The 57,671-nt window shown below is 45.8% G+C and carries 34 protein-coding genes; 27 read left to right on the top strand and 7 right to left on the bottom strand.

Translation table 11 applies throughout. From position 1 onward, the window contains the following. The first annotated feature begins 45 nt into the window (after nt 1-45). The 10 genes from BLS15_RS26920 (at nt 46) to BLS15_RS26875 (ending at nt 33,320) form a co-directional block, all read left to right on the top strand. Complete coding sequence (locus BLS15_RS26920; protein WP_021255782.1) at nt 46-573, top strand: sterol desaturase family protein; 528 nt, start codon at nt 46-48, stop codon at nt 571-573. A gap of 190 nt (nt 574-763) precedes the next feature. Then, on the top strand, nt 764-5,344 hold the full coding sequence (locus BLS15_RS26915; RefSeq protein ID WP_028532098.1) for a non-ribosomal peptide synthetase: 4,581 nt from the start codon (nt 764-766) through the stop codon (nt 5,342-5,344). Nucleotides 5,345-5,419: 75 nt separating this feature from the next. Continuing rightward, on the top strand, nt 5,420-6,796 hold the full coding sequence (locus tag BLS15_RS26910; RefSeq protein ID WP_175460847.1) for an aminotransferase class I/II-fold pyridoxal phosphate-dependent enzyme: 1,377 nt from the start codon (nt 5,420-5,422) through the stop codon (nt 6,794-6,796). A 25-nt stretch (nt 6,797-6,821) separates the two neighbouring features. After that, complete coding sequence (locus BLS15_RS26905; RefSeq protein ID WP_090514627.1) at nt 6,822-14,171, top strand: non-ribosomal peptide synthetase; 7,350 nt, start codon at nt 6,822-6,824, stop codon at nt 14,169-14,171. A gap of 26 nt (nt 14,172-14,197) precedes the next feature. Beyond that, nucleotides 14,198-21,592 carry a non-ribosomal peptide synthetase gene (locus BLS15_RS26900; RefSeq protein ID WP_175460846.1) on the top strand — a complete coding sequence of 2,465 codons (7,395 nt, stop codon included), beginning with the start codon at nt 14,198-14,200 and terminating at the stop codon, nt 21,590-21,592. A 28-nt stretch (nt 21,593-21,620) separates the two neighbouring features. Then, complete coding sequence (locus BLS15_RS26895) at nt 21,621-22,433, top strand: class I SAM-dependent methyltransferase (protein ID WP_175460845.1); 813 nt, start codon at nt 21,621-21,623, stop codon at nt 22,431-22,433. A 17-nt stretch (nt 22,434-22,450) separates the two neighbouring features. Beyond that, nucleotides 22,451-25,597, top strand: a complete 3,147-nt coding sequence (locus BLS15_RS26890) for a cyclic peptide export ABC transporter (RefSeq protein ID WP_254777411.1) — start codon at nt 22,451-22,453, stop codon at nt 25,595-25,597. Continuing rightward, nucleotides 25,597-26,343: a thioesterase II family protein gene (locus tag BLS15_RS26885; RefSeq protein ID WP_090514618.1), complete on the top strand. Its 747-nt coding sequence runs from the start codon at nt 25,597-25,599 to the stop codon at nt 26,341-26,343. Before BLS15_RS26890 ends, BLS15_RS26885 begins: the two co-directional genes overlap by 1 nt. After that, complete coding sequence (locus BLS15_RS26880) at nt 26,331-30,809, top strand: non-ribosomal peptide synthetase (RefSeq protein WP_090514615.1); 4,479 nt, start codon at nt 26,331-26,333, stop codon at nt 30,807-30,809. Before BLS15_RS26885 ends, BLS15_RS26880 begins: the two co-directional genes overlap by 13 nt. A 24-nt stretch (nt 30,810-30,833) precedes the next feature. Beyond that, entirely contained in the window at nt 30,834-33,320 is a 2,487-nt protein-coding gene (locus BLS15_RS26875) for a non-ribosomal peptide synthetase (RefSeq protein WP_090514612.1), read from the top strand. A gap of 330 nt (nt 33,321-33,650) precedes the next feature. On the opposite strand, the gene BLS15_RS30110 is transcribed toward BLS15_RS26875, so the two are convergent. Then, entirely contained in the window at nt 33,651-33,746 is a 96-nt protein-coding gene (locus BLS15_RS30110; RefSeq protein ID WP_090514609.1) for an IS3 family transposase, read from the bottom strand. Nucleotides 33,747-34,184: 438 nt separating this feature from the next. On the opposite strand from BLS15_RS30110, the gene BLS15_RS26860 reads away from it, so the two are divergent. Further along, nucleotides 34,185-35,057, top strand: coding sequence for a phosphotransferase family protein (locus BLS15_RS26860; protein WP_090514606.1), 873 nt, complete (start codon nt 34,185-34,187; stop codon nt 35,055-35,057). A gap of 29 nt (nt 35,058-35,086) precedes the next feature. Continuing rightward, complete coding sequence (locus BLS15_RS30105) at nt 35,087-35,593, top strand: DUF2569 domain-containing protein (RefSeq protein WP_090514604.1); 507 nt, start codon at nt 35,087-35,089, stop codon at nt 35,591-35,593. A 328-nt stretch (nt 35,594-35,921) separates the two neighbouring features. Here BLS15_RS30105 and BLS15_RS26850 read toward each other — a convergent pair whose 3' ends face one another. Then, the gene (locus tag BLS15_RS26850; protein WP_090514636.1) at nt 35,922-36,623 is read right to left on the bottom strand and encodes a MerR family DNA-binding transcriptional regulator; all 702 of its coding nucleotides are present in this window, start codon (nt 36,621-36,623) and stop codon (nt 35,922-35,924) included. 165 nt (nt 36,624-36,788) lie between these two features. Between BLS15_RS26850 and BLS15_RS26845 the strand changes: the two genes are divergently transcribed. The 10 genes from BLS15_RS26845 (at nt 36,789) to BLS15_RS26805 (ending at nt 47,088) form a co-directional block, all read left to right on the top strand. After that, entirely contained in the window at nt 36,789-37,283 is a 495-nt protein-coding gene (locus BLS15_RS26845; protein WP_090514602.1) for a DUF6022 family protein, read from the top strand. 69 nt (nt 37,284-37,352) lie between these two features. Further along, a complete protein-coding gene (gene poxB, locus BLS15_RS26840) occupies nt 37,353-39,074 on the top strand; it encodes a ubiquinone-dependent pyruvate dehydrogenase (RefSeq protein WP_090514598.1) in 1,722 nt (573 codons plus the stop codon). 598 nt (nt 39,075-39,672) lie between these two features. Then, entirely contained in the window at nt 39,673-40,863 is a 1,191-nt protein-coding gene (locus BLS15_RS26835; protein WP_090514595.1) for an amino acid deaminase/aldolase, read from the top strand. Beyond that, entirely contained in the window at nt 40,851-42,179 is a 1,329-nt protein-coding gene (locus tag BLS15_RS26830; RefSeq protein WP_090514592.1) for a D-arabinono-1,4-lactone oxidase, read from the top strand. Before BLS15_RS26835 ends, BLS15_RS26830 begins: the two co-directional genes overlap by 13 nt. Before the next feature lie 67 nt (nt 42,180-42,246). Continuing rightward, a complete protein-coding gene (locus tag BLS15_RS29175) occupies nt 42,247-42,546 on the top strand; it encodes a hypothetical protein (RefSeq protein WP_090514588.1) in 300 nt (99 codons plus the stop codon). Beyond that, nucleotides 42,509-43,024 carry a hypothetical protein gene (locus BLS15_RS26820; protein ID WP_090514584.1) on the top strand — a complete coding sequence of 172 codons (516 nt, stop codon included), beginning with the start codon at nt 42,509-42,511 and terminating at the stop codon, nt 43,022-43,024. Before BLS15_RS29175 ends, BLS15_RS26820 begins: the two co-directional genes overlap by 38 nt. Before the next feature lie 139 nt (nt 43,025-43,163). Beyond that, a complete protein-coding gene (locus BLS15_RS26815; protein WP_090514578.1) occupies nt 43,164-43,877 on the top strand; it encodes an IS1595 family transposase in 714 nt (237 codons plus the stop codon). A gap of 54 nt (nt 43,878-43,931) precedes the next feature. Continuing rightward, entirely contained in the window at nt 43,932-44,369 is a 438-nt protein-coding gene (locus tag BLS15_RS26810; RefSeq protein WP_021260557.1) for a GNAT family N-acetyltransferase, read from the top strand. Between the two features lie 130 nt (nt 44,370-44,499). Further along, nucleotides 44,500-44,637 carry a hypothetical protein gene (locus BLS15_RS29170; protein WP_175460844.1) on the top strand — a complete coding sequence of 46 codons (138 nt, stop codon included), beginning with the start codon at nt 44,500-44,502 and terminating at the stop codon, nt 44,635-44,637. Nucleotides 44,638-44,802: 165 nt separating this feature from the next. Further along, a complete protein-coding gene (locus BLS15_RS26805; RefSeq protein WP_090514575.1) occupies nt 44,803-47,088 on the top strand; it encodes an ATP-dependent DNA helicase in 2,286 nt (761 codons plus the stop codon). A 123-nt stretch (nt 47,089-47,211) separates the two neighbouring features. Here the strand turns inward: BLS15_RS26805 and BLS15_RS26800 are convergent, their stop codons facing one another. From BLS15_RS26800 to BLS15_RS26780, 5 genes are all read right to left on the bottom strand, one after another. Beyond that, the gene (locus tag BLS15_RS26800; protein ID WP_090514572.1) at nt 47,212-48,072 is read right to left on the bottom strand and encodes a MurR/RpiR family transcriptional regulator; all 861 of its coding nucleotides are present in this window, start codon (nt 48,070-48,072) and stop codon (nt 47,212-47,214) included. 64 nt (nt 48,073-48,136) lie between these two features. Continuing rightward, the gene (locus BLS15_RS26795) at nt 48,137-48,847 is read right to left on the bottom strand and encodes a hypothetical protein (RefSeq protein WP_051614048.1); all 711 of its coding nucleotides are present in this window, start codon (nt 48,845-48,847) and stop codon (nt 48,137-48,139) included. Nucleotides 48,848-48,902: 55 nt separating this feature from the next. Continuing rightward, nucleotides 48,903-51,050, bottom strand: a complete 2,148-nt coding sequence (locus BLS15_RS26790; RefSeq protein ID WP_254777410.1) for a hydantoinase/oxoprolinase family protein — start codon at nt 51,048-51,050, stop codon at nt 48,903-48,905. A 169-nt stretch (nt 51,051-51,219) separates the two neighbouring features. Next, nucleotides 51,220-52,515 (bottom strand): citrate transporter, encoded by a 1,296-nt coding sequence (locus BLS15_RS26785; RefSeq protein ID WP_021255809.1) that lies wholly within the window; start codon nt 52,513-52,515, stop codon nt 51,220-51,222. A gap of 38 nt (nt 52,516-52,553) precedes the next feature. Then, nucleotides 52,554-53,903, bottom strand: coding sequence for an FAD-dependent oxidoreductase (locus tag BLS15_RS26780; RefSeq protein WP_090514566.1), 1,350 nt, complete (start codon nt 53,901-53,903; stop codon nt 52,554-52,556). A gap of 378 nt (nt 53,904-54,281) precedes the next feature. Between BLS15_RS26780 and BLS15_RS26775 the strand changes: the two genes are divergently transcribed. From BLS15_RS26775 to BLS15_RS26755, 5 genes are all read left to right on the top strand, one after another. After that, nucleotides 54,282-54,770 (top strand): NUDIX hydrolase, encoded by a 489-nt coding sequence (locus BLS15_RS26775; RefSeq protein ID WP_028532076.1) that lies wholly within the window; start codon nt 54,282-54,284, stop codon nt 54,768-54,770. 95 nt (nt 54,771-54,865) lie between these two features. Next, complete coding sequence (locus BLS15_RS26770) at nt 54,866-55,534, top strand: HAD family hydrolase (protein ID WP_090514562.1); 669 nt, start codon at nt 54,866-54,868, stop codon at nt 55,532-55,534. Nucleotides 55,535-55,920: 386 nt separating this feature from the next. Further along, the gene (locus BLS15_RS26765) at nt 55,921-56,385 is read left to right on the top strand and encodes a hypothetical protein (protein WP_090514560.1); all 465 of its coding nucleotides are present in this window, start codon (nt 55,921-55,923) and stop codon (nt 56,383-56,385) included. A gap of 463 nt (nt 56,386-56,848) precedes the next feature. Continuing rightward, nucleotides 56,849-57,355 carry a hypothetical protein gene (locus BLS15_RS26760; RefSeq protein ID WP_175460843.1) on the top strand — a complete coding sequence of 169 codons (507 nt, stop codon included), beginning with the start codon at nt 56,849-56,851 and terminating at the stop codon, nt 57,353-57,355. 43 nt (nt 57,356-57,398) lie between these two features. Next, a partial coding sequence (locus BLS15_RS26755) for a transposase (RefSeq protein ID WP_090510887.1) occupies nt 57,399-57,671 on the top strand: 273 nt, incomplete at its 3' end.

The following is a 57,671-nucleotide window of genomic DNA, read 5'->3' as shown; positions in this document are numbered from 1 at the left end:
GATTTTGTCTTTGAAGCTATCCATAAAAAATGGAGGATGATGACAATGGTGTTAGTTATTGCAAAAGTTATTGCATACTTCTTCCTTTGGACGCTGTACTCGTACAGCGTACATCGGCTAGCACATATTCCCCATAAGAAAAATTTCTTATATAAAATTCATATCGTACATCACCGTGTCAAATATGGGGATTCGAATTGGCCCGAGTTTTCAAATTATTTCTTCTGGTTCGGAAGTTTTAAGGCTTCGCTGGATATTTGGCTTACTCTGACGTTACCCTTAATTGTCCTCGTCTTCATCGACCCGGTTCCAGGGGGCATATTGTTAGGATTTCATTATGTTTATGAAGTGTTTTTGGCTGGCAAGGTAGTCGATCACAATCCAAGGATAAGGGGTATCATCACCCGATGGCTGTCGATCGGCGCCTACCATTTAAAGCATCATGATCTATATAAGTGCAACTACTCTTTTTTCATTACCTTGTGGGATCATATCTTTCAAACAACCGACAAGAAATTTTTGGGGGTACGAGGTGCGAAGGGGAGAAGAGAAAATCTTGATGAGAGATACTGACCAAAAAATAACTGCTCATATTTCCGCCTTTTAAAGCAGGCAGTTATTTTGCCGCCTAATGCTGTACCATGAACTCGGTATTAATTCTGCTTAATAATGTCTTAGGTCATCTGTCATTCCAGACGTTATATTCTAGAAGTTAACCGGCAGGAACTCGCGCCTATTCTGATAAGGAAAGGTTTGAAAATTCGTGATCATACCTCATTATGCTGATTATCATTATCCGCTAAGTCATCCTCAGAAGAGAATCTGGTATACCGAAAAACTATATCCCAATACTAATATTCATCATATTTGTGGTATCGCAAATATCTATGGACAGATAGACGCGGATATGTTGATGCAGTCGATTCGGTCGGTCATCGCTGGCAATCAGGTATTTCGGTTAGTCATCTCAGAGGAAGATGACGACCCCATGCAGACCGTATCCAAGGATGGTAAGCACGGGCTGCAGTTTACGGATTTTAGCACAAAAGCCAACCCACAACAAGTGTGGGATCAATGGTTGCAAAATCAACTTCGTCTGCCGCTTTCGCTAGATGGACAACAACCCCTTTATCGATTTGAAGTGTACCGGCTAGATGAGAAACATTACGGTATTTTTGCCAAGATACATCATTTGATTTTTGACGGCTGGTCGCTTCCACTCCTGACGGCAGAGATTTGCAACCATTATGAGCGGTTATTTCGCGGCGAGGATGATGCGATACAGGAAGATCAAACGTATTTACAGTTGATAAATCAAGAACAGAAATATGCACAATCTCCTCGTTTTGCGAAGGACCGTGCTTATTGGTACGAAAAGTTTCAGACGATTCCTGAGCCTGTTTTTCATATGGGCTCCGACCGACTTGAAGCGCAGCGGGCATCCTATGCGCTGGACAGGGAAATCACTTCGTCCATACATGATTGGACACAAAAATATAACTGTTCACTGAACGATTATTTTGTTCTATTAATGAACCTCTACATATTCAAAATGTATGGTCAGACAGATGTAACGATAGGTTTGCCTGTATACAACCGTTCCGGTCCAGCAGATAAACAAACTATTGGCATGTATACAAGCACAATGCCCGTACCGTTCCATATTCAACCGGAGGCTGCGGTGTTGGAGCTGTTATCCGCTGTCAAGCGCGAAATTCGCACCGGTTATGTTCACCAGAAGTATCCGTTCGACTTGTTGATGCAGGATTTACAGTTGAAGAAAAGAGGCTACGAATCCTTGTTCCAACTGTCGGTCAATTATTATCCATTTGTACCGAGCAATCAATTACTTAATCAGCCATTCGAGGTCATACAATTGCATTCGGGCTATCAACAGCTTCCATTGCAGTTGGTGATAAAGGAATGGGCAGAAGGAGAGTTGATGCTGGAATTTGATTATCGATGCGCCATATTCAGCAAACAGGATATAGATCTAATGTTTGATAGAATAATGAGGATCGCTACGCAAATCATGAATCATCCGCAACTGATGATTCAGCAAATTTCACTTTTATCGGAAGACGAGCGGTATAGGTTGTTGGTTGAATTTAACGATACAACGCAATCGTATCCCGCAAACCACAATGTTGTGGAGCTGTTTGAACAACAAGTGCAATTAACGCCGGAACGCATAGCTATCAGTATGTATACCAAGACATGGAACTATCAGGAACTGCATCGGCAGGTTCTGCGACTAAGTGTACGCTTGCGGCAGCTTGGCATAGGTTCCGGGCACAAGGTGGGTGTGTACGGAACGCATTCGATGGAGCTGGTGGCCGGAGTGCTGGCTATTTTGAAAGTCGGAGCTGCCTATGTGCCTATCGATCATGCATATCCAAGCCGACGTATTAATGATATTTTGCAAGATAGCACCCTAAACTGTATGGTACTGAATCGGGAACTGCCAACGGATGTGGATTACAGCGGGACTATTCTTTGGCCGGAGCAACAGGATGAAGATGACGCAGCAGTTTGGAACATTACCGGACCGTCGGCAGGTCCGAGTGAACTTGCTTACATGATTTATACTTCCGGTTCAACCGGCAAGCCGAAGGGCGTTATGATCGAACACAGCAATCTGACGAATTACATCTGGTGGGCTCATAAGGTTTACGTGCGGCAAACACCGGAAGTCTTCGCTTTATATTCTTCATTGTCATTTGATTTGACGGTTACGTCTATCTTTACACCGTTAATAGGTGGGCATGAGCTGAGAATTTATAGTGAATCAGACCATGGTTTTGTATTGTATGATATCTTGCGAGATAACAAGGTTACTGTACTGAAACTGACGCCTGCGCATTTGTCTTTACTACGTGAGCAATCGTATACACAGAGCTCTATACGCACTCTGATCGTAGGCGGTGAGAATCTGAACACCTCAATCGCCAAGGAAATAAATGATTGCTTCGGTGCAAATATTCATATTTATAATGAATACGGTCCGACGGAAGCTACGGTAGGCTGTATGATTCATAAATATGACCCCCTAGAGGATACTGACGTTTCTGTACCGATCGGCAAGCCGGCGGCTAATGTGCAGTTGTATGTGCTGGATGAGCATTTGCAGCCTGTACCGACAGGCTGCATTGGAGAATTGTTCATATCAGGTGAAGGAGTGGCAAGAGGTTACTGGAACCGGGAGCAATTGTCGGAAGCAGCCTTTGTACCAAATCCGTTTCTTTCGCAGCAAAAGATGTATCGGACAGGCGATTTGGTCCGTTTTACGGAGCGCAATCATCTGGAATACATGGGCCGCAAAGACCGTCAGGTCAAATTGAATGGGTACCGTATTGAAATAGGTGAAATCGAAACGGCATTATTGGAAATTGATGAAATTTCCAATGCAGCCGTGCTGGGATACCGGATGAACGATGCGGAGCATACCGATCAACAGACTGTAAATGCAGTGAAGAGTGACCAACGAAGTAAGCTTTGCGCCTATCTGATAATGAAAACGCCTGTAGAACTGGCAATGATCAAAACAAAACTTGCCGCCAAGTTGCCGTTGTATATGATTCCACAGCTAATTGAAGTGAACGAAATCCCGTTAACGATTAATGGGAAAATCGATTTTTCCAAATTACCAGTGCCGATAATGGAGCTAGAAGTATCTGTGGAGTCAAACAAGGACGAGCTTCAGTATCTGTATTCAGTGGAACAACAGTTGTTAACCGACACGCTGCAACAGCTTTTGAATATTCCGGTTGTACGATTGGAGCACGAGTTTTTTCAATTAGGTGGCGATTCCATTAAGGCGATTCAGCTATCTTCCAGAATGAAAACAGCAGGATATGTCCTAAAGGTCAATGATATTCTGACATATTCGCGAATCGGCGATATGGTGGCTTACCTTGTCAAAGATAAAGGCGCAGACCAGGAAGATCGTCATCGAATAGCGGAGGGGGTCTTGAAGCGTTCTCCCATACACGAATGGTTTTTTGATCAGCAATTGACTCAGCAGGATTATTATCATCAATCGGTACTATTGTCGCTGGATGCCTCGGTTACATTGGAAATGATAGAATCGGGCCTGCAAGCGCTAATTGTTCATCATGACAGTTTGAGATTAAATCTGAATGATGATCGTGTTCTTTTTTATAATCCTGTTCATCTGGATCTTCCTCTTCAAGTGCAACAACTGGATTTGTCGTCCTTGTCGTATGATCAGCAGCTGGAGAGGATCGAAGCGGCGGGCAGTACATTAAAATCGTCATTTGACTTGCAGTCTGATCTGCTGTTCAAGGCGATTTTTTTTGAACTCGGGAGTCAAGGCGCAAGGTTGCTGCTAACAGCACATCACTTAGTAGTTGATGGTGTTTCTTGGCGTATCTTACTGGAGGACTTGATTACCATCTTAACGGCAAAGAAAGACGGTCGTGAAGCTGTACTGCCAGCTAAAACATCATCCTACCAGCAATGGACAGAGGAATTGGAACACTATGCTGCTTCGTTGACTTCCACAAGCATATCTTACTGGACCGAAATATTTGATGACTGGAGTGGAGGAAACGCACCGAACGTCCGAGCGGTGGAAAATCGCCACACAGCTACCGTGACCAAACAGTTAAGCGCAGATTGGACGAGTCAATGGCTGCTTCGCGCCAATTCCGCGTATCACACGGAACCAGTTGAACTGCTAATTATCGCACTAGCACAGGTAGTGCAACAACTGGATACTGGTTCTTGCATTCTGCTGGAGCTGGAGGGACATGGAAGAGAGAGGTTTAGCGAGGCTGTGGATGTATCTCGAACGGTAGGCTGGTTCACAAGCATTTTCCCAGTTCGTATTGAACTGCCTGCCGCTGATCTAGAGCAGCAGATCAAACTAGTCAAGGAACAGCTACGCAGTGTGCCGAATAAAGGTTTCGATTATTTGATAAGTCGGCATTTACAGCCTTCATCCATTCTTTCAATGTTAGAATCACCAATCGGGCAGATGATCCGATTTAATTATCTTGGTGATTTTGTTGCCTTGTCCGCTCCTGGTCTGTTTGCACTGGCGGAAGAACAGACCGGTCATAATAATGGGCTGTTCAATGCCTTTTCGGTCCGACTGGATGTTAATGCGATGACGATTGGAGGCCAGCTTCGCCTTTCGGTGACTTACGTAAAAGAACACTTTACTACGGAAGCGATGGATCAGCTAATTCATGCCTGGCATGACCAGTTGATTGCCATTATCACACACTGCACAGCCCGGCAGTCGGCAACATATACGCCCTCTGATTTTGAGACGATCGGGCTGGATCAAGCAGAGCTGGATTCTTTGTTAATAGACTGATTAAATTTGTATATAGAAAGGAATACTTCCATGTCAAACAACTCGTACTACAAGGAAAAATTTGAGAATCTGGAAATGTACCAACGCTTGATTCAGTATTGGAGTATTTTGTTTGATAGACGTGAATCAATGAACATATTGGATAATATGAACTTTAATGTTCATCTCTTTCCAGAAATCTTCACCATGGACGAAATTTCTGCTTTGCATCAGATAGAGCCGGGTTACACATCTCCCGACGGTTATACCGAGATGAATGCGTTGATCCGTAGACTGGAGCTGGCAAGACTGTTACAGAATGCCCCCCAGCGGGCGGATATTAGCCACAGGCTGGTAGAGCAAGCCGGTATAGGCTGCGGGAACGGCTGCACCAATGTGATGAACGGTGTTATTAATTCAATTTTGAAATTAAAACAAGTTGAAAAAGGGCTGGAGCATCCGGAAGTGATTCTGATTTTGCCCAACTATACGGTCTATGCAGCCCAACTGTCGAATCTGAACGACAAGGCAACCTCTAAATACGTATATACACAACGAGAGAATAATTATCTGCCCACCAGTTGCGAGATTCGTAATGCGATTACACCCTCTACAGTCGCGGTAATCATCACCTACCCTAACAATCCTGCCCAATCTACCTATGAGGGCGAGAATGTAAGGGAGTTGCAGCAGATCGTAGAATTATGCCAGGCCAATGAGATTTTCTTGGTGGTAGATAATATCTACCAGGACTTGATCTTCCCTAAAAGCCGCGGCTTTACAGAAATTTTTAATCTGACGGATAAGCTTGATTACGTGATTAAAGTATATGGTTGTTCCAAAGATACACCGTTTTATTCCGGTTTCCGTACGGGATACTGGTTTGGTGATCCGCGGATTGACGAGAAATACAAATATTTTATTTCATCGATGGAAAATAGCATGAATACCCACTCGTTGGTCTATTTTGCGCTCAATCTGTATTTCAAATATAAGCTGATTACCGGAGAAGAACCGGCGCTGGAGGATATGAAATTATTTGACCAGGGATTATTCGGCTGGAGTCAGAATGTGGATGAACATCTATTGTTTAAAAAAATGCAGGAGCTTAAGCTGTTTGCGAAATATCAATCCCGCATTCAGCTTTCGGATAACATACAGGCCGATGCGCTTCGACGTGTGACCGAGTATGTGAAAGGATCGAAAGTCTTTGTAGATTATACCAATCAACAGATTGGCAATGTATTCTTCATTAAAGTGAATCCCGAGTACCGGTTTGACAATGATGATGAATTCTTCAAGAAGCTGTTTTATGAAGTGAACTGTGGCATTCTTCCCGGCAATGTATTTGGTATTTTGCAACGGCCTGATGAAATTTGGTTCCGTATTACACTGATTCATGACCGTGTGGACAATATTATTCGCTATCTAAGCAAGATCGAAGACGTTTTTGCCCATTCAGCAATTATTTAATCACGCAAACATACGGGAGGTTAGTATGGCCCAAAAGGTAAACAATCAGAACATTGAAGATATTATTGCGCTGTCGCCTACACAGGAAGGCATTTTGTTTCATTGTTTAAAAGAACCAGAGGTGCCGCTCTATTTGAGTCAAGTGGCATTGCATATTACCGGTGAACTGGATGCAGAAATATTGCAGAAGGCGCTGAATTGGATGGCAGTGGATAATGACTGTCTTCGCTCTGTCATTCGCTGGGAGAATCTAAGTCAGCCTGTTCAAATCGTATTAAAGCAGCAAAAGTTGATCCTGAGCCAAGAGGATCTGTCCACCTTGTCTCCGGCCGATACAGAAACCAGGTTGAGTGAAATTGGACGTCGTGAGCAGAATAACGGCTTCGATCTCACAAAAGGTCCGCTGCTGAGGACTGTATTGTGCAAGAAAGATGCGAATAGCTACACCATACTAGTGCAATTTCATCACATTATACTGGATGGCTGGTCATTGGGACTGTTTTTGAGTGAATGGCTGCAAACCTATGAATTGCTACTACATGATCAACATGTAACCCGCAGCAGTAAGCCTGCCTATAAGGCGTACATCAAATGGCTGCAACAATATGATCATGAGCAGGCTCGCCAATTTTGGCAGACCGAATTGGAATCTTTAAGCTCGTATACGAAACTGCCGTATGCGCAGCAGACGAGAACACAGGGTGGCGATATTCATAAGGTAGAAATCGATCTTCATAGCATTTTTCCTCAAGTAGAGGAATTCTCGAGAGCGTATAGCGTATCGGCCAGTTCTATAATGAATGCTGCTTGGGCACTTCTCTTGCAACGGTACAACGACAGTAATGAGGTCGTGTATGGCCTGACCGTTTCAGGCCGCCCGGATGTACTGCCTCAGGTGGAGCGGATGATAGGGTTGTTCATCAATACCATTCCTGTCATTGTAAGTGAAGCTGGTGATTTGTCGATAATTGATTATATTCGACACATACATAATAAGCTAATTCACTATAAAAAGTCCGAAAATCTACCACTAAGCGATATTCAAAGTATTTCCCGGATGAAAGGCACGGAGACGCTTTTCAACCATATTCTGGTATTTGAAAACTACCCTCTGGATATGCAATTGCTGCAGGGCTCTTTTAGCAGCTTCAACATTATCGGATATGAAGAATACGAGGTTAATCATTACGATTTGACCGTATCCTTCCTGTTGGCTGGAAGGCCGATGATGAAGCTGGAATATCATTCTGATCTGTTCGAACAATGGATCGTTCACAAGATGGGAGAGCATTTTATTTCGATATTGCAACAATTCATGAATCAGGCTGAACTGCCGGTTGCTGGAGTGGAGCTATTGACGGAAGTTGAGAAACAACAACTGCTGGTGGAGTTCAACCAGACGGATCGAATGGACCTGAAGCAGGACAAAACCGTATATCAATTTTTTGTTGAGCAGTCCCAAGCCACGCCCGAATATACGGCTGTGGTCTTTCAAGAAAGCAGGCTGACTTATTGTGAGCTGGCCCAACAGGCAGAGCGGCTGGCTGGTTTTTTGCGTGATCGGGGAGCAGGCGAGGGCAGGATTATCGCTTTGCTGATGGACTGGTCGACGGATTTGATTACCGCCATTATGGGAGTGCTTGGTTCGGGGAGTGCTTATTTGCCGATTGATCCAAGTTATCCGGAGGAACGTATTCGTTATATTGTCGAAAGTAGCAAGGTTAGCATTATTGTAACCATGGAGCAGTACCAGGAGGTTGCTGCTGCGATGGTTAGGACTACAGTAGTGCTGGAGCAGGGCGACTGCCGGCTAGTTGAGAATACTGCCGCTGGTCAATCAGTTGGAGCAGATCATGAAGGCGTTGATTTTCCACTGGCGTATGTCATTTATACATCTGGTTCAACTGGTACGCCCAAAGGTGTAATGATTGATCAGCGTTCTTTCACTGAATTTATATTATGGACGCTAGAAGAATATGATCATACCCCAGGCTATCAGGTGCTGTTGTCCAATTCCTACGCATTTGACAGTTCCATTCAGCAGATTTTCTCGCCGCTTGTTTCAGGTGGAACACTGCACTTGCTTCATCCGGACGTACGCAAGAATGCCGACCAGTATTTGGACTATTTGCAGAAACACCGGATTAACAGTATTGATGAAATACCAGTGCTGATGAATATGCTGGTGGAGCAAGCAGAAGAACGGAGCGAGCGCCCTGTATTGCCTGATCTGACCTCATTGTCTCTGGGCAGCGAATATGTGCCGATCAGTCTGGTGCGCAAATGTCGCGAGATATTGAATCCTACCGGGAAAATTATTAACGGTTACGGCCCTGCGGAGACAACGGTAGAAACAAGCACCTATCATTTTGACGGTAATTCTGAGCATGAGATTTCATTGATAGGCAAACCGCGTTCTAATCTAAAAATATATATAGTGGACCGGAACAACCGCCTGTGCCCGATCGGCATTCCCGGTGAAATTTGTGTTAGCGGCACAGGGCTGTCGCGCGGATATTTGGGCCAGCCGGAACTCACAGCCGAGCGCTTCATTCCGAATCCGTTCAGCGATATTCCTGGAGATAAAATGTACAAAACCGGTGATGTGGGCCAGTGGCAAAAAGACGGCAATTTACAGTACCTCGGTCGTGTGGATAATCAGGTTAAAATCCGTGGTTATCGGGTAGAGATCGGAGAAATTGAAGAAGCATTGCTACAGCACCCGCAAATTCAGGATGCAGTAGTCGTGCTGCAGGGAAAAGCTCTGAATAACCCTGTATTATGCGCTTTTCTTAAATCTCGAACAGAGCCATCAACAGCGGAATTGCGGCAGTTCTTAGCGGATAAGCTGCCGAGTTATATGATCCCCTCCTTTTACCAATACAGTGAAGCCTATCCATTATCGCCGAACGGTAAAATTAATCGCAAAGCATTGGAAAACACTGAAATTGTTCGCACGGGTGAAGACTACAGCGAACCGCGTCATGAATTGGATCAGAAGCTGGTTGATATCTGGAAGAATGTGCTGAACCTCTCCCATGTTGGGATTCAGTCCAACTTTTTTGAACTTGGCGGAAATTCAATTCAGATTATGCGGCTGTACAACCTGCTAAAAAAAGAACTGCCTGAAATAAAACTAGAAATCAGTGATCTGTTTTCCTACAACACTATTGCTCAACTGGCAGATTATATTATGCAGCCAGCTGATGACATTCTTTCGGCACCCGAGAATAAAGATCGATTGGAACAATCTGTGCAACCGGGCGAGGGTAAGGAAACTTCGAAGGCCGGGCAGGATATTGCCATCATTGGTATCGGAATCCACCTGCCTGAAATAGATGGTCCGGACCAATTCTGGGATATGCTAGTGAACGGTCAAACGACCATCAGGGAAATTCCCTCATCCAGAAAATTGCTGGACCCTACCGGTTATAGGGATAAAAATTATTTGCGCTACGGTTATCTTGAAGGGATCGATGAATTTGACCCGCAGTTTTTCGGTATTTCACCAAAACTGGCCAAATCAATGGACCCTAACCAACGTATCATGTTGGAAACGGCCTACCATACGCTAGAAGATGCCGGTTATACACGCGAAGAACTGCATAATCGTCCGGTTGGTGTTTTTATGGCAGGAATAATTCCGACGTATTATCAACACCTAGATCTAAAAATAGATGAGTTAATGTCAAGCAATTTGCCTGCTAATCTGGCGGGAAGAGTATCGTACCATTTCGGTTTCAATGGCCCTTCCATGGTGATTGAAACGGCTTGTTCGTCTTCGTTGACAGCAGTGCATACAGCAGTACAGGCTTTACGAAACGGAGAGTGTGAGCTGGCACTTGCCGGCGGCATCCATCTGGATATTGAGCCGATTGAGCGTGAACTTGCTATGGAATCTAATATTGTTTCACCTAGCGAGTGCTGTCGGGCATTCAGCGAACAGGCGGACGGAACAATCGGTGGAGAGGGCAGCGTATGTATTCTTCTGAAGCCATTGGAGCAAGCGGTACGTCATAACGATCGTGTATATGCAGTCATTAAAGGCAGCGCTATTACTCAAGATGGTGCAAGATCGAACGGCATCACTGCCCCAAGTCCTGATGCCCAGGCTGAAACCTTATTAAAAGCTTGGAGCAACGCTAATATTGATCCGACAACGATCTCTTATATCGAAGCGCACGGAACAGGAACCCGTTTGGGCGATCCGATTGAAATCAAAGGAATTCAAAAAGCATTTATGCAGTATACGGATCGTAAGCAGTTCATCCGACTCGGTTCGCTCAAGTCCAATGTAGGCCACCTTGACAGCGCGGCGGGATTGGCTGGACTAGTCAAGACGGCGCTGAGTTTGCAGCATAATGAGTTGCCAGCTTCACTCCATGCCACGCCTCTAAATTCGTTAATTCCATTTGAACAGACACCTGTCCTTGTAAACGGTACATTAAGTTCTTGGCAGCCAGTCGCTGGAGAGACGCTTCGTGCCGGTGTGAGTTCATTTGGGCTGAGTGGTACGAATGTGCATATAATTCTGGAGAAATTCGAACCTCAATCGGTGTTGGACGGTTCACAGAATGGACCTGATCCGGATCAAGTGCAGCAGATCCCGTATCTGTTCACCTTATCAGGTTCAACTCCTGCAATTGTACAACGAAAGATAGACGGACTGCGGCAGCATCTTATGCATAATCATCAAGCTGCCCTTGCGGATATAAGCTATACGTTGAACTGCCGGCGCAGTCAGGATAATTATCGGTTCGCTGTGGTCGCTCATACTCGAAATGAACTCATCGAACGGCTGGAACAGGCTGCTGAAATTCACGCCCGCCATGGACAAACAGAGGTAAGGGCCAGTCTGTGGCTACAAGATTATATTCCGGGTGCGGAGCGGCTTTACGATCAATTAGTCCTGACAGGCTGGATAAACCTTGAGCAACGAGCGCAATACGATGAGTATATTGCTGCTTCAAGTGATGACCCGCAGCTTCGGGCCAGAGCGATCTATGCTTCGTTTCTGTACGCTATCGTCAGTCTATTGCAGGCCACAGGACTGAACTATGAGCTGAGTGGAATCGGCATTGGAGCAGCGGTCTCTAATGTTATGCAGAATAAAGGAACACTGGAAAATGTTACAGATGCCGCGTTGCATACGAGCTTAGCACAATACAATACGAATATGAATGAACAGCAATGGTTTGCACATAGAGGCATCCTGCTGACTGCAGGCGCAATACCCATTCATCAGCTTCTTGACACAGCATCCCAATCCGCCGAGGGTTCGTCCATCCCTCCCCAGCAATGGGAAGCAGATGTATTCGGTTTCACACAGGGGGATCACCAGTTGCTGACGGTACTGTCACATCTGTACAAAGCAGGCTGGAACCTTGATTTGACACCAATTCAGAAGGGCAATGTTGTTTCCTTGCCTGTCTATCCATTCGAACGCAAATCATACTGGTTCGATATGAACACGACAAAGCGCAAAGCGCTTGAAGTTCGTCATCAAGAACAACAGGAAACAGGTGCCGTAACCAGTGAACTGCTGCATCGGCTGTATTGGAAACCGACTCAGCTTCAGCGTGAGCGCAAGCATTTATTACAGGGCGTCTTGCTGATAGTTGGCGAACACTCTGACTGGCAGGAACAACTGGCGAATAAATTCCGCGGTGAGGGCATGGATGTCGTACAAATGTATTACGGCCCTCAATATCGTCAGTTAGAGCGGCAGGTCTATGAAGTGAATATAAATGAAGAAGATCAAATCGCCGACGTATTGAAGCAATTAAGGGACAACGGCCAAATTGTCAATACATGCATTCATATCTCATCCAGTCAACCGTTGCAGGATCGGATGGTTACCGACAGGAAGCAGTTGTCTGCGGTGGTTGACGGGATACTCGCACCTGCCTGGTATTTGACGAGGCAGCTTGCGCTGCATACGGCTGCCACACCGGCGCGGTTGTTCCATATTACTAGAAATGCGGACAAGGTTGCATCTGAAGACGCCATTGTTGACCCGCTGCAAAGTTTTATCGTATCTCTAAATCGCAGCGCCAATCATGAATATCCGTTGCTGGAGTCGCGTTGCATTGACCTGGAAGCGTCGGAGTGGGCGAAGGATGTCTCATTACAGCATATTTATAACGAAGTATGCTGGCATGATGAAACGAAAGAAGTGGCCTACCGGCATGCCACTCGTTATGTTCGGTATTTGAACGAATCTGTTCCTTCCAAGACAAAGCGGGAGTTGTTTCGCAATGATGGTGTCTACTTGGTTACAGGCGGAACCGGAGGCATAGCGACAGAAATATGCCGTGCGATCGCAAGCAAATATCGTGCCACTTTCGTGCTGCTGGGACGTACCCGCGAAGAGAATATGAGCCAGCGTCAGCTTGCCAATATTCGTGCCCTGGCGGAGATAGGCGCTGATGTACAGTATTTTGCGGTTAATATTGCAGAACGCAATGAGTTGGAGTCAACCGTTGAGCGAATCTCCACCCAATACGGCAACGTTGACGGGGTTATTCATGCTGCAGGTATACTAGGGAACCGGGTTTCGCTGCAAGAGGCAAGTATGGAAGATTATCAGGATGTATATGAAGCTAAAGTCTATGGGACGGTACTACTGGATATGCTGCTGCGTGAACATATGGTTGATTTTTTTATGACCTTCTCCTCTGTAGACGCTATATTGTCAGAGAAAAATCTGGGACCCTATACTAGTGCTAATCATTTTATGGATCAATATGCGTTGCAACAAAGACAGCTTGGCCGGCAGTTTATATCTATTCAGTGGGGAGGATGGCAATTTACCGGGATGGGAAGCAAGAACGAAGAGCTGCAGTCCTCCCATATTCATGAAATTGCCCGATTATCTCCACTTATTCTGGGTTATGACCGCAAGCAGGGGATTGGGGCATTTTGGACGATTACCGGTGCGCGGTCCAGTCATTTAATGGTGACTGGATTGGATGAGCAGGATTTGCAGGCGCTGGACAAGCAGGCGTATTTCAAACTGGAGCCCGATCTTAGGAAAAGGATGAATGCCTCATCTGCCAAACCATCCATAGCGGATATCAGCCTAGAGAGTATTGAGTCTACGGTTGCGCGTGTCTGGACCGAAATGTTGGAGATGGAGCAGGCTCCAGATGTGAACGAGAATTATTTCTCCATCGGTGGCGATTCGATTCTTGGAATTGATATCACTGTGCAGTTGTCGCAAATCTATCAGTTGCAGCTAGATGCGAACACGCTATTTCGCTATGATACGATTCGGTCATTAAGTAGATTTATCCATGAACAACTCCAAGATGCTAAGCCGACATCCAAAATTCGGTCTTCCATTCCGAAAGCTGTTCCGATGAATCAGGAATAAGAAACTGCATGAAAGGAAGTTTTGCGATGAATATTTCTACTCAATCGACAACTAATCTATATGAATTATCACATACGCAAAAACGATTTTGGTTCCTGGACAAGCTTGATTTTTCCGATGATCCATCAGCTCGCGCAATGTCCCATGTGTCTACTGTATTTACACTGGTCGGCCCACTGGAGGTGGGGCTGTTTAAACAGACAGTACAGGATCTGGCGAAACGACATGCTGCCCTTCGCACCAGTTATCGTGACCAGGACGGCTCGCCGCTGCAGCTCGTTTTTCACGATATTCAAATTCCGGTTGCGATCTATGATATTTCGGCTGATGATTCGCGTGAGCGGCTGGAGCATAGAATACAGGAGGAATTGAATACACCGTTCGATTTGCAGCAGGCCCCGTTGATTCGGTTCACCTTGTATAAGTTATTCGCGGACAAACATATCTGCATGATCGTTGCTCATCACAGCATCGTCGATGGGCTATCGATCGACATTATACTGTCCGAACTGATGGTGATTTACAAGGCGCATGTTACCCAGGTTCCGCCTGTACTACCAGAGCTTGATATTCAGTACAGCGACTATGCTCATTGGCATAACGGTATGCTGACGGGCGGTGAATTGGCGGACCAGCGTCAATTCTGGGCTGACTATTTGGCTGGGGAACTGCTCGATCTGAACTTCCCGCTGGACTATCAACGTCCAGCGGAACGAACCTATACCGGAGCGGCCGTACCGCTGGTTATTGGCGAGGAATTGTTTGTGTCGCTCAAAAAAACATGTGAGCAGTTGGATGTGAGTCTGTACATGTTTTTATTAGGAATTATGAATGTGTTGCTCGCCAAATATACACGGAATCAGGACATCATTGTCGGGACTTCTTTATCAGGCCGATTTCATCCCGATTTGAACGGAATGATTGGCAGCTTCATCAATACACTACCGGTGCGTAATCAGATAAACGGAGAAGAGCCTTTCAGCGTATTTGTCAAACGAATCAAAGAAAATGTGCTAAATATTCAGGAAAATCAGGCATATCCGTTCGATATGATCGTCCATGATCTGGGGGCAGATCGCAATAATAGCCATCATCCCGTATATGATGTTGTGTTTGAAATGCATACACTGCATGCAGACAGCAAAGCTGTACGCGAAATATCGCCAGGATTGTTTTTGTCATTTGAACATTCGCTTCAACCTATCCGTTATTCCGTATTTGATTTTATATTTGAGCTTTATCAAAAGGAAGGGCAGATTGAAGGCTATATTCAATATGCCACCCACCTGTTTGAATCGTCTTCAATGGAACGGTTAAGCTGTAATTTTTTACAACTGGTCCAGCAGGCCATCCAGAATCCAACGATACTTGTTAGCGAAATGGATATGCTGTCGGAGCCTGAGCGCACACAGGTGATGGAAGATTTCAATCAGGTGTCTGTTGATTTCCCGGTACATACGCCATTTCCTATACTGTTTGAACAGCAGGTTGTACGTACGCCGAATCATATTGCGGCCTCTTGCGACGGAGAGCAATTATCGTATAGAGAATTAAATGAGCGTGCGAACCGTTTGGCGCATTTTTTACGCAGCCGCGGTATAAAGTCAGGGCAATTTGTTGCTGTTATGTGTGAGCGCAATCTTGACTGGCTGACCTCGCTGCTGGCAATTCTCAAGAGTGGTGCAGCCTATGTGCCGATTGATCCGAATGTGCCGGATGAACGCGCAACTTATATCTTACAGGACTGCGCTGCACAGCTTCTGATTACTCAGAATCATCTGCTGGAACGCGTGAGCAGACTGGATACGGTTGCAAGCCTTTCTGTGCTGTGTGTGGATATGCCGATAGGGGAAGGGCCATTATGGCCGCAGCAACATGAATTGATCACCAGCGAGTGTCTGGCTGATTTCCCGGTAACTGACGGGGAGGACGATCCTTCAGCCGAACGGCTTGCTTATATGATCTACACTTCCGGTTCAACTGGTACGCCCAAAGGTGCACTCGTACGCCATAATGGCATGATCAATCATCTGTACGCCAAAATTTATAGCCTGCAACTGAGTGAACGCGATATTGTAGCACAAAATGCTTCGATCAGTTTCGATGTCTCTATCTGGCAATCGCTTGTTGCGCTGCTGGTCGGCGGACAGACATCCATTGTTTCCTTTGAGGCGGGTCGGGATCAAGCATTATTGTTGCAGCATATAAAGAATCATCAGATTACAGTTATCGAGACCGTTCCTTCATTGCTGTTTGCTTTCTTGGATACGATGGAAAATATGCCTGCTTCCGAACGTTCCTTGCCCTCCTTGCGCTGGATGATTGCCAACGGGGAAGAGCTGCCTGGCAAACTGGTCAAAAGCTGGTTTACCATGCTCCCGGATATACCGTTGATTAATGCCTATGGACCTACGGAATGTTCGGATGATGTAACCCAGTATACGATGCGCAGTGATGTTCAGGATGAATCTGACTTGACACATAAGCGCATTCCTGTAGGCAAACCACTTCCAAACATGCGTCTGTATGTGGTGGACCAATTTCATAAGCCAGTCCCGGTAGGGGTAAAGGGTGAAATATGGATTTCCGGAATTGGCGTTGGAGCCGGTTACTGGCATAATGACGAGCTGACCCGCAGCAAGTTCATTGCCAATCCGTTTGCCAACCACGAACATGAGCGCATTGTTTATCGGACAGGTGATTTGGGATGTTGGTTGCCGAATGGCAATCTGGAATTTTCCAGCCGGATCGATCATCAGGTCAAGGTACGCGGTTTCCGTATTGAGCTTGGTGAGGTAGAGGCGGTAATCAACCGTCATCCAGGGATAGACGAAGCGGCGGTGATTGCGAGAAAGCAAGGAAATGGCGACTCGATGCTGGTTACCTTTTATACAAGCAAGGAGCGTTTGGAGCCGGAACAATTGCGGACTTATTTGCAGGAGAAGCTGCCCTATTATATGGTTCCAGCGCAGTTAATCAGCATTGAGCAAATGCCGCTACTGACCAGCGAGAAAATTGACCGCAAAACATTGCAGTCATGGGCGAACGAGTATATCGCATCCGCACCATCCAAACCGGCAACATGGTCTACCCCGACAGAGCGGGAACTCTCCTTCTTATGGGCAGAGATCCTGGAATTAAAGCAAGTGGATGCACAGGATCATTTCTTTCATCTGGGGGGGCATTCCATCAGTGCAGTCAAACTGGTAAACCGGATTCGGAAGCAGTTTGGTATCAGTATGGCACTCCAGCAAATTTTCACGACCCCGGTATTGCATGAACTGGCGGCAGTCATTGATCAGGAAAAAGCGGCCAAAACAACTGGCCACTCTCCAACGAGAGAGGCTGCGGACAATAATCCGTTGCGCCGTTTTGAGGCCAAAAGCGCATACGCGCTTGCTCCTGTTCAACTGCCGGAGTGGTATTTGCATGAACTGGAGCCGGACAACCCGTTTTATAATGTAAGCTTTGATTTGATGTTTTATGGTGATATGAATCTTCCAGCTTTTGAGTGGGCATGGCAGCGACTGATTGAACGGCATTCCGTGCTTCGTACTCATTTTGCCAATCATGAAGGCGAAACGGTTCAAGTTGTGAAATCGGAGCAGGACTTCCAACTGGACAGCGTATATGAGAATCGAACACATATAGAGCCGGATGAAATTATGCAAGATGTCTACCGGATGGCGGAACAGCATAACAATCAAAGTTTTGATTTTACCCAAGGGCCGCTGTTTTCGGTCAAGTTGATCGAATATGCGGACAAAGAGTTTCTGATGATGTTCGTAGCGCATCATATTATCTGGGATGAGACATCGTCCATGAATCTGATTGACGAATTCAGTGAACTGTATAATTCGCAATTAGAACATCGTACTGCGCAGTTGCCTGAGCTGGAGATTGAATATACGGATTATGCCGAATGGATGAACACTTCAATTCAATCTGGATACCTGGAAGCCAAACGGCAGTATTGGCTGGATAAATTCGCTGTCGTGCCGCCAGCACTAGACCTGCCGACTGATTATCCGCGCCCTTCGATAGTGACGTTCAACGGTGGCACTGTGCTGAAGACGATTCAACCGGACTTGCAAAAGCGGATCGCCACTTACTGTCAGCAGCAAGGGATTACATTATATATGTTCCTATTGTCGGTATTGAATTTACAAATGCACCGTTTGAGCAATCAGGATCATTTCGCAGTCGGTTCTCCTATTGTGAACCGTGACGATGTGAAGCTAGAACGAATGCTAGGGCTGTTTGCCACGGCGATTCTGTTGGAATGCCGAATAGAACCGAATATGACGTTTGCTGAATTGGTTTCCCAGAGCAGGCAGACGGCAATCGAGGCCTATGATAATCATCTATATCCAAGTAACTTCGTCATTGAGCAAATCCGGACGGAAAATGATCTTTCGCGTTCTAAGCTGTTTTCGGTTATGTACGGCTTGCAAAACAATAAACAAAATTTACTGAAAAACCTGAAATTTGTTGGGCTCGACTACAATCCGCGAGTGTATGATTTCATGGAAACCAGTTCTCGTTTTGATCTGACCTTTGCTTTTGATGAACTGGGTCACGGGATTGAACTTAATTTGAACTATAATACGGATCTGTTTAAAAGAACGACGGCAGAGCGGATTGCCGAGCAGTTTATCTTGCTAACGCAACAGGTGATTGATTCGCCTGACGGATCGCTTTATGCCTATGAGTGGCTGGACAAACAGTCCGAAACGATTATCGCCAACCTACGTAATCGCAAGCCACACAGCTATGAATCCCAATCCTGTGTGCATCAAGTGATTGAACGGCAGGTGGAATTGACACCGAACGAGATCGCCATCTTCGATCATAATCAGACAATGACGTATAAACAAATGAATGAAAAAGCGAATCAGTTGGCGCATTTGCTGCTGACTGCCGGTGTGCGGCGGGAGCAAAAAATCGGAGTTAGGTTTGAACGTTCGGCTGATTTGATTGTTTCGCTGCTTGCCGTTTGGAAAGCAGGCGCCGCTTATGTGCCTATCCATCCGGAGCTCCCGGAAGCACGGCAATTAGAAATCATACAGGCCGCAGATATTTCTGTACTGATCACGGGAACCGGTTCATGGTTGGTGCAATCTGTACACCCGGTAACCTTGCTTGATCTCAACAAGTTGGAGGCGCAGTTGCATGAACAGTCGACCATTAATCCGGGAGTAGAGGCGGACCGTTCCACACTGGCCTATGTATTATTTACCTCGGGTACAACCGGGAAGCCCAAAGGAATTGAGATCGAGCATCAGGGCATCGTGCATTTGTTTGCCGGGCTGGCGCAGCATTATTCTTTGCAGGTTAATGATACGGCGCTGTTCCACACCTCGTATTCATTTGATGCTTCGTTGCTGGAAATATTTTGGCCGCTCACCTGCGGAGCGCGCATTTTCATCCCACATCCTGATGAAGCCAAAGATCCGGCTGCGCTAGGGAAGCTTGCGGAGGAGCAGGGAGTTGCATTCTTGCAGTTTGTACCGCTGATGCTGGAGGAATTCATCAATGCCCGCAGAAACGGGGTATTTACACAATGGCCTGAACTCCGGTTTGTGATTAGTGGCGGAGCGCCGCTTACACGCAAGCTGCGCGATTTGTTCCGGGAGGAATTCGACTGCGGATTGTACAACCATTATGGACCGACAGAAGTCACGGTAGATGCAACAACATTTGATTGCAGGCTGGAATTTGAAGGAGAGATTGTGCCGATTGGCTCGCCGCTGGGCAATGTAATGGTATATGTGCTTGATCGAATGATGAATATTGTGCCAGCAGGCGTGCCTGGTGAACTATACATCAGCTCACCAGGACTGGCACGTGGTTATTTACATGATCCTGAACGTACGGCAGACAGTTTTGTGAACGATCCGTTCTCTGATACGTCTGACTCGAAGCTATACAAGTCAGGCGACCTCGTCAAATATACAGAAGAAGGCATCATTCGCTACATCGGCCGGCTGGACCAGCAGGTGAAGGTGAGAGGAAACCGGGTGGAGCTAGAGGAAGTTGAAGCGGTACTTATGCAGCACCGTGATATCGCCAGTGCAGCCGTTATCCACCGCCATGACAAAGGAATGGATGGTTTGGTCGCCTATGTGGAAATTACAAACAAGTATCAGCCCTTTAGCCATACACGACGTTTAAAATGGTTTAATTTGGCGCAAATGCCGCAGTTGGCCGCGGGAATGAATGCACTGCATCGGCAGTCATGGCCAGATTATTTTATCGGGGATAGTGTAATGCTGGAACACTGGCCTAAGCTGTTTGCCAACTTCACCGATTATCAATTTGCCTTGCTACAAGAAGATGGAGAGATTGCCGCCGTCGGTAATACCGTCCCAATGTATTGGGACGGCTCACCGGAGCATCTTCCGCAAGGCTGGGATGAGGGTCTGCTGAAAAGTGTGGAAACCGCCGGTTCGTATCCCTCTCCCAATACGCTACTGATATTGGCCGGGGTGGTAAATGAACAGCAACAGGGCAATGGACTAGCCGGGCTGCTGTTGGAAGCTTTCAAATATGTGGCTGACGCTCACCAGTTGGAGCATATTATCGTACCTGTTCGACCAACAGGCAAAACGAACTATCCCGAACAGTCATTTACAGAGTACTGTGCGTTGACCAGATCAGATGGCCTGCCGTTAGATCCTTGGCTGCGAACCCATATCCGGGCAGGTGGACAAGTTTTAAGCATTGCAGAACAATCACAGACGATCACAGGCAGTATTAGAGATTGGCAGCTATGGACCGGCATCGAGTTTCCAAAAAGCGGCAGCTATATCACGCCAATCACGTTACAGCCTGTCATGATTGACTTGGAACAGAAAAATGGAATCTATTATGATCCGAGTGTATGGGTGCAGCATTTTCCACATCCGGAATCCGGTGAGGAGAAGTTCCAGACGGGAATTTCCTTGACGAACCGGCAGGCGTTGTCCGCTTGGCTTCGGAGCAGACTCCCTGGTTATATGGTTCCGCAGGAGATTATTTTTGTGGCCAACATGCCGTTGACCTCTACCGGCAAAATAGACAAGGTACGCTTATCTGAAATTCAAAATACAGATGAACGCATCCGGGAAATCATACCGCCTCAAAATGAAGAAGAAGCACTTGTTCTGGCCATCTGGCAAGATGTTCTGCAACTGGATGAAATCAGCGTCAATGATAATTTCTTTGAATTGGGCGGTCATTCTCTCAAGGCGACCGCAGTTGTCGCTAGAATAGGCGCTGCTTGCGGTTATGTTCCAACCCTGCGCGAGTTGTTTGAAATGGCTACTGTCCGCAGTCTGGCACAATGGATTCTGCAGAAAAAGCAGACCATGCCCACCCTTGAAAATCCGGCATCTGTAAGCTTCAAAAAGATGGAGCGGCGTGAACGAACCAAACGCTAAAAATTCAAATAATAAGGAGTTAGACACTGTGGAAATCAAGGATTATACCGAAGCCAACCGGCGCTCATGGAATCAGGTGGCTGCCCGCCATCATAAGGGAAAGGAGGAGCGAAAGAAGCTATTCAGCCAGAAAGGATATTCGGTGCTGGATGAGACGATAACCGCCAAGTTGAAGGCGTACGGTCTTGAAGGCAAGTCTGTTGCTCATCTCTGCTGCAATGACGGTACGGAAACGTTATCCCTTAAAAATCTGGGGGCGGCCTCCTGTATAGGATTTGATATTAGTGATCTAGCGATCGATGAAGCTCGTAAGCTGGCAATAGATGCTGGGATTGAATGTGAATTTATGCAGACCGATGTGTACGAAATCCCGGAACAGTATAGCGGAACATTTGATCTTATATATATTTCAGCCGGCTCATTGATTTGGTTTCCTGATTTATCGCTGTTTTTCCAGATGGTGCAGCGGCTTTTAAAAGACGGTGGGAATGTACTGATCTACGATATTCATCCGGTGCTGTTCATGTTAGATGAGAATGATAAGGAACATCCTCTGGAAATGAAGTTCTCGTATTTCATTGATGAACCGCGCGTATATAACGAAGGCTTGGATTATATCAACAAAGAGACCTATGAAGGCGCGCCATATTATGTATTCGATCCTACCCTGTCGCACATTATGAGCTGTACACTGAGCAATGGACTGATGATTCAGTCTTTTGACGAGTACGATCACGATATTTCAGCGCTGTATGATCATTTAAAAGATCAGGAAGTGAAGCTTCCGAAGTGCTACGTACTGAGCGCTCGTAAACAGAGAAATGCTCTACTAATGGATTAGAGGGGGCGGGATTAAGCTTGAATTCCCCGTATAAATGCTGGAGAGTACTGTGGATATGTATATTGGTGTGCTGGCTGGCGCTGTCTGCACCGGTCATGTCCTATGCGAATGCAGCAGAGGACATGACGCCCCGCTATCTGGAGCAAATTGAATCATGGGTACAGGAGCAAATGGAACAAGCGGAAATTCCGGGCATGTCCGTCACGATAGTCAGTGGAGATCAGATTATATTGCAGCGGGGTTACGGGTTCAAGGACGTGTCTGCCGGCACTGCTATCAGTCCGTCCACCCTGTTTGAAATTGGTTCAAACAGCAAGGCGTTTACTGGTCTGGCAGTGTTAAAACTGGCGAAGGAAAATCGCTTGCATCTGGATGATCCGGTGAGCAAGTATCTGCCCTGGTTTCAACCTGTGTATCATAATCAACCGGCCGTAATCACGATAGAGCAACTGCTGCATCATACGAGCGGCATACCGTTTGATACGATTGGCCATCTGCCGGAGGGTTATGGAGCGGGTGAATTGGAGAGGACGGTTCGCATATTGCAGAACCAGCCCTTGAATCGTGCGCCTGGCAAAACGTATGAGTATGCGACCATTAATTACGATGTGCTTGGATTAATCATTGAACAGGTTAGTGAGCAAAGCTATGCCGAGTATATGAAAGATAATATCTTTGAGCCGCTGGGGATGAAGCATACTTTTGCGGTGCAGGAACCGATAGCCTCCGCGGAATTGGCTTCCGGTTATAAAATGGCCTATACAAGGCCGCAATTATACAGCCCGCCGCCATTCGTGGGCAATGCTCCTGCCGGATATATAGTCAGCAATGCCGAGGATATGGCTCTGTGGCTTAAAATTCAGATGGGAATCGAAGATTCAGGATCTTTTGAATATTCACTGATTGATCAATCTCATCTGCCGAATCGCACGGTTCCGCCTGAGAGCAACGGTGCATCTTATGCGGTAGGCTGGGATATCTTCCAAAGCGGAGAAGGTGAGATTTCGCATTCGGGTAACAACCCTACATTTTCTTCCTTTGTGGGCATGCGTCCGGCAGAAGGCATTGGCGTTGTCATTATGGCTAATATGAACAGCGATTATACGCAAGGGATCGGACAAGGCATCCTGAGCCAGTTGCATGGTGAAGAGCCTCCGTTAATTCATTCCGATACCTACAAAAAAGCGGATTCTGTGGCGGTCGGCCTAATTATCGCCTTGTCTATTATTGGAGCTGCGGTACTTGTGTATCTGGTGCTGGTCTTCCGTGACATTGGCAACGGCAAACGCAAACCATCCTTTAAACGGGCCAAGCCCTACAGGTTGCTAGGATATCATCTAATTGCTGCCTGCCTGTTCGCATGGATGATATACAGGGCTCCTGATATTCTTATGTACAAACTGACCTGGCGATTTATCGAAATATGGCTACCATCGACGGTAATGACCGCTGTGTGGCTGCTACTGATTACTGGAGCCTTGTATATGGCTTACTCGCTGCTGACTCTGTTTTTTCCAAAAAACACGGAGAAGTCATTTCTGACGCCAATTGTTCTGGGTTTGGTCAGTGGTTTAGGGAATGCGTTTGTCATTTTTATTATCAATGAATCGTTCAACCGAACGGATAATCTGATGAATGGGCTCCTGTTTTATTTTGCGATGGCGATTGCGATGTATGTGTTCGGACAGCGAATCATCCGAGCTATGTTGATTAAGCTGACCAATCAAATTATTTATGCCAAGCGGATGGAGTTGGTTGATAAGTTTTTGCAAACGAGCTTCTCCAAAATGGACAGCTTTGAACGAGGACGTGTAGAAGCGACGCTTAATAATGATACCGAAGCCATCAGTCGCTCCATGGGAATCCTGATATCGGGCGCGACCAATCTGATTACCTTGTTATGCTGTTTTCTTTATCTTGGGATTATGAACATGTATGCCTTGCTGCTATCCATAGTGATCATTGCTGTGCTAGCGGTATTGTATATGTATGTAGGAAGCCGGGCGAACCATTTAATGGAGGAAACGCGTGATCTCCAGAATGTTTTTTTTAAGTTTATCAATGATCTGCTGAAAGGCTTCAAGGAGCTTTCGCTTCATTCTGACAAACGCCGGGAATTCAGAGAAGAGATGCAAATCAGTTGCGAAACGTACAAAGAGAAGCGCAATGTGTATCAACTGCGTTATTCGGACATTTTTGTGTTGGGAGAACTGCTGTTCATACTGGTGATCGGGTGTGTAGTATTTGTATTTCCAGAGCTTTTTAAGCAGATGGATACGTCGATGCTACGAAATTATGTGTTTGTGTTCTTGTATATGACCGGTCCTGTCAATCAACTGCTGGACAGCGTTCCCCAGTATGCGCAGAGCAAGGTCAGTTGGGATCGAATTAAACAAATGATCCGGGAGGTGGAACAGAGAATTCAACATCCTTCTGCTGACGTTGCCGTCCAGACGGTTCCGATTCGATTGCAACTGGAAGATGTGACCTATAGTTATACGGGCAATAACACATCGGGGCCAACCGGGTTTGCGGTCGGACCCATCAATTGCGCATTTGACAGTGGCAGCATCACCTTTATTACTGGAGGTAACGGCAGTGGGAAGTCAACCTTGGCTAAGTTACTTACTGGATTGTACACACCAGATACAGGCAAGGTGACACTGAATGATGGTGTGATTTCCTCATGTGGGCTAGGTGAGTACTACTCGGCGATCTTCGGCGATTTCCATCTGTTCGACCGTTTGTATGGCATCGACTGGCAGGCTAAAGAAGCAGAAATGCAACACTATCTCCGCTTGCTGGATTTGCAGGACAAGATCGTTATTCATAACGGCACATTCAGTACAACCAAACTGTCAACCGGACAGAAAAAAAGACTGGCCTTGCTGATTGCGTATTTGGAGGATCGTCCAATCTGTCTATTTGATGAATGGGCTGCGGATCAAGATCCGGAATACCGCCGTTTCTTTTATTATACCCTGCTGCCGGACATGAAGGTCCGGGGCAAATGTATTATAGCAATTACGCATGATGATCATTATTTCCATCTAGCGGATCGTATTATCAAAATGGATGGGGGGCGCATTGTGGCTATGCAGCAGACTACACAAACGGTAGTTCCCTTAATCAAGCCAAGCATTCCGTTATTCGAGAAGGGGTGATGACCGTTAAAACCATATTATTTTGCCTCCCATATGCAGGCGCCTCGGCTACAATATACTGGCAGTGGAAAGGTCAGCTAAGTCCGCATATCGAGCTCCGACCGGTTGAACTTGCCGGCAGAGGCGCTCGTTATGACGAGCCTTATGCGGCCAGCATTGCCGATATGTTAAAGGATGCGGTGACACAGATAGGACCACAAGTACAGGAAGTACCCTATGCCATTTACGGGCACAGCATGGGGGCAGTGTTAGCGTATGAATTATATTATTTGCTGCTCCGGGAAGGGTATCCGCCGCCTGTCCATTTGTTGCTATCCGGTCGGCCTGCACCTTTGTCTGATCGGAAGCGTACATTTTCTTGGTCCAGTCTCAAGCAAAAGCTCCTGGCCCCATTGTCTTTTCCGGATGGCCGTATCCCAGCGGAGATTAAACGCCGTCCGGAGTTGGCCGCAAAGTTCAAAAAAATATTAAATGCCGATGTCCGTGTACTGGAGACATATCGCCTTGATCCGGCACGGCCCTTGATAAATTGCCCGGTAACCGTATTCGCCGGGTTGAACGATAAGATCAACAGGGAAGAAATCCAGTTATGGAACCGGCACACCGTTCACAACTGCGAAATCGTATGGATTAAAGGGGATCACTTTTTTCTACACAGCCATATGGAGGAAGTGGTAAGCGTTATCAATCAGACCATCCCTGCCGCAATTCATGATCAGGAGGGTTTCATTCAATGGAAACGATAGGTTGTTATGAAACATCATCAGCACAAAGGAGATTGTTTGTCGTTCAGCAGTTCAATCCGCACAGTGTAGCCTATAACCTATCTTCTGTTTTCAAAATACTGGGGACACTGGATCTCCAAAAATTTGAGCAGGCAGTACAGCAGCTTATCCAGCGGCATGAATCTATGCGGACGATATTTGAGACAGATCTAGACAATAACGATATTTCGCAAACCGTACTGGCTACGGTTCCGTTTTCGCTGGAAACGCTTGAGGTGGAGGAAGAGCAGCTCGAGGAAGTATTGAAATCGCTGGCACAGCCATTTGCCCTGAATCAGGCTCCATTATTCAGGCTTAAGTTGATCCGCACTTCTCCCACAGTCTATTATTTATTTTTTGATATTCACCATATCATTGCGGATGGCATATCCATTCAAATTATGATAAAAGAGATCGGCTGTCTTTATAACGGCATTCCGCTTTCTCCGGTAGAAGTGCAGTATGTGGATTATGTAATGTGGCAAAACGATTTGTTTTCCGGTGAAAAAATGAGCGCACAAGAGCAGTACTGGATGCAGCAGTTTGCAGACGAATTGCCGGTGCTGGATTTGCAGACTGACTATGCCAGACCGTCATACAGCAGTGGTCGCGGTAACTATGTGCATTTTCAGTTAAATGCGGATGTTGTCCAATCGGCGCGGCATATAGCTCAACAGGAAGGAGCAACACTGTATATGGTGTTGTTCAGTATTTATTCGCTGCTGCTGCATCGTTATACTTCCCAGACGGATATTGTAATCGGCACACCGATTGCAGGTCGCCGAAGCGCCGAATTGGAGTCGGTGATCGGTATGTTTGTGAATACGCTGGCACTTCGTACACGTCCTCAAGGGAACATGACTTTCCTGGAATTGTTGGCCCAAATCAAGCAAACTACGTTATCTGCTTACGATCATCAGGACTATCCGCTTGATATGCTGGTGGAGCGGCTGAATATTGCGCGTTCATCAAGCAGACATCCCATTTTTGATACTATGCTTGTTGTGCAAAATATGGACAAGTACGAATTGGAGATGAGCGACCTTGTCTTCCAACGCTATGAATGGGAGAGTGACAGCTCCAAATTCGACCTGACGCTGGAATTGACAGAAGATAATGATGTGATTACCGGCAAGCTGGAATACAGCACCGATTTGTTCACACCGGATACAATGAACAGAATGGCTGCTCATTTTGTCAGATTGTCCAGACTGGTAACTACGATGCCATGTATGGAACTGCATCAGTTTGATCTGTTGGATGAAGTGGAGAAACAGCTTATATTACATCAGTTCAACGACACTATCATCAATTATCCTCTTTTAACAATTGATCGGATTTTTGAAGAACAGACAGAGTTGCATGCGGAACGAACCGCGTTATTTCATGATGGAAGGATGTATACATATCGGGAACTAAATGATAAAGCCAATAGGCTTGCACACAGCTTGCGGAGCCGTGGCTTGGTGCAAGGAACGAATGTTGGCATAATGGCAGAGCGTTCTCTCGAGATGATCGTGGGTATGCTTGCTGTGATCAAAGCAGGAGCCGCTTATGTGCCTATCGAGCCGGATTATCCGACACAGCGAATATTAAATATGCTGGAGGATAGCAGTATGGAATGGCTGCTTGTACAGGGAGAACCGGAGCAGCCGCTTCCGGGCAGCTTGAAGATACTGGATTTGTTGGATGAATCATTGTACAGTACAAACACCGCCAATTTAGGATTGGTTAGGGGACCTGACCAGACGGCGATCATTATTTTCACCTCAGGGACGACCGGTAGACCTAAGGGAATTATGATCAAGCATCTTGGCATTTCACGTTTGGTCAAACAAACCGATTATGTGGAATTAAGCGAGAACACCCGGCTGTTGCAAACCTGTGCTTTGGGATTTGATGTCTTTACGTTCGAGACATGGGCACCCCTCCTTAATGGAGGATGTTTGTATTTAACCGATAAAAACACGTTCCTGGATCCAGCGCGATTGAAGCCGTTTCTATTACAGCATTCCATCAACATAATGACTCCAACTACTGCCCTGTTCAATCATTTGTTAAACGAAGACCCTGAAATTTTTAATAACCTGGAGACCATTATTGTGGGTGGCGAAGTGATGTCCCCCTCACATGTGCAGATTCTGTTGCAACATCATCCGCATGTCCGACTCAAAAACGGGTATGGACCAGCGGAAAGTACGACTTATACTACGACCTATGATGTGACCAATCAAGAGAAAAAAAGTATTCCAATCGGTAAACCGATAACCGGCACAACCTGTTATGTACTGGATGCATTTAATCAGCCCGTACCCATCGGAGTTGCCGGAGAGCTGTTTATAGGCGGAGACGGATTAACGGCCGGTTATGTGAATCGGCAGGACCTGACTGATGAAAAATTTCTTACGGTACCATGGCTTAACCAGGAGCGACTGTATCGTAGCGGCGATTTGGTCAAATGGCGTGCCGACGGTAATCTTATATACCTGGGGCGCAGAGATCACCAGATCAAAATTAGAGGCTACCGGATTGAGTTGGAGGAGATCAAACGGCAAATTTTAAGCTTGCCTCAAATTCAGGAAGCGGTTGTTATTCCTATCAAGCAGGAGGGTAAGGAGACGCAGATTTGCGCCTATTATACTGCAGCTACATTGTTAAATGAATCGGACTTGCGAACACAGTTACAACAGTTGTTGCCCGAATTTATGGTTCCTCAACTGTATGTGCAGCTCAAGCAAATGCCCATGTCTGCCAACAATAAAATTAATACTAAAGAGCTGCCACCGCCTGAAAGGGTCACAACTGCTTCGGATTCAGATTTCATTTCGCATGAATGGCCGCTGGATGAGCTAGAGCGGATCATTTCTGATATCTGGAGTGAAATACTAGAATTGAAGATGATCAGCGTGACAGACAATTTCTTCCTGATTGGTGGACATTCGCTCAAAGCGGTTCTGATCGTAGCAAGGCTTCGCAAAGAGCTGGGTGTCGATGTCGGCATGGATGAGATCTTTGCTCAGCCAACGATCCGTGGATTGGCCAATCAATTGCGTTTCCGGCAAAAAGAGGACCTGCCGGTACCGCAAATTGTGGAGCAGCGCGAATTCTACCCAGCTTCATATCAGCAGACCCGTCTTTATGTTCTAGAGAAAATGAGGCGGTTCGCGGATACGAGCAACAATATAACCGATGTGAATTGGATTACTGGAGCGCTCAACAAGAAACGTTTGAAAAAGACAGTCCAGCAACTAATGGAACGGCATGAGTCACTTAGACTTTCACATGAGCGAGCAGGCGAACAGATCGTATTCAAAGTTCATGACCAAGTGGAAGTCCCGCTAGAATGGATAAGCGGGACGGAAGAACAACTTCCAGAACGGATAAGACAATTTGTCCGTCCTTTTGATTTAACACAGGCGCCTCTATTCCGTGTAGGTGTTGTGACGATATCTTCCGAGCGGCATGTGCTGATATTCGATATTCATCATAGCATTTCGGACGGTTTTTCACTTGGATTGCTGACGGAAGAGGTTATGGCTTTATTTCGGGGAGAAACGTTGCCGCCGTTGGAATTCCAGTATAAGGATTATGCGGTCTGGCAGCAGTCGTTCCGGCAGTCTGATGCTTGGCACAAGCAGGAGCGGTATTGGCTGGACATAATGAAGGGATCGCTGCCGGTTCTTCATCTGCCAACGGATTATCCAAGACCCGATGAACAGAACTATGAAGGTGCATTGTTTCGATTCCAGGTGTCCATCGAAATGACCTTCCAAATCAAACGGCTGGCGGATGACACCCATACGACACTGTACATGTTGTTACTGACCGTGTATTTCACACTCCTGCAGCATTATTCAGGAGATGAAGATATTATGGTCGGCACTCCTGTTGCTGGGCGCAATCAGGTTGAATTCCAGCAGTTGCTGGGTATGTTCGTTAATACGATTGTGCTCCGCAGCCAACCGTCTGCCAGTAAAACTGTCCGCGAACTGTTGAAGGAAGTGCGAACTCATACCATTGAAGCATTCAGTAATCAGGATTATCCTTTGGAATTGCTGATCGAGAAGCTGGACGTTCGATCTTTGGCCAACCGCAATCCGTTGTTCCAGACGATGTTTGCCTTGCAAAATATGGATATCCATTCACTGCAAGTGGATGGGCTGGTTATCACGCCGTATGCGTATGAACGAAAATCCAGTATAGCTGATATTCTCCTAATCGCTCAGGAGGATGGGGATGCACTGGGCTTCACGTTTGAGTATTCCACCCGTCTGTTCAGACAGGATACAGTAGAGAAAATGGCAAAATATTACGTTGCTTTGTTGGAATCATTGCTGTCGGATGGTCTTGATCAAACACTAGCAAGTATGAATCGGTACAGCGACCAATGTAAAAATGCCGAAAATGGAGATATGCATTCATTGTTGACCGACACATTTTCATTTTAACGCCGCTCAGAGAGGGGAAGCATTATGTTTATATCCGAAAAGGAAAGAACAAGTCAGCATCAATTTTGGCATAGCTATTATTCAGATGAACTTCCAGTTGCTACGGTAATACCTGACTATACGAATATGGATTTGGCAGAGCATATGACCATGGAAACTGTAGATTATACCGCAGAGGACGCTATATTTAAGCAATTGGGTCAATATTGCAAAGAGTCGGATTTTTTATGGTATTGCTTTTTGCTGGCAACGCTGAACGTTTGTCTGTATAAATACACTGGCGAAAGGGATCGACTGGTCGGCTCGCCGATGCAAGGGAGCTCCGCGCAATCTGGCAGACTTCTGCCGATTCATCTTGCTATCGACCCGGCCTGCAGCTTTAAAGAATATGTGCTGAAGCTCAGGGAACAACTGGCTGCAGTCTATTCCCACCAGCAGTTGGCACCGAATCGGATGAAGCGGCTCCATGTGGTGGCTGCAATGGAAGGGCTTCACAGCGAGATAGAGGATGCTTCAGATCCGGCCTATATTCGAATACTGTTCAATCGTCAGAATGATCGGCTGCACATTAAGTTTGATTATTCACCCAAACGGTATAAAGAATCTACGATTCGCAACTTGTCCGTGCATTATAATGAACTGTTGCAAACAACCATTTTTAACATGGATAGGGCGATTTGTGAATTGTCCATTTGTTCGCTAACTGAACTGGAAAAGATTATGCGCGATTTCAATCCGGTTATCCCCGACAGCAGACCGGCAACAACGCTTGCCAGACAGTTTGAGCAACAGGTGTTCTTGCAGCCTGATCGAATTGCATTGGTCCATAACGGCAGGAAGTTGACTTATAATGAGCTGAATAAACAAGCAAACCGGCTTGCAAATATGCTGCGAACAGAGTGGAATATTCAGCATAATGAATTTGTAGCAGTGCGCATGGGCCAGGGCATCGAATATATCATATCTATCCTAGCAATATTGAAAGCAGGAAGCGCCTATCTGCCGATCGATATGGAATATCCGGATGAACGTATTCATTTTATTCTGGAAGATAGCCAGGCTCGGTTTATGCTTGTACAGCATGTGGATGATATTCCGCAAGGACACATGGTTTCAACGCTTGTCGTAACAGAAAGCCTGAGCCGGGAACTTCCGATGGACAATCTCGATGTGCCGACAAAAGCGGAAGATCTGGCATATTTGCTGTATACATCTGGTACTACAGGCCAACCAAAAGGTGTATTGATCGAACAGCAAAATGTTCTTAATCTGGTACAAGATCCCCATTATCTATCCATGGATTGCCAGACGGTAATGTTGCAGGCAACATCAATAGTATTTGATTTGTCGACATTAGAAATATGGGGCACCCTGTTAAACGGCGGCACACTGGTTATTGTTGATAAAGCTATCCTGCTAGAGCCAAAACGGTTGAAAGAAACGATTCGAGAACAACAGGTTAATTCAATGCTCATTACAACAGCGCTTTTTCACCATCTCGCGAGTCATCACTCTGATATTTTTTCCGGTATTGGCCAACTGTTGACGGGGGGAGAAGTGTTATCGTCCGTTTTAACCAATCGTATATTAGAATCATACCCGGATTTACGGTTAGTCAACGGCTACGGACCTACGGAATGCACGGTATTAACAACATATTATGATATTCGCTCGGCTGAAAGCACCAGTATTTCCATCGGAAAGCCGATCTCGGGAACCAATGTGTCGATTTTAGGTGTGGATGATCAGATTCAACCTATTGGTGTACCCGGGGAATTATGTATTAGTGGTGTCGGCGTAGGCAGAGGTTATCTGAATCAGCCGGAACTGACGGCGGATCGCTATGTGCGGATACCTGGCCGAACAGATCAAATCATGTACAGAACAGGAGATTTAGCCTATTGGCGCGAAGATGGAACTATCGAATTTATGGGACGCAAGGATCGGCAGTTAAAACTGCGGGGATACCGGATCGAATTGGGTGAAATTGAGAATATATTATTAAAACATGATCAAGTACTTGAAGCAGTGGTCGTTCCTATTAAAAATACTTCTGACGAGTTGTCGTTGTGTGCTTATATTGTGCCTGAAATCTGTACTGATGAACTGGAAAGCCAACTGATACTGCATTTACGGAAATCGCTTCCGGACTATATGATTCCAGCTGATTGTATTATTATTGAGAGGATTCCGTTAAAAACTAACGGAAAAGTAGACACTGACCGGCTACCGGTTCCCGATAGGCAACAATTACGCGGACAGCAAACTATAATCCTTCCACAAACCCCAGAGGAACAAAAAGTTGCAGCGATCTGGACCGAAATACTAGGCATACAGCAGATTAGCGTGCATCATAACTTTTTTGAATTGGGCGGTCATTCGTTAAAATTAATTATACTAGCTGAAGAGTTGCAGCATGCCGGCTATTCTATCAATACTATGGATTTGTATAAGTATCCGACAATAGCAAGCTTTTTGCAGTTTCAGCATAAAAGTGGTCAAGAAGGATAGAAGCTCAACCAGAAAGCGGTTAATTGGAATTATCTATACCATATGTCTGCTCAAAGCAATATTATACGATATCCAACGTGGTTTTTTACTATATATCTAGTTTACAGAGCTATTTTTGCCCTTAATCGATGTTCTGTACTTACTTCGTTTATAAGTATACGATCTTAACATGTGAAATGTTTCCGTAAAAAGGGGCTTTCGCCCCCCTCTTAATTGTCAACTATCATCTAGAGCGAATAGGTGTATCAAATTGGCTTTTGAGTTCACACAAAACCATTTTACAGAACTCTATTCTGGACATACCCCTGTCAAGTAGACAGATGAAAAAAGCTAAGCTGCTAGCGCGCACCGATACTCAATCGGTGCGCGTTGTTTCAATTTGGCTTGAAAGCGGTGGTAGTTATAATGATAAATGTAATCTTCCACCGCTTGCTGACTGAGGGCTTCTCCTTTACTAGATTTGGATACCGCTTTTTTAAGTAATCCACCTGCACTTTCAGGTAATCTCGTTCTTCTTCAACGCTTCCAAACGACGTCCGAGTACGCCCTTTCAGTGGATTTGGCCCGTTGTATTTGACGGTAGATGCTGATAATCCTGGTGTGATTCGAAGTTTTGAAAAGTCAGGTTTCAAGAAGGATGGTATACTAAGAGACGAAGTCTATAAAAATGGTCAATATGTCGATCGTATAATAATGAGTATTTTGAAGCATGAATATGTAAAGCTTTAGTGGTGATTCAGGAAGGCAAATAAGTCATATAACATTGAGCTATCTGAGGTTGAGGAGTTTCGTGAATACTAGAACGTTATAGGAAATCAGCAACAACTCAAGAAAGCAAAACATTTATAATGAAGGAGCTTGAATATGATCTCTACCTACGTTAAACGCATTCAAGAAGTTTACCCAAATTTACATATTGAAGATGTTAAACAAAATGAGATTGGACAGAACAATGACGTATTTATTCTTAATCAATCTCTCGTCTTTAGGTTTCCTAAGTATAAGCAAGGATTAGAGAAATTAAAGCGTGAAACGGAGTTGTTGGAGTCAATCAGTAAAACTGTAGCGATGCCGATTCCCTATCCAGCCTATAAATCTTTTGATGAGATGGAGGTAGGTAAAGCTTTCATGGGCTATAAGCTTATTGAGGGTTCTCCTTTTTGGAAGGAAGAACTGATTAATATCAAAAGTCAAAACCTTACGAATGCAATTGCCTTACAACTTGTTACTTTTCTAATTGAACTTCACTCTATGGATATACCGAAAGCTTTTGTTTCTCAAAAACAACATGAAAGTGTGCATAGAACTATAGAAAATCTATATGTAAGAATTAAAGAGAAACTCTTTCCTTTTATGCGAGTAGATGCACAAGAAAAAGTAGCAGAGAACTTTAATGGATTTTTGATTAATACATATAATCAGAATTTGGAGCAAACCTTTATCCATGGAGACTTTGGAGCAAGTAATATCTTATGGGATCCAAAAGAAAACAGGATTTCAGGAGTTATTGACTTCGGAGGTTCCGGACTTGGGGATCCAGCATATGATTTTGCGGGAGTTCTCTCCAGTTATGGAGAAGAGTTTTTTGAAGTATGCACGAATTTATACCCATATGGAAAACAAATTTCAGAACGAGTTCATTTTTATAGAAGTACCTTTGCTTTGGAGGAAGCTCTACATGGGATAGATCATAATGACCAAGAAGCTTTTGAAAATGGGATTAAAGAATTTAGATAGAACAACTGAGATAGGAGGGAGTTTTCTCAATGGAGACAAATGTTCAAGAACAGAAATATGACCATCTGCCATTAGGTGTATCTGGGCTAGGGGGATGGTTGATTCTAGTACAAATCGGTCTTTACTTAACGATGATTCTATTAACGGTGCAACTATTCCAGCATTCATTACCTGCATTCAGATCCGATACATGGGATGTACTAACGTCATTAACATCACAATATTACCATCCTTTATGGGGGCCTGTGCTTATTTTCGAGGCGATATATAATGTGCTATTTTTATTCTTCTGTATATTTATACTCATTAATTTTTATAGAAAGAAGTCCACACTACCTCGGCTAATGATAATTTTTTATAGTGTTAGTTTAATTATTGGGGTAATTGATTATCTATTAGTAATTCAAATTCCCTTAGCGAGTGAACTGGAAGATGGAAGCTCATTAAGGGATATAGTGAAATCTGTAATAACATGTGCAATTTGGATTCCCTATTTTATGAAATCAGAACGTGTACATAATACTTTTATCAGGTGAATCGATGCGACTAAATAAACGTCCTGAGAGATCTGATTACTGGCTGTATCAAGGTACTGAAGGAGTGAAGTCTGACTGGACTGATTCGCAAATACATAATAATAGTTTTACTAATATATGGTAATTTATACTTAGAGAGTACGATCATGTTCTAAAAAGAAAAGGCCATCCGGCAAAGGATGGCCTTTAAACATGCCGTTACAGACAGCGCGGGAACCCTGCTACAAGTGGGGCGAAATTTTTAGGGGGTGGAAAGACGCCCCGAGGGGGAGGGGCTCTTCGAATGGAAGAATTATTCTTAATAGTGGTATGACTGTCAAGGACTTTCTTAATTCAAGGATTTTGTAAACTGAATTAATCGGTGTAAATAGGATATCCCACACATCTGGGATTCGATTATCTTATCTAGATAAGTCCTGACATTCTCAGCCACATTCATGACCCCCTGCAGATCCGTATGTTCGGCCGCGGCGATGGATTGCTTAAAATTCACGGTATCTTCTGAATATACAGAGCTTTGCAGCACTTGAATCAACCTGATTTGTAGCAAATGAGATCCACTGTATCGACGATATCGGTTGTCAGGATCCCGATCCGCCGTTACATATCCTGCTTGCTCCCAGTAGCGGATTGCTGATTTGGGAACTTGCGTCAGTTCGGATGCTTCGTTGATGGTGAACGGCTCCTCGGCATACGGAGATTTATTTTCGTTAGCGTATATCCGAATATCCTGGATTAACTTCTCTACTTTCTCTTTTTCCTCGTACAATGCGACTTCTTTTTCCCTGATGATCCACATTGAGTCTTGCGGTTTGTCCTGATGGAGACAACGAAGAACCTCGGCCGTCACTTCCATTCCGAATGCCGGGGCCATGGCTTGGATACACGACAGATAGGCTGCGTGCTGATCCGTATAATTACGGTAGCCATTTGATGATCGTTCAGCTGGAGGTATTAGGCCTTTAGCTTCGTAATTCCTTATAGTACTGGCGCTAATCATGAATTTTGCGGCCATTTTTTTGGGGCGCATCGTCAACTCGTCATCTCTCTCCTCATTACAATAGATCAAGATTAAACCTTTTTATAAGGTTTTCTATAAAAATAGTTGATATTCCTTCTCTTTTTTTGCTTATCCTTCGAATTGGCTTTCAAGTTGTACAATGGAATTGAAATGAAGAGAAGGAGGCGTTTGTTTGTGAAGAAAGGGTTCCCGATTTTCCGGCAAGACATGGTGATCGAAGAAATAAGTAAGGCGGCCAACAGTTATATCGAGTCCGAGTGGAGGTCGATGTACGAATCCATGCATGAACAATTGACGGCTGCTTTTGTTGAAATCGAAGATGCGGCCTATGGTCTTTATTTGGATCAGCTTATGCCGTTCATATTCGAACAGCTGGAAGATGCCGGTTTCAGCGCTTTGGAGAAGCTCGAAGAGAATGATTTCGTTATCGCCAAGCGCATGATTTTCCGAAACTCCCTTGAAAAATGGGGTACGGAAGACAACAGATCGAGAATATTTTGGAACGTAATCCATGACAAGCAAGGCAACCCGATAGGCACCATACTCACGGAAATTCCCCACTCCCATCTGAAATTCGACATACCTTCGGCACCGGTCATTTACTCGCTGCGGGAGAGTCTCAAGGAGCGGATCGTGCAAGGAATCCGGCGAATTAAGGAATCCGGCTGAGTTCATTAAAATAGAATAGGCTGCTCGTATTATGGCAATATAATAAAAACAAAATAAGGAGAGATTCCCTTGAGAAGAACGATAGCGGATTCCATTGTGGAATCCCTTCTGAACTCCGGCGTGAAGCGAATTTACGGTATTATCGGTGATTCGCTCAATGCTTTGCTTGATGCGATCCGTCGTTCCGGAGAAATAGAATGGATCCATGTCCGCCACGAAGAGGTCGCAGCGTTCGCGGCGGGCGCGGATGCCACCCTCAGCGGAGGAATCGCCGTATGTGCGGGTAGCAGCGGACCAGGTAATTTGCATCTTATTAACGGATTGTACGATTGCCATCGAAACCGGGTGCCAGTACTTGCGATTGCCGCTCATATTCCGAGCAGTGAAATCGGCAGCGGCTTCTTTCAAGAGACCCGTCCGGACATGTTGTTTCAGGAATGCAGCTTCTTTTGTGAAGTCGTAACCGGACCGAAGCAAATGCCCCGAGCGGTTACGATGGCGATGCAAACCGCGACGGCAAAGTCGGGAGTGTCTGTCTTAGTTCTTCCAGGAGATGTAGCCGCTTTCGAATACGACGAAAGCCCCGTTCCAGAACGCGTCATCCATTCCACCCGGCCGATTGTCTGCCCTTCTACAGACGAATTGAAGACGCTTGCCGACTACTTAAACAAAGGCGAGAGGATCACCTTGCTGTGCGGTGCGGGCTGCGCGGGAGCTCATCCTTCGCTCATGAAGCTGTGCGAGAAGCTGCAATCCCCGATGGTCATAGCGCTGCGAGGAAAAGAATATCTGGAATACGACAACCCGTATTCTGTCGGATTAACAGGCCTCATTGGTTATTCTTCCGGCTACCATGCCATAATGGAATGCGATGTCTTACTCATGCTGGGTACCGATTTTCCATACCGGCAATTTTATCCGCAAGAAGCGACCATTCTTCAGGTTGATTTGGATTCCTCCCGACTAGGTAGGCGAACGACACTCGCATACGGGGTGTGCGGGGACGTAAAGACGACGGTCGAAATGCTGTTACCCCTGTTAGAGGAACCTCACTCCCCAGATCATCTGCAGCACTTTGCGGCAGATTATGCCAAAGTCCGCGAGGAACTGGACAAGCTCGCAGATCCCGGCCGAGCGCCTATTCATCCGCAATTCCTCATGAAGGTAATCAGCGATCTCGCAGATGAGGATGCCATTTTGACTTGCGATGTTGGGACGCCGACTGTGTGGGCAGCCCGATACTTGAGCATGAATGGAAAAAGAAGGCTTATTGGCTCGTTTAACCATGGGAGAATGGCGAACGCCATGCCTCAGGCGATTGGGGCGCAGGTTGCACAGCCGGGACGCCAGGTCGTATCACTGTCGGGGGACGGGGGACTCACCATGCTGCTCGGAGATCTATTGACCCTTCGTCAGCATAAGCTCCCGATCAAGATTGTTGTCTTTAATAATGGTGCGCTTGGATTCGTGGAATTGGAAATGAAAGCAGCCGGCTTTTTAGAATTCGGAACAGAACTCGACAATCCAAACTTTGCGGTAATGGCTCAAGCTATGGGAATCGAAGGAATCCGGGTCGAGGATCCGAACGACTTGGAAAGCGCCGTTCGTCGAGCGTTCGAACACAGCGGTCCGGTAGTGCTGGACGTCGTCGTCAATCGTCAGGAGCTGGCTATGCCGCCGAAGATCAACTTCGAGCAGGCACGCGGATTTACGATGTGGATGCTGAAAGCTGTTTTAAACGGGCAAGGCAACGAAATCATCGAACTGGCGAAAACCAATCTCCTTCGGTAATAAAATTGGAGCACTTTGAAGTGGTGACTACACACACTGCCTTGGTCGTAAGGCTAAGTAATCATCATTGTTGATTACTATCAAAATTAAGATGCCCTTGGCAACTATTTTAAAACCACATTACTAACTATTGTCCGGTGAGAATAACGTATATGCTTAAAAGTCGCTTAGTTGCGGCTTTTTTTATTTTCACGATATATGTTTTTGTCAAAAACCAATGATAAGAACATATATTGTTTTACGTAAATGAAGACGGTTTTCAATTTCACATTTTCGCTTGAGACAAAACTGGACCTTATGGTAATAACTTTAGGTGGACAGGGAACTATGCCTTAAAAAAATGATGCAGACTGAGTAATGGGGTTAAGCAAAAGGGTAGTATAATCCAACTCGTTCTTTAATCCATAAAAAGGGAGCCCATTATGTGTTCAGTTTATATGATGTAGAAAAATGCAGACCCAGCCTAAGATACGAGCTATCTTAGGCTGGGTCTTTTCGTATAAGAAATGACCTCAAAATCTAGAAATAATAAATGCAAAGAACCTTAAATAATAATATAAGAAATCGTACATCTTCCAGACAAAGGAGGTCGAGTAGAGTGTGTGATTATCGTTACTATAAAGAAGTCTGCACGGGGCTTCCGATGCCCTTTGCCTTCGTTGATCTGGATCTGTTGCAGCAGAATATTCAGAGCGTTCTTCATAGGGCGAATGGAAAAAAAGTCCGCATTGCGAGCAAATCGATCCGCTCTGTTGATGTGCTTCGGCGCATTCTACAGGCAAATGCTCAGTTTCAAGGGATCATGTGCTTCACGGTACCCGAAGCACTCTATCTCGCGCAGCAAGGATTCACAGACTTGCTGCTAGGATACCCTGCGGCGGACGCACGACTGCTGGAGTCCGTCGCCATGCATCAGCATGAAGGGCGCAGCATCACGCTGATGGTCGACTGCGAGACGCATGTCGCGCAGGCGGAAGCGGCAGCCGCCAAATATGGTGTGAGGCTGCCGCTCTGTGTGGACATCGATATGTCGATCGATGTCCCGGGGCTGCATTTCGGCGTATGGCGCTCGCCTATACGCACTACAGCTGCGGCGCTCATTCTCATTGAGCGCATCGCGCAGTCGAAGCACGTCGTGCTCGACGGGCTCATGGGCTACGAAGCGCAGGTCGCAGGCTTAGGCGACCGTGTGCCTGGGCAGGCGCTGAAGAATGCGATCGTGCGGCTGCTTAAGCGCCGCTCAATTCGTGAAGCCGTTGCCAGGCGAGCCGAACTGGTCGCGGAGATCGAGCGCCTGGGCATTCCACCGCTGCGGTTCGTGAATGCAGGCGGCACGGGCAGCTTGCATACAAGCAGCGTGGAGCCGGCCGTCACCGAGGTTACAGCCGGCTCGGGATTCTTTTCGCCAGGTCTGTTCGACCACTACCGGGACTTCACCCTGCTGCCCGCCGCAGGGTATGCGATCGAGATCGTGCGTCAGCCGCGCGGCGATCTCTACACTTGCTTAGGCGGCGGATACACGGCTTCGGGTGCTGCAGGCAGCGACAAACTGCCGCGTCCATACCTGCCGCAAGGTACGGCACTTCTTACGATGGAAGGGGCAGGCGAAGTGCAGACACCGATCCGCTACAACGGGCTAGAAGAGCTGAAACTCGGCGATCCGATCTTCATGCGTCATAGCAAAGCAGGAGAGTTATGTGAGCGATTCGCACATCTCTACTACATTTCGAACGGCAGTATCGTTGGTAAGACAACGACATATCGGGGGGACGGACTATGCTTTCTGTAAATTTGAAGGAGCGCAATACGAAAGTATGGCGCAATTGGTCAGGACTCGTGCGCGGATTGCCAAGAAGCATTGTATATCCGGCCAGCATAGAAGAGGTGGTCGGGATTGTTAAAGAATGTGCCGCCGAAGGACGGAAGCTGCGTGTCGTCGGATCCGGACATTCATTTACCCGACTCGTCCAGACCGATGATGTATTGGTCTCCTTGGATCAATTGCAGGGTGTAATTGCTGTTGATTCGGAGCAGGGGATTGCCGAGGTGTGGGGTGGAACAAAATTGGATCGTCTCGGGAAAGAATTGCATGCCTATGGGGTCGCGCAAGAGAATCTGGGCGATATTAATGCGCAATCCATTGCAGGAGCGATCAGTACAGGAACACATGGGACAGGGGAGCGGCTCGGGAGTCTCGCAACGCAAGCGGTAGGTTTGACGGTAGTGACAGCGGCAGGGGAAATCCTCGAATGCTCAGCCCAGCAGGATGAAGAACTTTTTCGGGCGATGCAGGTGTCACTTGGGATGTTCGGGATTATCGTTAAGGTGAAGCTTCGTGTTGTACCTTCGTACGCTCTCCGCTATACAAGCAGCAAAATGCCATTCTCCCAATGCCTTGAACAGCTTGATCTATTCAAAAAGGAAAACCGTCATTTCGAATTTTTTTGGTTCCCTTATACGGATATCGCTCAAGTAAAACTGACCAATAAGACGGATGAGATCCCCCGAACGCCAAGCCGCTGGAGTTACTGGAAAGTCATGCTGCTGGAGAATGCGCTATTCTGGTTATTGTCGGAGTGCTGCCGTTTCATTCCGCGCCTTTGCAAGCCAATAAGCCGATTATCAGCAACAAGCGTACCGGATGTTCGGGAAGTGGGGTATAGTCACCTTATTTTCGCGACGCCGCGGCTGGTTCGATTTAATGAAATGGAGTACAGCGTCCCTGCAGACCGCATGCGAACTGTACTTGAGGAAATACGCGATGCAGTAGATCGGGATCAATTTGCTGTTCATTTTCCAATCGAATGCCGTTATGTTCAGGGAGACGATATATGGCTCAGTCCGGCGAATGGACGTGATTCTGGCTATATCGCTGTACATATGTACCGTGGGATGGAGTATGCCGACTATTTTGCCAAAGTAGAGGAGATCTGTAGACGGAATGGCGGGAGACCACACTGGGGTAAGATGCACACGATGCGCGTAGAGCAGCTACGTACGATATATCCGAAGTGGGATGCATTTCTTCGCCTTCGTCAAGAGCTTGATCCTTCGGGCGTATTCTTGAACCCTTATTTGGCAGAAATGGTGGAACAGAGCGAGTAGGCGCACTAACTAACGGTAACGTAACGAATCCTTGATAATTCAAGCGTGAACTTGTAGTGGGATAACAATGATTTTTGGAATGACTACTCAATTTTGGGTATCTATCATGGAAGAAGGACAGAAGTGGTATGAACCGAATAAGTCGGGGACATCTGCTAACAAAGTATTCATGTATCAGTTCTACCGCCTCTTGGTTGTCAGATGTATAACCATGGAAGAGGCTCAGGCGATAAACGCCCCAGCCTTAGATAAGAGCAATCTAAGTTGGGGTGTTTCTGAATACAAAAAGTTAGGCGAAAGTCCTGAAAGTATAATTGGAGGGGCTTTTTATGAAGGTATGGCGAAAGCATCCAGATCCAAACAATAAATACGGAGCCACATTTACATTAGGTGAAAGCGACACAGATTTGCCTGAAAATGCAATTATCTCAGTAACCCGTGGAGAGAAATTTGATTTTATCAGAATAATAATAAATGGTATTGTAAATGAATTTGTAAAGAAACAACTCACCAAGAATGAAAACCTAATATATGCGAAACTCTCAGGGCAATTGCAGGGGGGAATTGGTCAAACGGTTACAATTTGGAGAGATAGGGAGTCAATGAATAGATTTAGAGCTAAGGGAGCGCATAAATTTGCGAAGAGATTTTTTTCTTGGGTTTTCTATGGCGGAAAAGTAGAAGCATATTTTTTAACTTGGAGAATAAGAGAGATTCCAACTGAAATAGAAATCGAAAAAACAATAAAGGAATACGGTAGATACTTTGTAGGAGGAAAACTTGTTAGACAATCAAAACAACCAAACAGTACATTAGAAGTTGAAAGTGTAGGTAGAAATCGTTAAAGGTAACATCACATTCACGCATCGGGCTACTGTCCTCGGTGACAAAGAAGCAGTTATGCAAAGGCTGTCTTCTGATATATTGTTGCTAAATTTCTGTTATAATTAGGTTAAAAGGTTTGTCTGTTGGGAGTTATAGCACATGGACTGGAAGGCTGTTTATGGCAATTTTAGCGATTTACCTAAGTCTGAACAACATTCATTGTTTCAAGCCATTAAAGATACGCTTTTCCCTGAACCCAAAGAGGACATTGCCAATATGGTTGGAGAAATTCGGGAAGTGCGTTTCAGCAATGGCTTGGCGTGTGTCCATTGTGGTAGTGTCAACAACAAACGTAACGGCAAATATCGTTCCCGTCAGAGATACATCTGCAAAGGCTGTGGAAAATCATTTAATGATATGACGGAAAGCCCGATTTCAGGAACCCATTATCCTCACAAATGGCTAAAATACTTTCAAATGATGGTAGATGGGGTTACGTTGCCAAAAATCGCAGAAGAATTGGAAAGGTGTTTTGAAAAAGAGGTTGTCCTTTGCACCGATTCTGCCACAAACTACAAAGCATTTGCGAAGCAAAAAGGTATTCCACACGAAATGATTAACGCTAGTAAAGGCATTCATGTCAAAAAAGGTGTATTTCATATCAAACATGTCAATTCCTATCACCAACGTCTAAAAAAGTGGATGGAACGCTTTAATGGTGTAGCGACTAAGTATATGGACAACTACTTGTCCTGGTTCCGCTTTTTAGAGTTGCATAAACAATTGAACAAAAACCTTCGAAAACGAAATATGGTGTTGGAATCCTGTAAAAAGGCGAACTTTATGACAGTTGGTATGTTTAAAACTGGATAAAAGTATATTGCTTTAAATACATTACGAATACATGAAAGGAACGAACTATCCAACATGGAAATTAGGAAACCGAACATTTTGGAACTTGAAGAAATTATGATGCTTTCACCTCAAGCCTTGTTTGAAGGGACAATGGGTAGAGTAAAACCTACTGATGAGAAAATTAAACGACTTATTGAGCCGCTTTTGGAGAAGGGCTGTTATTACTTAATAGCAACAGAAGATTCTAAGTTAATGGGCTGGATTCTAATTGGGGCGAGTAAAGACCAATTTACCGATATGGTGATTGGCTTTATCTATGAACTTTATGTGACGCATGAATTCAGGGGAAAAGGGATTTCTAAGCAGTTAATGAAAAATGCCATTGACCATTTAAAACTAGAAGGATACCCTGAAATTCGTCTGGGTGTCTTTGCAGAGAACCATGCTATTCAACTCTACGAAGAAATGGGGTTTTCTGCGAGAAATATTACTATGAGTTTACCAGTGTAAGAGAACAAGTCTTTTATGAACAACGCATAGGGAGAAGCTGCTCATTACATAATACTACTTGAGGAAACTGGGGTTTTCTCAAACCGCTCAGATAATTACGGGTTCTCATGACATGAGGAGGTGTAATGTGATGAACAAGAAGAATGATGCGAAGCATAATTCCAAGCAGGTAAAAAAGAAATTAGGTGTTCCAAATGTTGATACGGAATTTGCGGCAGAAACAGGCGCTGGTGCAGATGCAAAAGCCTCTAAAAATCGAACTCCGTGATTTATGAGTTGATAGCGTCCTTGCGTTCATAATGAATGCAAGGGCGCTGTTGTTTTTGTGAAGAAAGGATTTGTCGAAAAAGGTTCATTAAAAGTAAGGAGAACTAACCGTTTTATGGTATACTATGGAACAAATGTTCTATAGCGAAAGTCAGCGGGTGAAGCGATGAAGGATCAAGTGAAAATCGCTGTGAGGCCTTTGGTTGAGTACGTGTACCGCAGCGGGGATTTGGATAGCGGTTTCAGGACGGGAACGGCCCTGACGGAGGGAACCAAAGCGCATCAGCAGGTGCAGCGAACTTACGGTGAGGCGGATCAGAAAGAAGTATATTTATCGGCAGAGATTCCTTGCGGAGATCTGTTGTTTGTCATAGACGGGCGCTGTGATGGGTTGTTGGTAGAAGAAGACGGATCCGTCGTCATCGATGAGATTAAGTCGACATCTGGCGAGATCCCACAGACACTGGAGGATACCTATCCGGTTCATTGGGCTCAAGCTAAATGCTATGCCTATATGTACGTCAGAGAGCATGGAGCTGCTCGAATGAAAATCCAATTGACCTACGTACAAGTCGCAACAGGCGAACAAAGACGGTTTCAGCAGGAGGCAGTTTTTGCGGAATTGGAGTTATTTGTACGGGACGTGGTGGAGAATTACGCTCCTTATGCGCGGATGCTTCGCGATCACCGGATTACGCGAGACAGAAGCATCAGCGGGCTGGAATTCCCTTTCACTTCTTATCGGGCTGGACAGCGTAAATTGGCAGGAGCGGTCTATAAAGTGATCGAAGAGGGAGTAAAATGTTTTGCCAAAGCTCCTACAGGGATCGGAAAGACGATCTCGACTACGTTTCCCGCCATTAAGGCAATGGGGACGGGACATCTTGAGCAGATGTTCTATTTGACCGCCAAGACGACTACCCGTACAGCAGCGGAGGAGACGTTCGCACTGATGCAGTCGCAAGGATTGCAGATGCATACCGTAACCATCACGGCCAAGGAGAAAATTTGTTTTCAGGATCAGGTGAGCTGCCGCAAGGAAGATTGTCCATTCGCGGATGGTTACTATGATCGGATTAATGAGGCGGTACTTGATATATTGACTAATGAGTTGCTTATTACCCGGCAAATCATTGAGCAATATGCACGCAAGCACCGAGTTTGTCCGTTTGAATTTTCGCTTGATCTCGCTTATGCGGCGGATGCGGTTATTTGCGACTATAATTATATTTTCGACCCTAGAATTTCTTTGAAAAGAATGTTCGCCGAGCGGAAGAGCCGGACGGCGCTTCTGATTGACGAGGCGCATAATCTGGTGGATCGGGCACGAGAGATGTATTCGGCCACATTGAATAAAGGGGATTTTCTCAGCTTGCAGCGGGAATATAAAGAGCTTAACGCTGAGGTGCACAAGGCGGCCAAGGCAGTGAACGCCTTCTTTATACAACTGCGCAAAGAATCGGACGCAAACCCACAAATTACGCAGGAAGTTCCTGTACAACTGGTTGAGCGGGCCGCGGCATTTATCCTCGCAGCAGAAGAGGAGCTTGGCTCCCGTCAGGATACTGAGCAGTCGCAATCGTTGCTGCAGGCTTATTTTGCGACGCAGAATTTTGTGAGGATCAGCAAGCTGTACGACGAAAGATATGTAACCTATGCCGAGATTTCTTCGAGAGAAGTATCCATGAAGCTGTTCTGTCTCGATCCTTCTCATCTGCTACGGGAAATGGGCAAGGGTTTCCGCTCGCATATTTTCTTCTCGGCTACCCTTACGCCAATGTCCTATTTTCGGGACATGTTGGGGGCAAGTCCGGAGGAGGATTATACATTATCGCTGCCGTCTCCTTTCTTCCGCGAGCAGCTCGCGGTTCAGATCGAGCCGTTGTCGACGCGTTATCACGATCGCGAGGGAACCAAGCTTGGGCTGGTGAGACGCTTGGGGCAGATGATTACCGACCGTCCCGGAAACTATTTATTCTTTTTTCCTTCCTATGCTTATATGAATCTCGTCTATGAAGCTTTTGCTGCTGCTCATGCAGAAGATGCAAACTTGCGGCTGTTGCTACAGCGGGGGGATATGGCGGAGGAGGAGCGGGAAAGTTTCCTGTCAGCCTTCGATGCTGGAAATGAAGGGACATTGATCGGTTTTGCGGTAATGGGCGGAGTTTTCTCCGAGGGGATCGATCTAGTGGGAGATCGCTTGACCGGTGTTGCCATCGTTGGTGTAGGACTGCCGCAGATCTGCCTGGAGCGTGATATCATCCGCGACTACTTCAACTCGCAGGGCAAGAACGGTTTTGACTATGCCTACGTATATCCGGGTATGAACAAGGTACTACAGGCCGGCGGGCGGCTGATCCGTACAGAGACGGATCAGGGACAATTACTGCTGATCGATGACCGTTATCTGCACCCGCATTATGCGGCATTGATGCCGGATGAGTGGAAGTGAGCGTTAACGGGGGAACTTTCACATATATATGGATTTGACCAAAAAGGTTTTTGCCCGCAAGTGTGGTCATGAAAAAAGCGCCCCATCCGTGATGGAAAGAACGCCTTAGGAACTTTGTAATGTTCATAAATAATAGTTGGTCATCGCCTGATCGCTGGCCAGAACGGCCTCACTGTCAAGCTTCTTCTTCAGGTAAGCCTTGTCCGATGAAATGAAGATGCTCATGATCAAATCGACGACGAACAGGAACGTGATGTGGTTGGACATCAGCGCGCTGTTATTGACCGATATCTTATCCGGCACGATGATGTTCACGTCCGCATTCTCCGTAATGGGTGACGAATCGTAACAGGTGATCGCAATCGTCTTGACCTGGTGCACCTGTGCGATCGCAGCCGTCTCCACGATTTCCTTCGTCGAGCCGGAGCGGGAGAATGCCACAACAGCGTCCTCTTTGCCGCATTGTGCGGCGGCGATTTTCATAGCGCGGCTGTCATTGATCGCTTCGGCCATGATGCCGATGATGGACAAGCGATTCTTCAAGGCGATAGCGGCCAGATAAGAATCGAACATGCCGATAATATAGATGCGCCGTGCTCCCTTCAGAATGTCTACCACTTGGCGGAGCTGTTCCTCGGTGACAAGCGCTGATGTATTGACAATCAGTTCATTATAATCGAGTGCAAGCGCATCGATCGGATTGATTTCTCGTCTCTCTTTTTTCTTAGCCTGCATATCTCGATAGAAGGCGTCTTGGGCGAAGGCGATTTTGAAATCGTTGAAGCCCTTGAATCCGACCTTTTTACAGAAGCGGTTGATACTTGTCTCCGATACGCCGATTTCATTGGCAATGGCCGTAATCGTGTTGCGCGTAATAAAATCCGGATTGTGTATGACGAAATTGGCGATCTGATTCTCACCATATGTTAATTTTTGCGATTGGGATACGATTTTGGCGATGACGGCCGGAACTTGTGAAGACATGATACCTCCTCCTGATCTAACGCTGGAAATGACTACTCCGGCGTGTCGGCAATAGCTTTTCCCATTATATCATACTGAGTGAGGTATTGAGAGTTTGCTCTATCCATAATTTGCAAGTTTCGATCTGTTCCATAAAATCTCCCTTCGCAAGCTGTTGCTCCCCGATCAAATAGGCATAGTCCAGTAAATTGGGGAGGAAGGGAAGTCCCAGCAGCTCTTTGCAGAAGGCATGCGCAGCAATCTCACAGCACTGCACTACGCTTGATTTCCTCGTATATGGCCCTAACTTAAAAACTTCAATCCGCTCAAGCTTTTCATTCGTAAAAATCTGCTCCCGATACTCCAGCCAGTGATAGAACTCATGAGCCAGATGAATATCGACTAGAAGGTCGAGATTCGCTGCGCTGCCACATAACCTTTCGCCTAGGATCTCTTGGCATACCGTCCGCATTCCCTTGAGTGAGGAGGCGTACAGAATAATTTCCGGCGTTGTCTTGGAGAAATCGATCTGTGCGCGGAAGGAGACGTTATGAAATTTGCCAGAAGCCTCTGTGATCTCATAACGAAGTCCGGCGTCCCTGCACATGCCGCGAATGCAGAGGCCTTTGTATGTCGTAGCCGCCAAGCGTCCGGCTTGAAGCGACTCATGAACGTAATACGGAATTTTCTCTAGCGGTATTTTATGAAACAATGGATCCTGGCACAGCTCCATGCAACCTAAGATTTCATCGGTCAGACCGGACAGTGAGTTCGGCAAAAGGGGTTGAACCGGCATTCGGACGCCTCCTTAACGCTCTGCAGTTTCATTAGAAATACAAGACGGGTTCCTATTACTGATAAGCCACAACCAGCAATTCATCCTCTGTTGCGAGCATCTCGGTTTCAATTTCAAGGATGGACAGCAGCTGCTCTTTGGTCTGCATGCCGGTTAAGTCCAGCATCTTCTCCTTATAAAAGACGAACACCTTCGGTATCGTGGCATTGGCATCGGAATAAATGGTGTTATCGTCCAAGAATGAGCTTAGTGCTTCCGGCGCGGATTTCCTCAGCTTTGTATAGTGCACATTGCTCTTCTTGAAGCGGACGACGCCTTCGCGGTCGAGTACGCTGACAGAGTTGGATTTCTTTTTGAACAAGCCAAAAAAAGATTTCTTCACGTTCTCGCTGACGAATAGGCTCCATCGCCCGGTCTGTGCTACGAGTGTCGTCGACTCTAGCGGCTGGTCGATGGAGCTGGCAGCAACGGCCCTCATATCTTCCACTGACATTGCCTCCTGTGTCAGATCCTTGGAGCGCAGCTCGGTGGAGCCAGTCGCAATGGCACGGAGAATATTCTTCAGGCTGTCGATCTCGATGCTGACTTCGACCGTCTCCTCAGAAGCACCGGACTGTACGATACGCTCGATGATGTCGGCGCGAATGCGCTTGATATCCTCTTCGGTCGGATTGACGACCGTCCGTTCTAGTTGTTCTTTGACCATGGCCAGCGCTACACCGATCGTGGAGACATAAGGTGCGTTGTTGGCGATTTGCGACTTGAATCCCTCTCGCTCTGCCATTGCCGGGACGAGCACCGCACCGCTGCCGCCGCCGCCAACCAACGTGACGAAGCTGCGGTCGAGCTCATAGTCCTCGATCATCTCGTTGACGGTCTTCATCGTCTTATCGATGGCAATATTCATAACCTGTCTAGCGGCTTCCTCTACGCTTAGTCCAACATGATCGGCCAGCGCCTTCCATGATTTCAGCGCTGCTTCCTTGTTTCCTCTGGCATAATCGCCCTCGGGAATATAATTCAGAATGTTGGCCGCTCCGGCTAGTGTATACGAGAATTCTTTGCCTCCGGCGCATTCGCAGATGACGTATTCGGCAGGGTCGCCCTCGCGGGGGCTAATGAATTTCGCCTTCGGATTGACGATGTTCTCTGTCGGGGTGAAGGCTTCGTACTCTTTACCGGCGATATGCGCGCTGCGCGGCCCGACATCGGTAATTCTGCCACCTGCTACCTTGATCATGCTGCCGCCCGCGATGCCGAGCGTACGCACATCCAAGGATTGCAGGTAGGTGCGATGGCCGCCGACCTCGGCATTCTTGATCATTACCTTGCCGTTCTTGATCACGGAGATGTCGACACTGGTTCCACCGACCTCAAAGAAGATTCCATCGGAAATCTTCTCGTACATCAACGCCCCGGCAACACCTGCTGCAAGACCGGAGAGCATCGTCAGAATCGGGCGTTTGCGAACCTCGTCAATGCTCATGACACCGCCATCGCAGCGCATAATCATGAGTTGGGACTGGATGTTGGCATCCTTGACGGACTTCTCGGTCATATTGGCGGTCTCCATCATTTTCGGAATGAGGGAGGCATTAATGACGGCCGTTCGTGTCCGTGTCTTCAAACCGTAAAGCTGGCTGATCTCATGTCCGCCCGTAGCGTAGAGACCCTTGCGGTTGGCAAGATCAACGACACGAAGCTCATTGGTTGGATCATCTACGCTATACGCTTCGGAGGCGACGATCACCTCGGCGCCCTGGGCCGCCAACTCGTCGATGGCATTGTTGATCTGCTCATCTGTCATATTCTTAGAATCCAGATACGTATGAAATGTGTGCAGGAATTTGCCCGGAGCCAGCTCGATATCGCCCGGATTGGACTCGGAGCGGGCGCTGAGTCCGTCGAGGCCCGAGCCCATACCGATGATGCCGATACGCGCTACGTCTCCTTCGAGCAGGGCATTGGTAGCCTGTGTTGTTCCGTGGGCGATGAAGGTAACGTCTTCGGGCTGAATTCCTCTGCTGTCCAGAATTCGCTTCAGTATTTGTACAATCCCTTTGGCCACACCGTCCGGGTCATGGTGGGTGGTTGGGATTTTCATTTTCCCAATGACTTCAAATGTTTCATTATCGATCAGTGCCGCATCGGTAAACGTACCGCCGACGTCAATGCCGACCCTTACTTTCGTTCTCCCCATCATGTTCTCCTCCAGTTGGCGGGTCAAGGACCTTCTACTCAAGCCCTGTGAAGGGGTTCTTCGCAGGGCCCTTGTACCCGGTTTTATCTATAAAGGTAATTCAAAAAGCCCACTTTTGAGGACGAAGTTAATCATGTAGTTATTCGACATCGAATCTTGAATTCAACCGGGCTTAAAACACCATAAATGAGCCAATGATGACGGCGATTAAGACGGATACCATTGTCCATGGCAGTGTCTTCTTCAGAATCTCGTTAATGTCGCTCTTCGTGAAGTCAGCTACCCATACGTTATGCGAGTTCGTAGGGTCGGAGACGGATTGCACGTTGCTGACAGCGCGCAGGGCAAGCATTGCAGCTACCGGAGTCATACCTGCGGATACGAACAGGGCGGCGATGCCGCTGCCAAGGCCCCATACGTTCAGCGGTCCGCGGTAGATGGCCAGCGGCGACAGAATCGTGAAGAACAGGATAAACATTAGTGGGGTATTCGGCAGCACGGACTCGATCAGCGGCGAGATGACCGCCGATACTTGCGGCGACATAACGGAACTGAGTAGGATGCCGATACCGATCATGAGTCCCATCGCGCCAGCGACGTCTTGAATTCCTTCTACCAGCGCACTGGAGAGGATATGGATCGGACGCTTCGGCCAGGTGAGCAGGATCGTGACGATCGCACCGGCAATGACGGCTGGAACGATATCGATCTTGAAGATAAAGACGAGCAATACCGGTACGAGCGGGCTAATCAGGGCAATCGCAGGCACCTTTTTGTCACCGCCGCCAGGTGTTGCTGCTGGCATTGTCCAAGCTTTGCGGCCTTTGCCATCTTTCCGGATATAGAACACGATCATGGCCAGGGCAATGAGGATCAATGGGGAAGCCACAACCAATGTGTAGTTGGCGATTTGGTCAACGGAAAGACCAAGTACATCGACATATACAGCCCAGTTGGACACGTTGAACAGGGATCCGACGCCAACGGCAAGTAGAACAACGATGGAAGCGACGAATTGGGAAATTCCTGCCGTCAGCATAATCGGAATGACGATCGTGCCGACGAGGATGACCATGCCCAGTCCTCCTGCAGCGGAAAAAATAATGGATGCGGTAATGAAAAATAGAATAGCTATAAGTACAGGTTTATCTCCGGCCAACTCGGCCGCCTTGCGAATAATGGATTTGGTGATGCCGACTTTGTTCAGAATTTGGCCGAACCAGGCACCAAAGATGAGTCCAGCAATGGCGCCAGATAGTTTCATCGAGCCCCCGGCCAGAATCGTCTTGGCGATTGTTGCAGTCTCTGGATCACTTGATAACAGCGGTACGCCTGCGATAATGGCGAACAGAATCGCCATGCACGGAAGCGCCAGAATGGTTGGGAGCTTGCGCGTCATCATCAGCCCTACAAACACCAGAAATATGAGCAGAATACCGATTGCTTGGAACCACATTGTAGTTGTCATCTGAATTTCCCCTCTCCAAATGGGTGAAAGAAGTTGAACTAAATTTCCAGATAAGCCCCTTGCTCTTTGAGAATCGTCTGCACTTTCTTGATGTCGATGTCTTGTACGTTCTTGCCCTCTAACGCCGCGAGTGCAGCGGCAATCCCGCCGCCATGACCGATGGCTCCGGTCGTCGGAGTGGTTCTCATCGCCGCTTGCGCTTCAAAAGTTGCCGAGATGCAGCGGCCGATGACGATCAGGTTATGTACGGAGGCGGTAATCATGCAGGAATAAGGAATGCTATATACGCCGCCCCATTCCAGTTTCTGATGCTTGGTGCCCTCGCCGTCCGGGCTATGGATGTCGATCGGATAACCAGAATGGGCGATCGTATCGTCGAACAGGCGCTGCTGCAAAATATCCTCGGCCGTCAGCGTATAGATGCCTTTGATTTGACGCGAGCCGCGAACACCGATGCTTGGTCCGGTGGACTCGACAACCGCATGCTCGAATCCCGGTATGTATTTGCGGACGAACAACTCCAATTCACGGCACTGCTTGCGACCTTCTATTTCAGCCTGACTGAGACTGTGCGCATCGGTTGCGTCATAGCCGATAATCCGCGTTGTATTGAGGATGACCTCGCCCGGGTTATTGGTCTCAAAGAACAAAATATTTTCACGAGGAATGGAGATTTCGCCCCGCTCCTTGGCTATTCTGAACAGGTTGTCAAAGCCACCAACTGACAGACGTGGGGACTTCTCAATAATGGAGGTATCCCCGTTATACAGTGGGAAGTCTTCCGGATGACTGTGAATATATTCCTTGACCCTTGGGATATTGACGTTGTACATTTTCATTTTCAGGGTCATCGGCTGCGTTGCTCCGTCGGATTCGCGTCCTTTGGAGTATTCGACCCCGGCAAGGGCAGAGAGGTCGCCATCACCCGTAGCGTCGATGAAGACAGAGGCATGGATGTCGCTAAGACCGGATTTATTGCAGACCTGTATGCCCGTGATGCGGCTATTTTCCATATAAACGCCTGCCAGCATCGTATGGTACAAAATATTGCCGGATGCTTCCGTGACCATCAGCTCCAGCTCATGCTTCATCGCTTCGGCGTCAAACGGGGTAACAGAATAGGTAAATCCGACCGTGTCGAAAATATGTCCCGAGGATTTGCCCAACCGCTTTAGCCGCTCGATCAGATCCCCGGTGAAGCCCTGAATGACCTGCTTCTCGCCGGCATGGAAAGTCATCATCGGGCCGACGCCGTTAGCGGTCAGTGTGCCGCCAAGAAAACCATGAGACTCGACAATAAGCGTCTTTGCCCCGGTCTTGGATGAGGCGATGGCCGCCATAGCACCGGCGATGCCGCCGCCCATTACAACTACATCATATTGCTTCATGTACGCTTCGCTCCTTTACTCGTAGGATGAATTCCTCTGATGCCTTTAGGCTAACAAATAAAAAATACTTTGTAAACGCTTTTAGAAAATAATTTTCTAAATATCCGAATATACAGAAAATAATTTACGGAGTTGTGAAGGTTGATGTTAGAAGGTGGGGGTGTGGAATTATCGTATAAAAGAAGACTTCCCAATTCGGAAGTCTTGGTATGGTACCGACAATGGAATTGATAGATCTAATTCATGGTTACAAAAAACGTTAATTTGTTGTAAAATTGAACCAATTTAATAAGGCTTAGTTATCTTACTAAGTAAGGAAGGAGAGAGGAAATTCTCTCTTTCTTTTTTTAATACAAATTGTTGGAAGGGACTGATTATATGTTCTTTGTTAATTCCAGAGCGATAATTGAAAGAGACTTTAATAATGAAAGACAAATTGTAATTCAGACAAGAAACAAAGCCAACGAACCATTGAAGATTGAATTACCGGGAGGACGAATTGAACCATATGAATCATTAATACAAGCATTGAGAAGAGAAGTAAGGGAAGAGACCGGACTGGAAGTAACAGAAATTGAAGGAGAAGACACAAGAATTGATACGGCCGGAATAGATCCAGAATTTGAAGTTGAATGTATAAAACCCTTTGGAGCATATCAAACAATAAGAGGACCAATTGATTCAGTAGGGTATTATTTTAAATGTAAAGCCGAAGGAGAGATAGTAAAGAGCGGGGATGAAACGACAGATATTAAATGGATTACCATAAAGGAGCTATCAGATCTAATCAATAGCAACCCATTACAATTTTCAAATGTTGATCGAGCCGGGATCATTTATTATTTAAAGCAACTTGAAAGATCTTGAATGGGTATCTCAAAGAAGGCACATGACATCAGCTAAAATCAGATGGCATCGTGGGAAAATTTTTTTGTAGGGGACAAGAAAAGGAGTAGAAGTCAATGATTCGATCCTTCATCTTTGATATGGATGGCACACTTTTTCAAACCGATAAGATTTTAGAAAGTTCACTCGAAGATACCTTTAATCATCTGAAGTCACTAAATAAATGGGAAAAAGAAACTCCTATTGATAAATATCGTGAAATTATGGGTGCTCCACTACCAAAAGTATGGGAAACTTTATTACCCAATCATTCGCAAGAAGTTAGAGAAGAAACTGATGCATATTTTTTAGAGAGATTAATTGAGAATATAAGAAGTGGAAAAGGGGATTTATATCCTAATGTAATGGAAATATTCCGTTTTTTAACAGAGAATAATTGTTCCATTTACATAGCAAGTAATGGTTTAATAGCGTATTTAGCTGCGATTGTAGATTTTTATCATTTGGATAACTGGGTTACTGAAACATGTAGTATCCAGCAGATAGAATCATTGAATAAATCAGATTTGGTGACGACGATTATAGATAAGTATGGCATTACTCATGGTGCAGTAGTAGGGGATCGAATATCGGATATAAATGCAGCTAAGGATAATGGTTTGGTTGCAATCGGATGTAATTTTGATTTTGCACAAGAAGATGAACTTGCTCAGGCTGATATCGTTATAGAGGACTTAAATGAACTAAAATCAATTGTATTCCAGTTACAGAGTAACGGAAATTGATAAGATAGTGTAGGGTCCAATTGTATGCCAATCAGTGAGGTTAAGTATGTTAAAAGATATTTAAAAGATATACTTAGAATCACCATAGAAAATATGAAGAAGTAATTTTACAATCAATCATTAGTCATAAAGATAAGATGATTACTGGTACAATATTTTACACATTAAGTGAATATGAAAAGGAAGACACATCCCTTCGTCTAACAACATATTCACTCAGCCGGGCTTCCGCCCCTTGGTTGCTAGATGTATAATCGTGGAAGAAACCTTAAACAACAAACGCCCAAGCCAAGATAAGAGCTATCTAAGGCTTGGGCGTTTCGTAAATACAAGAACGTTATAAGAATTAGGGAAATAATAATCACATAAACTTGGTGGTGGTCAATATGGAAGATAACAAAGTTAGATTTGTTACTTATACTCAGAATCAGAATGATATTGTCATGAGTGGTGTAGCAGCAATTAATAAATACCTCAGTGAATCTAGTGATGATGAGAAGAGAAGTCTTCTTTTTTGTTTAGATCGATATCTAGATCCTTACTATGGTTATAATCTCTCTTTCGTTGATGAAATTATTCACTTGTTGCAAGAACGAATGTTCTTGGATAGTGATAAAGAAATAATAGAGGATATTCTTCAATTACTTACTGATTACTCAAAAGGACAATTAGACTTTTTAGCAGAAAAAATAGATGGAGTTGACTTAGAGTACCAGGCTGATGCGTTATATGCTCTAGCTATGACATACAATATCAAGTATGTTCCAGTATTTAATAAATATGAGGATCACGAAAATTCAAATGTGAGAGGAGTTGCCCAAGAAGCATTAAGAGAATTATCTAATATCTGATTTGTTCTCAAGGTTGTTAGCTATTTCAGCCAACACTGCTCTCGCACATCAGGAGACATGCCTCCCTCGCTCTGCAAGATGTGGGAACAGGAAGCAGAGACATATTGCACACACCGACACCCCATTGAAAAAAGATATCTAAAGGAAATCGGCGACATGAATGCAAAAACGTTAAGTGAAAGGACGTAGTGAATATTATTAAGATCGATGAACAAACAAAGAAAAATATCCTAATCTCATTGGGATTACATTTATTTTTCCCATTTGGATTTTGGGTTTTGTTCCTTTACTTACATGATCAATTTTTATCAAATACTTTATGGGTTGATATGATTGGATGGATAAGTTATTTGGTTGTGGGATTTTTCATTAAAGTATCAGAGCGCAATATACAAAACATTATCTCTGTCTCATTTATATCAATCGTCTTTATACGATAATCCATAGTATCAAAGGGGTAAAAATGAAAAAGACAAATCAAAAAATGCATGAGGCACTAAGTAGAATACAAGTTAATCGTTTTCAGGAACATACAGAACTGATTGAGCTTATTTGGCCTACTTTTATTGAAGTAGATGGTTGTGTCATAATTCAAAAAGATAGTGAGTCTGAAAGAAAATTAAATTTGGATTTCATACTTAGTCAATTCGGAGATAGAACAGGTTTTGAAGCTGCAGAGAGTCATGTTCATATGAGGGATGTATCTAAATTTTTTGAAGAAAATCCAATAGAGGGTTTAAGATTCGCAAAGAAAGTTGTCAGTATGTGGGCGGCGAAGTTGAAATTAGATTTTCCTAATTATCGTTTTCTAATCATCCTGACTTTTCATGGAGATGATAGTATAGTCCGCTTTCATAAGTTAAGGAATAATGAGCCCTTATGGGTTAACATTGAGAAACTAGAGAATTATAAAAATGAAGGAATACTAGTTGAGATAGCTCATAAGCCCCTTAATGATCTTGGACACTAAGAGTGTATATGAATTACACTAATAGTTGACAGGGGATGATGAAATGAAACGAACGAAACATTCAACAAACTTCAAATTACAATTGGTGAAAGAAGCACTGGAGACTGGAAATAAAGCGGCAGTTGCTCGCCGCTATGAAATAGCAACGAATATGCTCCATCGTTGGATTAATGAATATCGCGATGGCAAATTCGGTGATGTTCAAATGGAACAAATCCCGGAGTTCGACTCCAAAGCAATAGCTGAAGAAAATGATCAGTTGAAAAAATTGCTTGGAGAACAAGCGTTGGAGATCGCGATTCTCCGTGATCTTATA

It is taken from the genome of Paenibacillus sp. cl6col, from assembly GCF_900102125.1.
Classification (GTDB): Bacteria; Bacillota; Bacilli; order Paenibacillales; family Paenibacillaceae; genus Paenibacillus_B; species Paenibacillus_B suaedae.
The sequence above is the reverse complement of the archived record's forward strand: the minus strand, read 5'-3'. Positions and strand labels throughout refer to the sequence as shown.

Excerpts from the sequence above, each read along its gene's own strand:
- BLS15_RS26920 (WP_021255782.1), top strand. The coding sequence starts at position 46 with ATGGTGTTAGTTATTGCAAAAGTTATTGCATACTTCTTCCTTTGGACG.
- BLS15_RS26910 (WP_175460847.1), top strand. The coding sequence starts at position 5,420 with ATGTACCAACGCTTGATTCAGTATTGGAGTATTTTGTTTGATAGACGT.
- BLS15_RS26905 (WP_090514627.1), top strand. The coding sequence starts at position 6,822 with ATGGCCCAAAAGGTAAACAATCAGAACATTGAAGATATTATTGCGCTG.
- BLS15_RS26900 (WP_175460846.1), top strand. The coding sequence starts at position 14,198 with ATGAATATTTCTACTCAATCGACAACTAATCTATATGAATTATCACAT.
- BLS15_RS26885 (WP_090514618.1), top strand. The coding sequence starts at position 25,597 with ATGACCGTTAAAACCATATTATTTTGCCTCCCATATGCAGGCGCCTCG.
- BLS15_RS26880 (WP_090514615.1), top strand. The coding sequence starts at position 26,331 with ATGGAAACGATAGGTTGTTATGAAACATCATCAGCACAAAGGAGATTG.
- BLS15_RS26875 (WP_090514612.1), top strand. The coding sequence starts at position 30,834 with ATGTTTATATCCGAAAAGGAAAGAACAAGTCAGCATCAATTTTGGCAT.
- BLS15_RS26860 (WP_090514606.1), top strand. The coding sequence starts at position 34,185 with ATGATCTCTACCTACGTTAAACGCATTCAAGAAGTTTACCCAAATTTA.
- BLS15_RS30105 (WP_090514604.1), top strand. The coding sequence starts at position 35,087 with ATGGAGACAAATGTTCAAGAACAGAAATATGACCATCTGCCATTAGGT.
- BLS15_RS26850 (WP_090514636.1), bottom strand. The coding sequence starts at position 36,623 with ATGCGCCCCAAAAAAATGGCCGCAAAATTCATGATTAGCGCCAGTACT.
- BLS15_RS26830 (WP_090514592.1), top strand. The coding sequence starts at position 40,851 with ATGCTTTCTGTAAATTTGAAGGAGCGCAATACGAAAGTATGGCGCAAT.
- BLS15_RS29175 (WP_090514588.1), top strand. The coding sequence starts at position 42,247 with ATGATTTTTGGAATGACTACTCAATTTTGGGTATCTATCATGGAAGAA.
- BLS15_RS26820 (WP_090514584.1), top strand. The coding sequence starts at position 42,509 with ATGAAGGTATGGCGAAAGCATCCAGATCCAAACAATAAATACGGAGCC.
- BLS15_RS26815 (WP_090514578.1), top strand. The coding sequence starts at position 43,164 with ATGGACTGGAAGGCTGTTTATGGCAATTTTAGCGATTTACCTAAGTCT.
- BLS15_RS26810 (WP_021260557.1), top strand. The coding sequence starts at position 43,932 with ATGGAAATTAGGAAACCGAACATTTTGGAACTTGAAGAAATTATGATG.
- BLS15_RS29170 (WP_175460844.1), top strand. The coding sequence starts at position 44,500 with ATGAACAAGAAGAATGATGCGAAGCATAATTCCAAGCAGGTAAAAAAG.
- BLS15_RS26805 (WP_090514575.1), top strand. The coding sequence starts at position 44,803 with ATGAAGGATCAAGTGAAAATCGCTGTGAGGCCTTTGGTTGAGTACGTG.
- BLS15_RS26800 (WP_090514572.1), bottom strand. The coding sequence starts at position 48,072 with ATGTCTTCACAAGTTCCGGCCGTCATCGCCAAAATCGTATCCCAATCG.
- BLS15_RS26795 (WP_051614048.1), bottom strand. The coding sequence starts at position 48,847 with ATGCCGGTTCAACCCCTTTTGCCGAACTCACTGTCCGGTCTGACCGAT.
- BLS15_RS26790 (WP_254777410.1), bottom strand. The coding sequence starts at position 51,050 with ATGATGGGGAGAACGAAAGTAAGGGTCGGCATTGACGTCGGCGGTACG.
- BLS15_RS26785 (WP_021255809.1), bottom strand. The coding sequence starts at position 52,515 with ATGACAACTACAATGTGGTTCCAAGCAATCGGTATTCTGCTCATATTT.
- BLS15_RS26780 (WP_090514566.1), bottom strand. The coding sequence starts at position 53,903 with ATGAAGCAATATGATGTAGTTGTAATGGGCGGCGGCATCGCCGGTGCT.
- BLS15_RS26775 (WP_028532076.1), top strand. The coding sequence starts at position 54,282 with ATGTTCTTTGTTAATTCCAGAGCGATAATTGAAAGAGACTTTAATAAT.
- BLS15_RS26770 (WP_090514562.1), top strand. The coding sequence starts at position 54,866 with ATGATTCGATCCTTCATCTTTGATATGGATGGCACACTTTTTCAAACC.
- BLS15_RS26765 (WP_090514560.1), top strand. The coding sequence starts at position 55,921 with ATGGAAGATAACAAAGTTAGATTTGTTACTTATACTCAGAATCAGAAT.
- BLS15_RS26760 (WP_175460843.1), top strand. The coding sequence starts at position 56,849 with ATGAAAAAGACAAATCAAAAAATGCATGAGGCACTAAGTAGAATACAA.